Consider the following 40957-nt stretch of genomic DNA (forward strand, 5'->3'; position numbering starts at 1 on the left):
CACCACCCGTGACAGGGGCCGGGTCGAGGTGATGGCCGCACAGATGCTGGTGCAGTTCTCCCGCGATCTGCAATCGGGCGCCACCGAGCCCCGAAAGATCGACAGCGGCATCGTCCGTGACATCCCGCGCCGCGCGCCCAAGGCGCTGCTCACCGCCTTTTCCAAGGCCGACCCGGTGCAGTATTTCCGCACGCTCATGCCGCGCACCCCGGAATACGTGCGCCTCATGCGCGGCAAGCTCCAGCTGGAGCACACCATCGCGCACGGCGGCTGGGGCGCCGAGGTGCAGGCCAAGGCGCTGGAGCCCGGGCAGGAGGGGCCCGCCGTGGTGCAGCTGCGCAACCGGCTGATCGCAATGGGCTACATGACCCGCTCCGCCTCGATGAGCTACGACGACGCCATCACCCGCGCCGTCCAGACCTTCCAGATCGACCATGGGCTCAACCCCGACGGCGTGGCCGGCCCGGGCACGATCTCGGCGCTCAACGTTTCGCCCGTCAAACGCCTTCAATCGGTGATCGTGGCCATGGAGCGCGAGCGCTGGCTCAACCGCCCGCGCGGCGAGCGCCATGTGCTGGTGAACATCCCCGATTTCAAGGCCCGGATCATCGACAACGGCAAGGTCACCTTCGAAACCCGCTCGGTGGTGGGCAAGAACACCGGCGACCGGCGCACCCCCGAGTTCTCCGACACCATGGAGCACATGGTCATCAACCCCACCTGGCATGTGCCGCGCTCGATCACCACCAAGGAGTATCTCCCCCAGCTCCAGCGCAATCCCAACGCTCAAAGCCAGCTCGACATCTACGACCGTCGCGGCCGCAAGGTGCCGCGCGGCGCGATCAACTTCCGCGCCTACAACGCCTCCAACTTTCCCTTCACGATGAAGCAGCCGCCCTCCAACCGCAACGCGCTGGGGCTGGTCAAGTTCATGTTCCCAAACAAGTGGAACATCTACCTGCACGACACGCCCGCCAAGAGCCTGTTCAACCGCGATGTCCGGGACTTCTCGCACGGCTGCATCCGCCTGGCGGACCCGTTCGACTTTGCCTATGCGCTGCTCGCAAAGCAGACCGACGATCCAAAGGGCACGTTCCACTCGCGCCTGCGCACCGGCTCCGAAACGACGGTCAAACTTGAAACCCAGGTGCCCGTGCACCTGATCTACCGCACGGCCTTCACCCAGGCGAAGGGCCAGATGAACTATCGCAACGATATCTATGGCCGCGACGCCCGGATCTGGAACGCGCTCGCCGACATGGGGGTGAAGCTGCGCGGGGTCGAAAGCTGACACCGTGACATCCCTGAAGATAGAAGACATCGCCATCGCCCTCGGAGCCCGCTTCGAGGGCGATGGTGCATTTGAAGTCACCCGTGCCGCAGAACCGGCCCGCGCCGGGGCGGATGCTCTGGCGCTGGCGATGGACCCGAAGTTTGCCTCAGGTCTCTCCGAAGGCGCCGCGAAGGCGGCGATGGTCTGGGAGGGGGCCGACTGGCAGGCGATGAACCTGACCGCGGTCATATTCGCGCCACGCCCGCGTTACGCCATGGCCGGGCTGACCGCCATGCTCGACGCAGGCCCCCGAATTGCCCCGGGCATTCACCCCTCGGCGGTGATCGACGCCACCGCCATCCTCGGCGAAGGCGCGGCCATCGGCCCGCTCGCGGTGATCGGGGCAGGGGCCGTCATCGGCCCGGGCGCCCGCATTGCCGCACATGCCTCCATCGCCGAAGGCGCGCAGATCGGTGCCGATTGCCTGCTGCGCGAGGGCGTGCGCATCGGCCATTCCGTCACCATCGGAGACCGTTTCATCGCCCAGCCCGGCGCTGTGGTTGGCGGTGACGGCTTCTCCTTCGTCACGCCCGAAGCGGGTGCGGTGGAGGCCGTGCGCAGCACGCTGGGGGAGCGTGGCGACGCGCGCCAACAGGCCTATGCCCGCATCCACTCCCTCGGCGGCGTCACCATTGGCGACGACGTGGAACTCGGCGCCAATGCCTGCATCGACCAGGGCACCATCCACCCCACCGAAATCGGCTCCGGCACCAAGATCGACAACCTCGTGCAGGTCGGCCACAACGTCCGCACCGGGCGCGATTGCCTGCTCTGCGGCCAGGTTGGCATCGCCGGCTCCACCCGCCTTGGGGATCGCGTGGTGCTGGGTGGGCAGGCCGGTGTCACCGACCACCTCGACATCGGCGACGATGTGATCGCAGGGGCCGGAACACTGCTGCGCACCAACCAGCCCGCGGGCCGGGTCATGCTGGGCAATCCGGCGATGGAGATGAAAGCCTCTATCGAAGCCTACAAGGGCCTGCGTCGCCTGCCCAAGCTTCATCGAGACGTTACAGAACTGCGAAAGAACCTTTCAAAACCCGGCCCGAAAGACTAAATGGGCAGCGGAGCGTAACAGACAGGTGGGCGGTATGTCGGACGCAGTGAAAGACAAGGTCATCGAGATCATCGCAGAGCAGGCCGTGCTCGAAAAATCCGATGTGAAGATGGACAGCACCCTCGAAAGCCTCGGCATCGACAGCCTCGGGCTGGTCGAAAGCATCTTTGCAATCGAAGAGGCCTTCGACATCCAGGTGCCCTTCAATGCGAACGAGCCCTCCGAAAGCGATTTCGATATCTCCTCGGTCGCCGCCATCGTCGCGGCGGTGCAGGGGCTGGTGAAGGAGCAGGCGGCCTGACCGGGCGCGTCCACGGGCCAGCGGAATGAAGCGCGTCGTCATCACCGGGACGGGCACGATCAACGCCCTGGGCAAAACCGTGCCCGAAACCCTCGCGGCCATGGCCGAGGGCAAGTGCGGAATCGCCCCCATCAACATCCGCGACGTGGAGCGGCTTTCGGTGCAGATCGGCGGGCAGGTGCGCAACTTCGACCCCGAAGCGCACTTCAACCGCCAGCAGATCGCGCTCTATGACCGTTTCACCCAGTTCACCATGCTCGCCGCCAAGGAGGCGATTGGCCAGGCGGGGCTTGAGTTTCACGGGCTCCTGGCCGACGAGGCTGGGGCGATCTTCGGCACCGCCGGCGGCGGGGTGAACACCTGGGACGAGAACTACCGCACCGTCTACGAAGACGGTAAAAACCGCGTGCACCCCTTCGTCGTCCCGAAGCTGATGAACAACGCCGCCGCCTCCCACGTCAGCATGGAATACAACCTCAAGGGCCCGAGCTATTCCGTCTCCACCGCCTGCGCCTCCTCCAACCACGCCATGGGGCAGGCGTTCCACATGGTCCGCTCCGGCGCGTCCCGCGCGATGGTCACCGGCGGGGCCGAAGCGATGCTCTCCTTCGGCGGGGTGAAGGCCTGGGAGGGGCTGCGGGTGATGAGCAAGGACGCCTGTCGCCCGTTCTCGGCCAACCGCAATGGCATGGTGCAGGGCGAGGGTGCAGCCGTCTTCGTGTTCGAGGAGCTGGAACACGCCAAGGCCCGCGGGGCCGACATCATTGCCGAGGTGGTGGGCTTCGCCATGTCCTCTGACGCCGCCGATATCGTCATGCCCTCCAAACAGGGCGCGGCGCGGGCGGTGCGCGGGGCTCTGCGTGACGGGCGGATCAACCCCGAAGAGGTGGGCTATATCAACGCCCATGGCACCGGCACCGCGGCCAATGACAAGACAGAATGCGCTGTGGTGGCCGATGTCTTCGGCTCCCACGCCGACAAGCTGATGATCTCCTCCACCAAGTCGATGCACGGCCACCTGATCGGCGGCACCGGCGCGGTGGAGCTGCTGGCCTGCATCATGGCCCTGCGCGACGGGGTAATCGCCCCCACCATCGGCTATGAAGAGCCCGACCCCGAATGCGCCCTCGACGTGGTGCCCAACGACGCCCGCGACGCCAAGGTCAAGACCGTGCTCTCCAACGCCTTCGCCTTCGGTGGCCTCAACGCTGTGCTCGCCCTGCGCCAGGCTCCCTGAAACGCCCCAGAAGCACTGCAGAACATGGGCCTCCCGCCGAACAGGCAAGCGCCAGCGCCGCCCACTCAGAACAGCTTGATTCAAATGCGCCGCTGTGCATTTTCTTGCCGCAAATATCTCCACGGGGGTGTGGGGGTGTGAAACCCCCACTCCGACCCTTGCAAACCGCGACACGCCCGCCAGACTCGCGCAATGACAGCGCCCATCCCCAAGGCCCTCGCCGCCGTGCTGCGCGGCCCCGCCATCGCGCGTGAGCTGCTGATCTTCCGCCACCCGCTCACCGGCGACCAGCTCCCGAAAGGCACCATCGAGCCCGGAGAAGGCCCGGCCACGGCGGCCATCCGCGAGCTGCAGGAGGAATCCGGCCTCAGCCTTGCCGCCCCCACGGCAATCGGCACATGGCATCGACCCTGGGAAGAGGGCTACACCGCGCCCCAGCTCTGGCACCTCTTCACCTTCGAAGCCCCGCCCGGCCTCCCCGATACCTGGGACCACATGGCCGAAGGCAGCCCCGCCGAGGCCGGCCTCATCTTCTCCTACCGCTGGGCACCGCTGACCCCGGCCCTCGCCGATGCCATGCGCCCGCTCTTCGCGCCCGTCGTCCGCCTGATCCTGCAGGCCGATGCGGGCTGATTGTCCCACGCGGCATTCTGCAGAACCACGCGATAGCCATCCGCGTCCTCGTAGGGGCGGCCTTGCCGGTCCCAGTAGGGGGTGAAGGCCTCCACCGGCGCATGGTCTGCCGCCTCCATCCGCGCGCAACGGCGGCGCCCCGCCTCCCGGTCGGGCAGGTAGAAAACAAGCAGGTTGTCCTGCCCCCGGGGCCCGACCGGCGGAGTGGCCGGCCTTGCGGGTAAACTCCAGATCGTAGGGAAAGCCAGGGTGCCCGAGCATCACCCCGTCAGACCCGTCGTGGTCGGTGAACGCCGTCAGCACCTCAAGCCCCAGCCCGTCGCGCTAGAAGCCCAGCACGGCGGCCATGCCATCTGTCAGGCGCGCAACGCGCAGAATCGGGGAAGGGCGGGTTGTGTTTGTTATCGGCGGGTCTCCGGGAGCGCCTGTTTCTCAAACCCTGCGCCCTTAAGCCCACTTCAGGGCAAGACCTTTTTCATTCCGAAACGCAAAACGCCGCCCCGGAGGGCGGCGCATGCAAGGCCGAATGGCCAGAGGTCAGTTGTTCATCGCGGCCAGCGCGTTGAACCCGGCGGTGAAGCCGTTGAGCGAAACCTTCACCTGCACCTTTTGGTCGGGCGCTCTCGCCGGCACCACAGTCAGCGTGGCCGCGTTCCCGGCCTTGAACGCATTGACATCGGCTTGGCTCATGCCAAAGCGGGCGACGCAACCGATGGCAGCGCAAAAGGTATACGGGTAACGGCGGCCCTGGCTGCCGTCCACCGCGAGAACGACCTGTTCCGTCAGGAGGGTTTCAAGCGGTGTCACCACGCTCACTCCGGCAGCGGCCTGGCCGCCGGAGGGCAATGGAATGACCGTAATCTCGGCAACCGAGTTGCCATTGCCGTCGCCGAGAAGTTGATAGAGCTGACATTGCTCTGGCTGATCTTCCGACAGCTTGGCGCAACGCAACTGCCAATCGCCATGGACCTCTCTGACATTCTCCGAACCCGGCGCATTGCCGGAGGTCTCCTCGCCGACCGGCGTGCCCATGTTCAGATCGGAGCCGGGGGCCGGCGTCTGGGCGGTGCCCTCTTCCCCGGCAGCCTCGGCGGCGGTGTCAGCCGGCGCCTCGGTCGTGGCCTCCTCGGCGGGGGCCTCCTCGGTGGCGGTGTCCTGTGCCCAGAGGGGCGTGGCGGCGATCATCAGCGCCAGGAAACTCGCTTTCGTCAGGTTCTGCATATCCTCAACAACCTTTTTCGGCTTCTCGAATTCGTGGGGCCGTCTAGCACAGGGCGCAGGGGATGTCAGGGAGAAAAGCCGGGGCGCTGACGGGGCTGTGAACGCATCCGCCCCGCGCCGTACTCCCCCGAAATCCGGACCTGAAAAAGGGCCCCGAAAGGCCCTTTTGCGCGGGTCCGATTTTCGGCCCGGGCGGCTGTTGTCAGCCGCTATTTTAGGTTCTCCCTGCCGGACTGGCCGACTTGATGCCCGGACGCTATGGCAACTTGCCGCAGCCGTCAACAGGTAAAAGAACACCCCTCAAGAATTTGAACACGCTAAGAAAAAAGCCGCGTCACCAAGGTGACGCGGCCAGTCTGACAGGGAGGAAGTCAATCCGGGCCAAGAGGACGGAGGCCCGAACAAGATGGAGACTGGCAGATAAAGGTTAATACTTTATGTTGGGTCCGAAACATTGGTGGAGGGCCATATGAGCGGTTCGATTTTCGTAGGCGGCGGCGGCGAGGGATATGGCACGCCGCAGGAGCTCTTGCTGAACTATGCCAACCGCCACGGCCTCATCGCCGGGGCCACCGGCACGGGCAAGACCGTCACCCTCCAGATTCTTGCCGAGAGCTTTTCGGCCAATGGCGTGCCGGTCTTCCTGTCGGATGTGAAGGGCGACCTCTCGGGCCTTGCCAAATCGGGCAGCGCAGAGGCCAAGCTGCATGGCCCCTTCATGGAACGCGCCGCGAAAATCGGCTTCACCGATTATGCCTACTCCGGTTTCCCGGTCACCTTCTGGGACATGTACGGCCAGCAAGGCCACCCCGTGCGCACCACCGTTGCCGAAATGGGGCCGCTCCTGCTCGCCCGCCTGCTTGAACTCTCCGAAGCGCAGGAAGGCATCCTCAACATCGCCTTCCGGGTGGCCGATGAGCAGGGCCTGCCGCTGCTCGACCTGAAAGACCTGCAATCGCTGCTCGTCTGGGTCGGCGAAAACCGCTCCGAGCTGTCCCTGCGCTACGGCAACGTCTCCACGGCCTCCATCGGCGCCATCCAGCGCCGCCTTCTGGTGCTCGAAAATCAGGGCGCCACCCAGTTCTTCGGTGAGCCGGCGCTCTCGCTGGATGATCTCTTCCTGACTGACGCAGAGGGCAGGGGCCGCATCAATATCCTCGCCGCCGACAAGCTGATGGGCGCGCCCCGGCTCTACGCCACCTTCCTGCTCTGGATGCTTTCCGAACTCTTCGAGATGCTCCCCGAGGTCGGAGACCCGGAAAAGCCCAAGCTGGTGTTCTTCTTCGACGAGGCGCACCTGCTGTTCGACGACGCGCCCAAGGCGCTTGTCGACAAGGTCGAGCAGGTCGCGCGGCTGATCCGCTCCAAGGGTGTCGGCGTCTATTTCTGCACCCAGAACCCCGCCGACGTGCCGGAGGATATCCTCGGCCAGCTCGGCAACCGGGTGCAACACGCGCTCCGCGCCTTCACTGCCAAGGACCGGCGCGAGCTGAAACAGGCCGCCGAAACCTACCGCGACAACCCGCGCTTCGAAACCGAAGAGGCGATCCGCGAGGTGGGCACCGGCGAGGCCGTGACCTCCTTCCTCATCCGCAAGGGCGCCCCCGGCGTCGTCGAGCGCACGCTCATCCGCCCGCCCTCATCGCAACTCGGCCCGATCACCGCCGCCGAGCGCGGTGGTGTCATCGGCGCCTCGCCCATCGCCGGCAAGTATGACACCAGACTGGACCGGGAAAGCGCCTACGAGATGCTTGCCAAACGGGCCGAGGCCGCCGCAAGGGAGGCGGAAGAGGCCGAGGCGCAGGAAGAAGAGGCAGAAATGGCCGAACGCGAGTTCAAGGCCGGGCGCCGCTACTCCGGCAGCCGTGTGTCCCGCTCCACGTCAAAGCCAACCCGCGCGCGGTCGTCCCGCTCCGACTCCGTGGGCCAGGCCTTCGCCAAGAGCTTCGCCCGCCAGCTCGGCACCCGCTCCGGCAAGGCGCTGGTGCGCGGCATCTTCGGCACGCTGTTCTCGGGGCGGTAACCCAGCGCGAAGACGCCTCGAAGGGCGGATGAGCGCACACCGGGGCAGCTCATCAAGGCCCTTCGGCCTTTCTTCGCATATGCGATGAGGGCCGAAGGGCCGAAGAGCTGCTTCAGGTCAGATATTTCGTAAACCACTCCACCGTCCGCTCCCAGGCCAGCGTTGCGGCATCCTCGTCATACCGAGGCGTGGTGTCGTTGTGGAACCCGTGGTTCGCACCGGCATAGATATGCCCCTCGTAGGTCTTGCCATGCTCTTTCAGCGCCGCCTCATAGGCTGGCCAACCCGCGTTGATCCGCTCGTCCAGCTCGCCGTAGTGCAGCAGCAGCGGCGCCTCGATCTTCGGCACATCCTCCACCGCCGCCTGACGGCCATAGAAGGGCACGCTCGCGCCCATTTCCGGATAGGCCACAGCCAGCGCGTTGCACACGCCCCCGCCATAGCAGAAGCCCACGGCCCCGACCTTCCCGGTCGAGCCCTCGTGGCCCATCAGGTGCTCGAACCCTGCAAAGAAGTCGTTCATCAGCTTGGCCCCGTCCAGCTCCCGCTGCATCGTGCGCCCGTCGTCGTCATTGCCCGGATAGCCGCCCGCCGGGGTCAGCCCATCGGGGCCGAGCGCGAGGAAGCCGGCTTTGGCGGTGCGCCGCACCACATCCTCGATATAGGGGTTCAGCCCCCGGTTCTCATGGATCACCAGAACCGCAGGCAGCTTGCCCTCCACCCCCGCAGGCTTTGCCATGAGGCCGCGAATGGTCCCATGCCCGTCCGGGCTGTCATACTCCACCCAGTCGGTCTCGATGTCGGGGTCGTCCGGCGCGACCTGCTGCGCCAATGCATAGTTCGGTTGCAGGCTCTCCAGCACCGCGGCGGCGGTTACACCCGCGGCCACGTATTTGCCCGCCCCGGCAAGAAAATCGCGCTTGCTCATCTTGCCGTGCACGTAACCGTCGTACATCTCCAAAAGCCTCGGGTGAAAGTCCTTTGCCGTCATGCTGCGGGTCGGCTTGTTCATCGGTCGTCTCCCTGTTCACGAGTGTGCGCGTCATCCCGCACAAGGGCTACCACGGCTGCGCCGCACCGCCCCCTCACGAACCCGAGAGGCGGAACCCGGGCCATGCACCGCTCGTTGTTCCTTTGAAGGAGGTCCAACCGATGACCGAGATGACCGAAGCAGACTTCTGGCAGATGGAAGAGCACTCCTGGACCGGCGGTGCCGATTATGCGCGCACCGTGACCCGCGACGATGCGGTGTTCGTGTTTCCCTACCCGGTGGGGATTCAGAGTGCCGAGGCCTCGATGAAAGGGCTGGAGGCGGGGGACCGCTGGCGGTCGGTGACCTTCCATGACCGCAGTTTCACCCGGCAGGGTCCAGTCGCCGTTCTCGCCTACAAGGCTGAGGCCGAGCGCGGCACCGAGCCGGGCTACACCGCGCTCTGCGCCTCGACCTATGTCGATGATGGCGAGGGTTGGCGGCTGATCAGCCACCAGCAAACACCCGCCGACGCGGGCGCCGTCGCCTGAGTTAGTCGACCAGCGTCATCAACGGGCGCATCTTGAGCCGGGTCAGCCGGTTGTCCTTGCGCGCGATCACCTCGAAGCGGAACCCGTGGAACGAAAACACCTGCCCAACGGTCGGGATCGCCTGCGCTTCGTGAATCACCAGCCCGGCGACGGTGTTGGCCTCATCGTCGGGCAGGGCCCAGTCGTTCGCCCGGTTCAGGTCGCGGATCGTCATCGCGCCATCCACGATCCAGTCGCCCGCATCCGTCTTGCGCAGCGGATGGTCCTCGTCGATGTCGAACTCGTCGGTGATCTCGCCCACGATCTCCTCGAGGATGTCCTCCAGCGTGATGAGGCCCTGCAATGTGCCGTATTCATCCACCACCAGCGCAAAATGCGTGTTCCGCCGCAGGAACTGGCGCATCTGGTCGTCCAGCGTGGTCGTCTCCGGCACGAAGTAGGGCTCCATCGCCACGTCCATCACGTCCAGCGCGCCCAGCGCCTCCGGGGCGCCGCCCGAGGCAATGGCAGCGCGATGAATGGCGCGCAGCAGATCCTTTGCGTGGATCACGCCGACAATGTTTTCCTTGTCGTCCTTGTAGAGCGGCAGGCGGGTGTGGCGGCTCTCCAGCGCCTGGGCCAAGACCTCGTCGGGCGGCGCATCCACGTCGATCATCTCGATCTGGGAGCGGTGGAGCATGATCTCTTCCACCGTCCGATCGCCCAGGTCGAGCGCCCCCAAAAGCCGGTCCCGGTCTTCCTTGTGCACCACGCCCTCGGAGTGCCCCAGCGCCAACGCGCCGGCGATTTCCTCGTGCACCGAGAACATCTGGCTCTCCGGATCGATCTGCACGCCGAAAAGCCGCAGCAGAAGCCGCACAAGGGCCTGGATCGCCCGCACGAAGGGCGCCAGCAGCGCCACGAGCAGGCTGATCGGCCGGGCCACCCGGCTGGCGGCGGTTTCGGCGTTGGAGATCGCGTAGGTCTTCGGCAGCACCTCGGCGAAGATCAACACCAGCAGCGTCATCACCAGCGTCGCCAGCGCCACGCCCCCATCGCCGAAGAGCCGGGTGAACACCGAGGTCGCCAGCGAGGCCGCGAGGATGTTCACCACATTGTTGCCCAGCAGAACCGCGCCGATCAGGCGCTCGTTGTCTTCGGTCACCTCCAATGCCACCTCGGCGCCACGCTCACCCTTGTCGGCCTTGGCGCGCAGCTTGCCGCGCGAGGCAGCCGTAAGGGCCGTCTCGGAGCCTGAGAAGAAGGCCGAGCAGACGAGAAGCAGCAGGATGGCGCCGGCGGTCAGCCAGAATGCGGTATCAATCACGGAAGGGGGCCGGGTTGCCTCATGGTGGCTCTGTTATGGGGTGCGGGCGCGGCAGGTTCAAGATGGGGCGGCACTTCCCGAAGCGGCCGTGCCGGCATAACGTTTCGCCATGCCCCGCCGCTACGGCTTTCGCGCCGCCTCGCTCGATGATCTGCCCATGCTGCGCCGCTGGCTTGCGGTGCCCGAAGTTGCGCGCTGGTGGGGCGCGGATGACCCCTTCGATGCCGAGGCGCTTGCAGGGACCCGCCACTGGCCCCATATCGTCTCGCTGGACGGCACGCCCTTCGCCTACATTCAGCACTACGATCCCCAGGGCTGGCCCGACCACCCGTTTCGCCATCTGCCGCCCGGATCACGCGGGATCGACCAGTTCATCGGCCTGCCCGACCTTCTGGGGCAGGGGCACGGGCCGGGCTTCATCCGCCAGCACATGGCGACGCTCTACGCCGCCGGGGCCCCCGTCATCTGCACCGATCCGCACCCGGACAACGCCCGTGCCATCGCGGCCTACCGCAAGTGCGGCTTCGAAGTGGTCGGTGCGCCGCGTGACACGCCCTGGGGCCGCATCCTTCCGATGGAAGCGCCCGCGTAGGGTGCGCATTCATGGCGCACCCTACACCCGACCCCCAAAACCCGCGCCGAAACAAAAACGGCGGCCCGAAGGCCGCCGCTCGCATCCAAAGCTGACCGCGGTCAGAACCCGGCCTTGATCTTCTCGAACTCGGCAATCATCTGCTCGCGCAGCGCGTTGTCCATCGGCAGCTGGGCCAGTACCGGCGCGCTCACCTGGCCAAGGCCCACCTCGTCCAGCGTATCCGACGAGATTTTTGCCATCTCCTCGGTGTTGGAGTTGCCGTAGCCCCATTCGTTGACGATGTATTCCACCGAGGAGGGCGAGAGCCAGGCGTTGATGAAGTCATGCGCCTTCTCCTCGCTGCCGGGCCCGTCCACGAGGTTCACGTAGCCGCAGAACCAGACGGAAGAACCTTCTTCGGCCTCGCGCTGAAAGCCGATGTTGTGGCCGTCCCCGTTCATCGAAGCGGGCGTCTCGCTCCAGGCCCAGGAAAACAGCACTTCGCCGGTGCTCATCAGCTGGGCCAGCTCTGCCCCGTCGGCCCAATAGGCGCGCACATTGGGGTGCACCTCGCGCAGCCAGGCGCTGGCGGCCTCGAAATCTTCCTGCGTGGCCTTGGTCCAGTCGCTCACACCTGTGGCCAGATAGGCCAGCGCATAGATGTCATCCACGTTGTCGGGCAGCGAGATCCGGCCCGCGTATTGCGGATCCTTGAACACCTGAAGCGTGGTCAGGTCCTCCGCGCTCATCTCGTCGGCGTTATAGGCAATCGCGGTCGAGCCGTTGTCGGCGGGGATGAAATACACATCCTCACCATCGGTGAAGATCGGATCGGTCTTGTATTGCTGCGCAACCGTCTCGTAGCGCGGGATCTTCGAAATGTCCCAAGGCTCCACCAGCCCGGCCTGCCGCCACTTGTCCACCGACTGCGAGCAGGGGTGGGCGATGTCGGCCTTGAAGCCCGAACGCAGCTTCTGGAAGGCTTCCTCCTCTTCCCCAAAGAAGGTGAAGCTGGGATGGTCCCCGTATTTCTCGATGTATTCCCCGAAGAAGCCGGGGTCTTCGAAGCCCGACCAATCGAAAATCAGCAGCTCCTCGTCAGCCGCATGGGCAGTCAGTGTCGTGGAAAGCAGAAGCGCCGCAGCAGCAGACAGATATCGCGCCATGATGTGGTGGTCCTTTGGTTCGCGTTGGTCTCTCGGGGAGGAACGCTAGCGGTGGACCGCCTTGCCCACAAGGGGAAATCCGTTGCTGTGCAGGGGCGTGAGGCCTGCTGATTGACAGGCAGGCAGGCCCCGGCAAAACTTGCGCAAAATTGCAAAGAGGTTGGCATGATCGGTGTCGAATGGGTCCGCATGATGGCCCGCTACAATGCCTGGCAGAACGAGCAGGTGATGGTCGCGGTGCGCCGCCTGCCGCCCCAGGAGCTGACGCAGGATCGCGGGGCCTTCTTCGGCTCGATCCTCGGCACGCTGAACCACCTCGTCTGGGGTGACATGATGTGGACCAGCCGGTTCGATGGCGGCCCCGAACCGGAGGTTTCGATGAAGGAGGCGCCCGGCTGGTTTCCCACCGCCGGCGCGTGGGAGGCTGCCCGCTTCCAACTCGACGGGCGCATCAAGATCTGGGCCGCGGCGCTGCGTGAGATCGACCTCGTGGGCGACCTCGAATGGTATTCAAAGGCTTATGACGCTACCTACCGCAAGCCGATGGGGGTCTGCGTCATGCAACTCTTCAACCACCAGACCCACCACCGCGGGCAGGTCCACGCCATGCTCACCTCCATCGGTGCCGATCCGGGGGTGACAGACCTGCCGTTCCTGCCCGGCAATTGAATTTGGATGCAGACGCAGGCTGCGCATCGTCTCTCGGCTCCAAGACCCATTGAGCCACGCCCCCCTTCACGCTACATCCCTCCTCACACATGGAGATCCCGCGATGAAAGACGTCGAGCATAACATCCCCGCCCTCGTGACCGAGATGGGCGAGCGCGCCCGCGCCGCCGCGACGGAGCTCGCCTTTTCGCCGCCCGAGGCCCGCAACGCCGCGCTCCGCGCCGCCGGCGAGGCGCTCGTGGCCGCCACGCCCGCGATCCTCGAGGCCAATGCGCGCGACATGGACTATGGCCGCGAGAAGGGCCTGACCCCCGCGATGATGGACCGGCTGATGCTCGACGAGGCCCGCATCAAGGGCATGGTCGACGGGCTCGAGGCCATCGCCGCGCAGCCCGATCCGCTGGGCGAGATCATCGAGGAATGGGATCAGCCCTCCGGCCTGCACATCCGCAAGGTTCGCACGCCCCTCGGCGTGATCGGCGTGATCTACGAAAGCCGCCCCAACGTGACGGCGGATGCCGGTGCGCTCTGCCTGAAGTCCGGCAACGCAGTGATCCTGCGTGGCGGCTCCGAGAGTTTCCACAGCTCCCGCGCCATCCATGCGGCACTCGTCGAGGGCCTGCGCGCGGCTGGCCTGCCCGAAGACGCGATCCAGCTCATGCCCACCCGCGACCGCGAGGCCGTGGCCGAGATGCTGCGCGCCACCGCCCATATCGACGTGATCGTGCCGCGCGGTGGCAAGGGCCTCGTCGGGCTGGTGCAGCGCGAGGCCCGTGTGCCCGTCTTCGCCCATCTCGAAGGCATCTGCCACGTCTATGTCGATGCCGCCGCCGACCCTGAAAAGGCCATGCGCGTGGTGCTCAACGCCAAGACCCGCCGCACCGGCATCTGTGGCTCGGCGGAATGCCTGCTGGTCCACCGCAGTCAAATTGACCTCGGTCAGAATATCGTCGATGCGCTGATGGAGAAGGGTGTCGAGGTCTACGCCGAGGGCCTCACCGGCACCCGCCCCGCCACCGAGGAGGACTTCGGCAAGGAGTTCCTCGACATGAAGATCGCCGCCCGCGTGGTCGATGACGTCGACGCCGCCATCGCCCATATCCGGCAGTATGGCTCGCAGCACACCGAGGCGATCCTCACCGAGGATCAGGCCGCCGCCGACCGCTTCTTCCAGCGGCTCGACAGCGCGATCCTGATGCACAACGCCTCCACCCAGTTCGCCGATGGTGGCGAGTTCGGCATGGGCGCCGAGATCGGCATCGCCACCGGCAAGATGCACGCCCGCGGCCCGGTGGGGGCCAAGCAGCTGACCAGCTTCAAGTATCTGGTAAGCGGCGACGGCACCACGCGCCCCTAGGCCGCGCGCCACGGCATCCCAACGGCACCGGGCGCCCTCACCGGCGTCCGGCCTGCCAGCGCTCAGAACCGCAACGAAATCTCGCCCACTGCGCGCTGCACCTTGACGGAACGTCCAAGCGCCGCCACCGCGCGGGGCAGGAGCGCAAACTGCACCTGCTCCGGCCCAAGCCCGTCGCCGTCACCACGCGCCAGCGCGGCCCAGGCCGCCGCATCGTCGCGCAGCCTCTCGGCCCGCGCCGTCACCTCCCAGCCGGGCCGCACCTCTATGGTGCCGCCAAAGGCCAGCTCGGTCTCAAGGCAGTTGATCGCAAGAAACACCGCACGCAGCTCCGCGCGCGAAACCGTACCGGGCTGCGGCCAGTTCAGCCGCACACGCCCGCCCCCGAGGTACTCCTTCAGCGTAGTCACGATTTCTGCTTCGCCCACGCCCTGTCCATCTTCCGCCCGGCCAAAGGCCACCCGGAAAAACTTGATCCGCCCCTGCGCATCCTTCACGCTTTCATCCACCAGCCCAAGTTCGGGGCTGTTCTGCAACCCGGCCATGCCCAAAAGCTCCACGCCATTGCCGATTGCGCCCACGGGGCTTATCAGATCATGACAGATGCGCGAGGCGATCCGCGTCGCCAGGTCAAATTCCTCATCCATCGCCATCCCTCCGGGAGCCTTTCATGTCCGCCGACCTCAACGCCATCCTCGAGCCCGGAATGCTGGTGCGCCACCCCAGCGAGCCAGATTGGGGGCTGGGGCAGGTGCAATCCAACATCGGCGGGCGCATCACCGTGAACTTCGAAAACGCGGGCAAGGTAACAATTGACGGCAAGCGCATCCTCCTGGAGCTGGTCTTTGAGGCCTGACCTACGTGGCCTGTGGTTAACATGGCATTAATACGACCCCCGGGCCAGCAACACTGCGCCCGGGTTGCGCCGTGGCGGTCCGCTGCCTAAAACCGCCCCGAGGGTGGCAAACGGGAGCCGGAGGGCACGCGGGATGGACGCCGAAGCGCCGAAATTCGAGCTCCGGCTTGCGGAGGGCGAGGCCGATCTGCGGGCGGCCCAGCGGCTGCGCTACGAGGTCTTCGTGGCCGAGTTAGGCGGCGATGGCGATATGGTCGATCATGACGCCCGGCTGGAGGCCGACCGCTTCGATGAACATTGCGATCACCTGCTGCTGATCGACCATGCCGCCAAGGCCGGGTCGGGCGCGGTGGTTGGTGTCTACCGCCTGCTTCCGGGAGAGCGCGCCGCCGCCGCCGGCGGGTTCTACACCGAGGGCGAGTATGATCTGGCCCCGCTCAAATCCTCGGGCCGCCGCCTGCTGGAGCTGGGCCGTTCCTGCCTCGCGCCCGACTATCGCGGCGGCATGGCCATGTTCCACCTCTGGGGCGCCCTTTGGGATTACGTCGAGGAGCGCGGCGTCGATGTGCTCTTCGGCACGGCCTCCTTCCATGGCACCGACCTTGACGCGCTGGCCGCCCCGCTCTCGCTGCTTCATCACGGCCACCTCGCCCCCGAGGCTCTGCGCCCCGCCGTGCTGCCGCCCCATGGCCGCGCGATGGATCTGCTGCCCGAAGCCGAGATCAACCGCCCCGCGGCCATGCGCGCTGTGCCCGCGCTCATCAAGGCCTACCTCCGCCTCGGCGGCTGGGTGGGGCAGGGCGCCTACCTCGATCACGCCTTCAACACCACCGATGTCTGCCTTGTGCTCGATGCGCGCGAAGTCTCGCCACGGCAGGTGGCGATCTACCGCAAGGGCCGCAGCGGGTGACGCGCTTCGCCGGCCGTGATGCCGAAGGCGCGCCAGCGTCCACCGCGCTCTGGCACGGGGCTTCGCCCCTGCCGCCCGCGCGCATCGGCCCGGCGGGCTGGCTGCGGGTTGTCCTGCGCGGCGTCCCGCTCGGCCTCATCACCTTCGGCTGCCTTGCCCTCTTGCTGCTCGTCCGGTTGGTCGAGCGCCCGCTTTGCGGCCACCACCGCCCGGTGACCCCCTTCATCACCCAGTTCGTCTGCAAATCGGCCTTTCTCTGCCTCGGCATGCGGCATCGCAGCTTCGGCACGCCCATGGCCCATCGCGGCGCCATAGTCGCCAATCACGCCAGCTGGCTCGACATCTACGCGCTGAACGCGCCCCAGCGGATATACTATGTCGCCAAGGCCGAGGTGGCGGGCTGGCCCGGCATCGGCTGGCTCGCGCGGGCAACCGGCACCGTCTTCATCCGCCGCGACCGGCGCGAGGCAAAGGCGCAGCAGGAGGTCTTCGAAGAGCGCCTGCGGATGAACCACCGCCTGCTCTTCTTCCCTGAGGGCACCAGCACCGACGGGCTCCGCGTGCTGCCCTTCAAGCCGACGCTCTTCCAGGCCTTCCACGCTCACGACATGCCCGAGATCCTCCACATCCAGCCAGTGACCGTGGCCTACCACGCGCCGCCCGGCGAGGATGCGCGCTTCTACGGCTGGTGGGGCGACATGGATTTCAGCTCTGGCCTCTTGCGGGTGCTCAGCGCGCGGCGGCAGGGCGCGGTGGACATCGTCTTTCACGAGCCGATCCCGGTGGCAGGAGCCGGGGGGCGAAAGGCGCTCGCGGCAGCCTGCGAGGCGGCGGTGCGCGCCGGGCTGGAGGCGCGACTGCGCGCCTAGGCCTGAGCAGGTAGCCGTAACGTCCTGCGCATGCAGCAGCCACCGCCTTCACACGCATGTGAAAGGTCCGCTTTGAGCCCGTTTTGCCGCCTGGACCCGCGCGGAATCAAGGCGAAGCCGCCGCGCAGCGCCGTCCCGCCCCCCGGGGCGGCGCTTGGCTGCCGTTGGCGCTGAGCTCCAAGGGAAGAAGGTGCTTGGCTACCATAAAGCGCGCCGCTCACCAGGTCGGGCGCCACCCCGCGTGACGGCGCTGCACGGCTTGCGGATCAATGTCTGCTTCGTCCCGCAGAGCGGGCGCTCGCGTGCCAAGCAATCTGCCTTCCCGGTGTTCGGGCTGGTGGACCGGGTTGTGCGCCCTGGATCTCTGGCAACCCTTGCCGACCGCCCCGTTAACCCAACCCCGTTGTGCAAAAATCGCGTATGCATGGGATGTGCATAGGATGTGCATCACTTGTGGCTGTGATGTTTTTGCAGTTAACGCAGGTTGTCATTTCTGTTGTGCGTTGCTGCACAGATGTTTCAGGCGCCTGCCATCAAGCTCTTCAGCGCCGCCGCCGCGTCGTCCTCGCCCCAGATTTCCGGCCCGATTCCGAAGAAGTCCGTGACCCCGGCAAGCGCCGTCACGCGGCCTGCGCTGAGCCCGCCCTCGGCCACCACCGGCACCTCGATCATCTCGCTCCACCAGCCAAAGAGCTCGTCCTCCGCCACCGTGCCATCGCCCAGCGAAGTCATTGAAACCGGGCCGAAACTCACGTAATCTGCGCCCGCCTCACCGGCGCTCATCCCCTCGTGGCGCGAGGCCCCGCAGAAGCTGCCGACGATGGCATCTTCGCCCAGCGCCTTGCGGGCATTGCGGACGCTGCGCGCGCCGTCGGTCAGGTGCACCCCGTCCAGCCCCAGCCGCTCCACCATGTTCAGGTGCGCCTCAATCACCAGTGCCACGTCATGGGCATGGGCCACCTCGCGCAGCGCATCGGCGGCGCGGGCAATCTCCTGCTCGTCGCTCGAAGCCAGCGCCAACCGGATACAGGCCACGTCCACGGCCTCCATCACCTCTGACAAGCGCTTGGGAAAGCTCGACAATTCGAGGGTCGGCGGGGTGATGAGGTAGATCTGCGGCGCCTCCGGCGCGCCAGTCTCGTCGGCCATTCTCGGCTCCATCGGCTGGGGTTTCCGGCCCTCTTAGCCGGGTTTTGCGGCCTTGGCTACTTCGGCGGCAACGGCTCCACGAAGCCGAGACAGAGCCGCATCATCGGCGTGAAGATCTCAACTTCCTCAAGGCTGCCGCCATCGAAGTGGATGAACCCGGGTTTCTCCCGGCCCGCCATCACCATCCGCGCCGCGCCGGGCAGGGCGAGCGCTTCCGCCTCCCGGTCCTTGCCCACCCGGAAGAATGCCCCGCCCCGGCCCGAGGCCACGCAGGCCATGTTGCCCCGGACCAGAAAGCACAGGCCCCCGAACATCCGTTTCTCTTCAACGCCTTCCACCGCGAGGAGCCCCTCGCGCAAGCGTTCTGCCACCGTCTCGTCCCAGGCCATCTCTCTGCCCTCCTGCTGCATGGCTTGTGCCAATGCCCGCCCCATCGTATCACCCGCGCCAATCCGCATGGCAACAAAGGTGGTGACAATGGCAGAGCCGGTCTTCGTGCTCGTGCGTCCGCAGATGGGCGAGAACATCGGGGCCGCGGCCCGCGCGATGTGGAATTTCGGGCTCGACCGGATGCGCCTCGTCAGCCCACGCGACGGCTGGCCCAACCCGCGTGCTGCCGCCCTTGCCAGCGGCGCGGGGCGGGTGCTCGACAACGCCCAGCTCTGCGACAGTGTCGCCGAGGCGGTGGCCGATTGCCGCACGGTCTATGCCACCACGGCGCGCGGGCGCGGGCTGACAAAGCCGGTTCTCACCCCCGAGGAAGCGATGATTGACGCCCGCCGCCGCACCGCCGCCGGGCAGAAGGTGGCCGTGCTCTTCGGCCCCGAACGAGCGGGGCTGGAAAACGAGGATGTGGCCCGCGCAAGCGCCATCATCACCGTGCCCGTCAACCCCGAGTTCTTCTCGCTGAACCTTGGCCAGGCCGTGCTTCTTATGGCTTACGAATATGGCCGCCATGCCCTTCCGAGGGGCGAGGAAGCGCCCGCCGAACCGGCCTCGGCGATGGAGCTGGAGAAGTTGGGCGACCACTGGGAAGACCGGCTCGAGGAGGCGGGGTTCTTCTTCCCGCCTGAGAAGGCACCGGGCATGAAACTGGTGCTTCGGAACATGTGGCCACGGCTCATGCTGACGCGCTCCGACGTGCAGATGCTTCACGGCGCGCTGCGCCAGCTCCTGCGCAGAAGCTCGGGCGGCGGCTCTTGAGGCCGCGCGCCGCCCGCGCTACCTGAGAGCGCGAAAGAGCGCCCGAGCACAGGAACGAACATGGCCGGAAAACGCAGTATCTTTGAAGAGGTCGGCGAGGGCGAAAGCCCCCGCGGCGCGCCGCGCGAGACGGGGCTGATCGACAAGGGCAGCCGATCTGGCGCGCGCCTCGCCATTCGCGGCTGGCTGGTGCTGCTCTTTGCCCTCGTGGTGGTGATGATCCTCGTCGGCGGCCTGACCCGGCTCACCGACAGTGGCCTGTCGATCACCGAGTGGAACGTGGTCAAGGGCGCCATCCCGCCGCTGAACGAGGCTGACTGGAACCTCGCCTTCGAGAAGTACAAGACCATCCCCGAGTACGAGTTGCAAAACAAGGGCATGACCCTTGCCGAGTTCAAGACGATCTACTGGTGGGAATGGGGCCATCGCCAGCTCGGCCGCCTGATCGGCCTCGTCTGGGCTGTGGGTTACCTCTATTTCTTCGCGCGTGGCCAGATTCCAACCGGCTGGAAAACCCGCCTGTTGATCCCGGGTGTTCTCGGCGGCCTGCAAGGTGCCATCGGCTGGTGGATGGTCTACTCCGGCCTGTCCGGCGAGATGACCGATGTCGCCTCTTACCGCCTTGCCACCCACCTCGGGCTGGCCTTCGCCATTCTCGGCTTGCTGGCCTGGTATATCCTGCTGCTGTCGCGTCCCGAGCGCGAGATCATGCAGGCCCGGCGGGCGCGGGAGCGCCGTGTCTGGGGGCTCGGCACCGGGCTGATGCACTTTGCCTTCCTGCAAATCCTCATCGGCGCGCTGGTGGCGGGGATCGACGCGGGCCGCAACTACATCGACTGGCCGTTGATGGCCGGCGGGTTCACCCCGCCGGGGATGTGGGAGATCACACCGTGGTGGCGCAACCTCTTCGAGAATGACGGCACCGTGCAGTTCATCCACCGGATGGTCGCCTATGCGCTCTTCGCCTTCGGTATCTTCGCCTGGGTGCGCTCGCGCCGCTCGGCCTATGCGGCCACCCGGCGCGCGTTCGACTGGATGCTGGTGCTGATGTTCGGACAGGTGGTCATGGGCATCGTCACCGTGATGCACTCCGCCCCCTGGCACATCGCGATTACGCACCAGGCCGTGGGCATCGCGCTCTGGGTCGCCATCCTCAGGGCCCGTTTCATGGCGGGCTACCCCAAGGCCGGAACGCTCCGGGAAGGACTTTAAGACATGACTGCTTTCAATGACCTGATGGCCCACAGCCGCGAGACCGAGGCCCTGGGCCAGGTCATGGGCCGCCTTGGCTGGGACCAGGAAACCATGATGCCGCGCGGCTCCGCCGAGCAGCGGGGCGACGAGATGGCCGCGCTCTCCGGCGTGCTCCACGCCCGCCGGGTCGACCCGCGCGTGGGTGATTGGCTGGAGGCGGCAGAGGCCCCTGACGAGGCCGGAAAGGCCGCGCTCCGTCTCATCCGCCGCAGCTTCGAGCGCACCACCAAGGTTCCGGCCAGGCTGGCCGCAGCACTGGCCAAGACGACCTCTATCGCACAGGGCAAATGGGCCGAGGCCCGCAAGGCGCAGGATGTGGCCGCCTTCGTGCCCGTCCTCGACGAGGTGTTGAAGCTCAAGCGCGAGGAGGCCGCCGCGCTGGCCTCGGGCGGCGATCTCTACGACGCGCTGCTCGATGACTATGAGCCCGGCGCCAAGGCCTCCGATCTTGAAGCGATGTTCGGCGCCCTCCGCCCCCGGCTTGTTGCGTTGCGCGAGGCGGTGCTCGGGTCGGAACACCAGCCTGCCGAGCTCACCGGCACTTACACCGAGCAATCCCAGTTGGCGCTGTCAAGGAAGCTGGCAGAGGCCTTCGGCTACGACTTCACCCGGGGCCGGATCGACAAGGCGGTGCACCCCTTCAGCTCGGGCTCGGGCAACGATGTCCGCATCACCACCCGCGTAGCCGAGGACGACCCCTTCAACTGCTTCTACTCCACCATCCACGAGGTCGGCCACGCCTGCTACGAGCAGAACATCTCGCCAGACTACCTGCTGACCCCGATGGGGCAGGGGGTGTCGATGGGGGTGCATGAGAGCCAGAGCCGGATCTACGAGAACCAGATGGGCCGGGGGCGGGCCTTCACCGGATGGCTGCATAGCCGGATGGAAGAGGCCTTCGGCCCGCTTGGGCTCGATGCGGGGGCCTTCTATGCGACCGTGAACAAGGTGAAGCCGGGCTACATCCGGACCGAGGCGGACGAGGTGCAGTATAACCTACATGTGCTGCTGCGCTTTGATATCGAGCGTGATCTGGTGTCAGGCAAGCTGGAGGCGGCAGACCTTGAAGAGGCCTGGAATGCGCGCTTCGAAAAGGATTTCGGATACCCGGTCGACAAACCCTCCAACGGCTGCCTGCAGGATGTGCACTGGTCCGTCGGCCTCTTCGGCTACTTCCCGACCTACTCGCTCGGCAACGTCTACGCGGGCTGCCTGATGAAGGCGCTGCGGGAGGCCGTGCCGGGCATTGATGCGGCTCTGGCCGCTGGCGATGCCACCCCCGCCACCGCTTGGCTGAAGCAGAACCTCCAGCAGCATGGCGGGTTGCGCACACCGCGCGAGACGATCTCCAACGCCTGCGGTTTCGAGCCGTCGGAAGCGCCGTTGCTTGACTATCTGGAAGAGAAGTTCGGGGCGATCTACAAGCTCTGACGGTAGCGGTGCGCCATGAATGCGCACCCTACGGTCGGCCCGCAGGTGTTGGCTGCGCATTCATGGCGCACCATCCGCCCGACCGCTTAAACCATTTGTAAATCTTCTGCGGCATCATCCGATCAAGCAAAGGGGCAGGGCCGCTAGCCGGCCCCGCCACCAAGATCTGAAAATCAGGCCACGTTAGAAGAACGGATTGTAGTTGAACATCCGGTCGCCGGTTTCGGCTCCACCAAAGCGCCAGGTCGCGCCAATGGCGATCTGCCGCCCATCGTAGCGATCAATCGGCGTGCCGAAATCATTCATGGTCTTGCCGTAGTTGGCATAGATGTCGAGGTCCGGCGCCACCTCGTAGCTGGCACCGATCGAGGTGTATTCAAAGTAGCCGAAGCCTCCTTCGTAGCTCACCTTCTGATATCCGGCCCGCAGGTTCAGCGCATCGGTTGCATCATAGCGCCCGAAGATCTCGAACAGGCGTGCTGGCTCGATCTCGGAGTCATAGCGCGCAATACGCGCCTCCACCTCGGCCCGCCCGAAGCTGTGCAGAACTTCGAGGCCGTAAGTAAAGTCATCGTCTTCATAGGTGTCGTCGCCCAGCATCAGGCCAATCCGGGTCTGCTCGCTGAGGTCATGGTAGATGTGGAACATGAAGGAGTTGACCGAGTCGGTTGCCAGCCAATCCTGCGAGTAATCGGTGTTTACCGAGCGGCCGATGCCGAACTGAACGCCCACCGTCCCGAAGCTGTAAGCCACATCGGCCAAACCGGTGACAAAAGTCAGGTCGATCCCGTCGCCCTCGTCGTACTTGTAGGTTTCGAGCGTCAGCCGCGCTCCTTCAAATCCGTCGGCTGCCACCGCGCTGCCGGCACACAACAGGACCACGCATGTCGAAATCTTCCCGATCATCGGCCTGTTTCCTTCCCTTGGGTCATGAAAGGTGGACCCTAGAAAACTGAGCAGGGATAACAATGCGCTCCGGCCAAGAGGTCAGAAGTGTTGCCCTATTGCCAATCCGGCGGGCGCTTTTCGATGAAGGCGCGGATCCCCTCGTCGGTGTCGCGCCAGAGCATGTTCTCGACCATCACCTCCGCCGCATGGGCATAGGCCTCGGCTGTTGTCAGAGGAAGCTGATCATAAAACGCCCGCTTGCCGATCTTCACCGCCGCGCCGAGCTTGCTGGCCACCACATCGGCCAGCGCGCGGGTCTCGGCCTCCAGCGCCGCCTCCGGCACGACCCGGTTTACCAGCCCCACCTCGCGGGCGCGCGACGCCTCGATGAACTCACCCGTGGTCAGCATCTCGAAGGCCACCTTGGGTGCCACGTTGCGGGTGAGCGCCACCATTGGCGTGGAGCAGAAAAGGCCGATGTTGACCCCGTTGACCCCAAAGCGCGTGCCCTCCGCCGCCACAGCCATGTCGCAACTCGCCACCAGCTGGCACCCGGCGGCGGTGGCGATGCCGTGGACCTGGGCAATCACCGGCTGGGGCAGGCGTTGCAGGCCCATCATGACCGCCGAGCAGCGCGCGAAGAGATCTTCGAAATACGCGCGGCCCCGGTCCTCGGCCTGTCGCCCGGCCTGCATCTCCTTCAGATCGTGCCCGGCGCAGAACACCTTGCCCGCACCGCGCAGAATCACCGCGCGGATCTGCCCGTCGCCCTCCAGCGCGGCAATCTCGCGCGACAGCGCCGCCAGCAGCTCATCTGACAGTGCGTTCAGCGCTGCCGGGCGGTTCAGTGTCAGTTCCGCAACGTTCTCCCGGTCCACCCGGGTCAACACAGGCTCGGTCATCTTGCCATTCCTCCCATTGGCGGAAACTCTGGGCCGCAGCCCGGCAATGCGCAAGGGGAGGGGGCATGTTTGAAGAGACGGTGATGGACAAGGCCGCGCTGGAGCGCTTTGTCGAAACGGAGTTTCCGCAGGTCAGCGGCGAGTTCGCAGTGGATGAGATCACGCCCGAGGGCGTGGTGATGCGGCTGATCACGACGGAGCGGCACCTGCGGCCCGGCGGCACAATCTCCGGCCCCTCCATGTTCGGGCTTGTCGACGTGGGCATGTATTTCGCCGTCCTGTCCCGCATTGGCCCGGTGGCGCTCGCCGTCACCACCAACTGCTCGATCGACTTCATGCGCAAACCTGAAGCCGGGCGCGATCTGATCTGCGAGGCCCGGCTGCTGAAACTCGGTCGAACGCTGGCCGTGGGGGAGTGCCACCTGCGCTCCGAGGGACGGCCCGAGGTCGTGGCGCGGGCCAGCCTGACCTACGCGATCCCGCCCAAACGGCCCGAAGACGTGGGGTAAAATAATACCGTATTTTTAACCTTTTGATTTTGCGTAATTAATACCGTGTAACGCCCCTTGACCTGACGCGCCGAATGCTTAGAACGGCGCAATCGAATGTCAGCGGCTCCCCGTGGAGCCTGCCAAGAGGACCGACACATGAAAACCTTTACTGCCACCCCGGCAGACATCGACAAGAAGTGGATCCTGATCGACGCCGAAGGCGTGGTTCTCGGCCGCCTCGCCTCGATCGTCGCCAACCGCCTTCGCGGCAAGCACAAGGCCACTTTCACCCCGTCGCAGGACATGGGTGACAATGTAATCATCATCAACGCTGACAAGGTGCAGCTCACCGGCGCCAAGCGTGACAAGCCGAACTACTGGCACACTGGCTACCCGGGCGGCATCAAGTCCCGCACCACCGGCCAGATCCTCGAGGGTGCCCACCCCGAGCGCGTGGTGATGCAGGCCGTCAAGCGCATGCTCCCCGGCAACAAACTGAGCCGTCAGCAGATGACCAACCTGCGCGTCTACGCAGGCGCTGAGCACCCTCACGAGGCCCAGAGCCCCGAGGTGCTGGACGTCAAATCCATGAACAAAAAGAACACGAGGGTCTAACCGATGGCCGACCAAGTGAATTCGCTCGAAGAGCTGGGCACCGTCGCCGAAGGCGCCGCCCCCGTGACCGAAGAGGTCATCAACCGTGAGCCCCAGCGCGACGAGCTGGGCCGTGCCTATGCCACCGGCAAGCGGAAGGACGCGGTTGCCCGTGTCTGGATCAAGCCGGGCTCCGGCAAGGTGGTGGTGAACGGCAAGGACCAGGACGTGTACTTTGCCCGCCCCGTGCTGCAACTCATCCTGCGCCAGCCCTTCCAGGTCGCCGGCGTTGAAGGCGAGTTCGACGTGCACGCCACCGTCAAGGGCGGCGGTCTGACCGGTCAGGCCGGCGCGGTGAAGCACGGCATCTCCAAGGCCCTGCAGCTCTACGAACCCTCGCTCCGTGGCGCCCTCAAGGCCGCCGGCTTCCTCACCCGCGACAGCCGCGTGGTCGAGCGGAAGAAGTACGGTAAGCCGAAGGCCCGCAAGAGCTTCCAGTTCTCCAAGCGCTGATCGCAGCTATTACAGACATGGAAAGGGCCGCCGTTTGGGCGGCCCTTTTCCTTTTGCTAGACCGGGATTGGGCGGAACTCGAAGGCCAGGGCAAGCAGCAAAATCGCAGCGCACCAGGAGGCGACGGTGCGCCAGGTGATCGAGAGCCATTTGGCCTCGCCCCAACGGTCAAAGCTCATCATGGCCAGCGCCGTCGTGGCCACTGCGAGCACGCCGGCGCCGAAACAGATACCGACATAGACAGATAGCGGAATGGCCCCAAGCGGGTGCCCGTCCAGCGTGCCGGCGATGGCAGCGGCTCCCGTCAGAAACCCTGCGGCGGCGTCCAGCGGTTTGGAAGGGGAAAGCCCCGACGCGGCAAGGGCGGCAACGCACAGACCAACCACATGGGGCGCCAGCGCCGATGCCGGCAGTTGAAGCCCAGAGAGCCCTATGCCGCAGGCGCCGCCCAGCACGAGGGCCGCTAATGGCCTGCCCGGACCGACATTGCGCCACAGGCCCGCAAGGATGCCGAAGGCGATGAGGCAGACAAGGGCAGGGGGCCACGAAAGCGGAACCGCTACGCCCTCGACGAAGCCGGCATAAACATCAGCACCTGCCGTGAACTCGTGACCCGCCGCAGGTGCCGCCGCAAGAATGAGGAGGCCCGCGGCTGGCCCTTTCAGGCGCATCGCGCTCAGGCCAACCCAGCCAGGAAGAGCCCGCCGACGGCGGCAATTACCACGCCGGCGACCCGCACGGCGGCGCGGCCTGCGGCATGGCCGGTGAAGAGACCGAGCCCGATGCCAATCGCATGGAGCAGCCCGGTGCCCACCACGAAGCCGACACCATAGGCCAGCGGGTTCGCGGCCTCCGGCAGTTCGGTGCCGTGGGCATGGCCGTGGAAGATGGCAAAGGCCCCCACGATCACCGCCGCCACCGACAGCGGCGCCTTCACGAAGAAGGCCACGAGCAGGCCAAGCACTACGCCAGACAGGGCTATGCCGGTTTCAATGGCGGGCACGGGCACGCCCATGACACCCAGCGCACCACCGAAGGCCATGACGAGTGGAAAGACCACCGGCAGAAGCCACATTGCAGGCGCGCCGAGAACTGCGCCCCACAGGCCAACCGCAACCATGGCGACGACGTGATCCCAGCCGAGGATAGGGTGGAGGAAGCCCGACATCAGGCCGCCTGCAAGCCCTTCGCCGGTGTGTGCAAAGGCAGGGCCCGCCATGAAGGCCGCCGCCGCGGTGAGACACAAGTAAAGAATGGCATGACGCTGCATGAGAACCCCCAATATGAACTTTCTCCGCATTGGTATATGACTTTGCTTGGTTCACAAGCTCTTCTCTCGCGCTTCGCCCCTGAATGTGGGTTGGCAGTAAGGCGCCTTTGGCTCTGTCTGACGCTGCGTCACGTGACGATCCCTTGACAGGACTGGACTGCTGACCTATATCTCAAAATGATCTCCTGGGGCGTGTTTCATTGGAAGCACGCCCCATTTGAATCTCCCCCCAAGCTTCTGCCGCAGTGCCGCAAATCTCCCCTTGAGCGTGCCGGTGTTTCGCATAACCTCGGGCGAACGACGGAGCATGTCTCGGGGGACGTAGGATTGAGCGCAGGCCATGGTCTGAGCGACGCGAAGAAGGGGCTGCTGCTGGCCGCCCCGCCCGGACTTTATGCCGTGCTGCTCCTGGCCGTCCCACTTGGCGCCGTCTTGCTCCTATCGTTCTGGTCTCAGGATTTTCTGACGCTCGATCGCACCTTCACCCTCAAGAACTATCGCGAGGCCTTCACCGAGCCGCTCTACATGCTGCTCCTGGGCCGCTCGTTGCTGATCGCGGGCGCCGTGACCATCGCAACCGTGGTCTTGGCCTTCCCGATTGCCTATTTCGTTTCGTTCTACGTTCGGCCCGAACGAAAGTCACTCTGGATCTTCCTCATCACCATACCCTTCTGGACCAGCTACCTGATCCGGGTGTTTCTCTGGAAGGTCATCCTCGGCTATAACGGTGTGCTCAACTCTTCGTTGCAAGGCCTTGGGATCATTGAGGAACCGCTGACCTTCATCCTTTACAACGCCAATGCGGTGGTGATTACCCTGGCCCATGCCTTCGCGCCCTTCGCGATCCTCCCGATCTTCGTGGCGCTGGAGAAGATCGACCGTTCGTTGCTGGAGGCCTCGCGCGACCTTGGCGAAGGCAAATTTCGCACCTTTACCCGTGTCACCCTGCCGCTGGCGATGCCCGGCGTGGTTGCGGCGATCCTCATCGTCTTCATCCCCACCATCGGCGATTACGTCACGCCCCGGCTGGTCGGCGGGCCGGACGGGCTGATGATCGCCAACATGATCCAGACCCAGTTCCTCAAGCTCAATAACGCGCCGTTGGGGGCCGCGCTGGCCGTCATCGCCATGCTCTCTGTCTCGTTGATCTCGCTCGGTATCGTGCTCGCCACGATGCGCTGGATGAAGGGGGGCAAATGAGCGCCTGGCTGGCCAAACGGGGCGGCTGGCTCTGGGCCTATGCGGTGGCTTACCTGGTGTTTCTCTACGCGCCGATCTTTCTGCTGCCGCTTTTTGCTTTCAATGACAGCACGGTGATTGCCTTTCCGCTCCAGGGATTCACCACCGAATGGTTCAAGGGGCTCACCGGCGTTCCGGCCCTGACAGGCTCGGTGAAGACGTCTCTGATCATCGCCGTCACCTCTTCGGTTCTGGCCACGCTGCTTGGCCTCTGCGCGGCGCGGGCCGGCGTGCGCTATCGCTTCCCGGGCAAGGGGCCGATCCTTGGCCTCATCATGGTGCCACTGGTGCTGCCCGAGATAATCGTCGGCGTGTCGCTGCTGGTGGTGATCGTCTCGATCCTCGGCGCGCCGCTCTCCAGCTGGACGGTGATCCTGGGCCACACGCTCATCTGCACGCCTTTCGCCGTGGCGATCCTCAACGCCTCCTACCAGTCGCTCGACACCTCGCTGGAAGAGGCCGCCATCGACCTTGGCGAAACACCGGCCAGCACCTTCCGGCTGGTCACGCTGCCGCTGATCATGCCCGGCATCGTCGCCTCGCTGCTGATTTCCTTCACCATCTCGCTCGACGAGTTCATCATCGCCTTCTTCCTCACCGGCGCCGAGCCAACGCTGCCGGTTTATATCTGGTCGCAACTCCGCTTTCCGCAAAAGCTCCCCATCATCATGGCCCTCGGCACCATCCTGGTGGCGGCCTCGGTGGTGCTGCTGACGCTGGCCGAAATCATGCGGCGGCGCGGATTGAGGCGGGCAGGAGCCAAGGACACCGGGGGATTCCTCTGACATGAAACCACTCATCAGCCTGTCGGGCCTCACCAAGAGCTTCGGTGACGTCGAGGTGCTCAAGGGCATCGAGGCCGAAATCGGGGAGGGTGAGTTCTTCTCGCTTTTGGGGCCGTCGGGCTGTGGCAAGACCACACTGCTGCGAATCATCGCGGGCTTCGAGACCCCAACCTCGGGCGCGTTACTTTTGGGCGGGCAGAACATGGCGGGGGTTCCGGCCAACAAGCGGCCCACCAATATGGTGTTCCAGTCTTACGCCGTCTTCCCGCATCTCTCGGTGGCCCAGAACGTTGGCTTTGGCCTCCGACGGTCAGGGCTTTCGCAAACGGAGAAGGGCAAGAAGATCGAAGAGGCGCTCGGCATGGTGGGCCTTGCGGGCTACGGCGGACGGGCGGCGCATGCACTCTCAGGCGGTCAGCGTCAGCGGGTGGCGCTGGCGCGCGCGCTCATTCTGGAGCCCAAGGTGCTGCTGCTCGACGAGCCGCTCTCGGCACTCGACAAAAAGCTGCGGGAGCAGATGCAGAGCGAGTTGCGCCGCCTTCAGCGGCAGGTGGGCATCACCTTCATCCTTGTCACCCACGACCAGGAAGAAGCTCTCATCATGTCTGACAGGATCGCGGTGATGTTTGACGGGCAGATCGCACAACTGGCCGCGCCGCAAGAGCTCTATCGTCGCCCGGTCAGCCGCCGGGTGGGTGACTTCATCGGGGTGATGAATTTCCTCCCAGCCGATGGCAGGCTGGAAGAGGGCCGCGATATCGTGCTCGACATCGCTGGCCTCGGGCGCACTGTGGTGGAGCAGGATCAGTGCCCGGCAGGCTTCGTCAACGGCTCCGGCGCGGTCGGCGTACGCCCCGAGAGCCTTCAGATCCTGTTCGAAGGAGAGCAGGCGCGGGGTGAGGTCGCCAAGGGTGAGGTGGCCGAGGTGATCTATTACGGCGACATGACCTACTACGAAATCGCCCTTCCCGGCGCGCCCGAGCGCCTCACGGTTTCAATGAAGAACCGCGCCGGGCGGCCCGTGCTGGAGCGCGGGGTGGCGGCCCGGCTGGAGTGGGATGCCTCGTCCCTGATCTACTTTCCGGCGTGATGGCATAAGGGGACGGCCCCTGCGGCAATGGGAGCGGCGCCGCCTTAGTCTTTTGCCAGCGGATGATGCTCCAACACGAGCGCCTTGAGCCGTTCTTCCAGCACATGCGTGTAAATCTCCGTTGTCGAGATATCGGCGTGCCCAAGCAGCACCTGGATCGACCGAAGGTCCGCGCCGCCCGCGAGGAGGTGGGTGGCAAAGGCATGGCGCAGCCTGTGGGGCGTGACGCGCGAGGGCATGACACCGGCGGCGACCGCGATCTCCTTTATCAGCGCGTAGAAGCGGTGGCGCGTCAGGTGCCCCTCTTTGGAGGAAGAGGGAAAGAGGAACTTCGACGGGGGCAGGCCCCTTTCGGTCTTCGCCTTGTCCTGCGCTGCATCGAGGGCTGACAGCCAGTCCGACAGTGCAGCGCGGGCCGGGGGAGAGAGCGGTACCATGCGTTCCTTGTTGCCCTTGCCGGTGACGAGCAGCATCCGCGGATCCCCGCGCGCCGCTTGCACCGGCAGCGAGACCAGCTCGGAGACTCGCATGCCAGTGGCGTAAAGCAGTTGCATCAGGCAGGCATTGCGCAGCCGGTCGTTGCCGCGGCCCGTCTGCGGTGCGGTGGCGAGCAGGCGCTCCACCTCTTCGGGCGACAGGGTCTTGGGCAGGGCCTTGGACCGGCCCGGCCCCTTGATCTGGATGGCCGGGTTGTCGGCCCGGTAGCCCTCTTCAAAGGCGAAACGATAAAGCTGCTTGATCGCCGAGAGCCGGCGGGCCCGTGTGGATTTGGCGAGGCCCTGCGCCTCGCAATCGACAAGATAGGCCTCGACCACGGCCCGATCTGCCGCGGCAATATCGGTGCCCTTGCGGGCAAGAAAATCTGCAAAATCAGTCAGATCCCGGCCATAGGCAAGCTGGGTGTTCCGGGCGGCATCCAGTTCGGCGGCCTGCGCGGCGATGAAGGCGCTGATCCAGCGGTGTGCCGTGGCCTCCAACGCGCCTCAACCCCGACCGTCGAGCAGCATGAGTTGCAGCGCATAGCGGCGGGCGACGTCTTCGAGGTTCAGGCGGCGGAGGAAGGCCACCGCCGTTGTCACGTCGTCCAGGTCTCCTTCCGCGCCGCTCTCGAGGGCTTCCATCGCCAGAAGGATCGCCTCGCCGATCCGGCCATCTGCAACCGGGCTGGCCAGGTTGCGCGGCAGGGCGGGCGATGCGAAGCCTTCGGCAATCGCTTCGGCCAGTGCATTCGGAGCGGGGGCGTCTTCGGGCAGGCCGCGGGCGAGGGCTGTCAGGAAGGCATTCATATCGTCCGTGGGCGCCTCTCGCGCCAGCGCCAGAGCTTCGTAGCCCTCCGTCAGCAGGCCGATGCGATAGGCGAGGTCTGCAGCCCCACCGCTCAGGTCTTGCGTTTGAAGGCGTTGGCCGAAGAGAGCCGCAAAGGGCACCTCCAGGTGGGTGCTCTGCGCCTGTGCCCATGCGTCTGGCAACAGGCGGGCGACGGCCGCGGCATTGGCCTGTTCCAGAGCGGCGTTCAGGCCCTGCATCAGCGCGACCCTGTCCCAGACACCGCCCGAGGCCGCGGGTTGGCGCTCTGACCAGATTTCGAGCAATTGCTCGGGCGGGAGGCTGCCCACCCGCGCCAACCGCTCGGCGGCCCCGATCCGGGCGCGCCAGCCGGCGGTGTTGCGCAGGTCGGCGTGGGCGAAGGCGAGCGGCAGCTGTGCGGTTGGCACCGGCTCCCCGATGGCCTCCAGCATCCTGTAAACCAGTGGTGATGGGCGTTTGAACGCGGGCAAGGGGGCCGCGCCATCGGCCAGTTCCGGATCAAGAAAGCGGGCCAGCAGAGCATCTTCCTCGGCATCGAGGTGGCCAAGCGCCTTGGCTGTATCAAGCGTCAGCGCCGCCGTTTGCCATTCGCCGGTGCGGGCAAGGCAAAAGATGCGGGTTGCATAGCTGGGCGAAATGCCCGGCGTTGCGCGCAATTGCCGACAGCCTGCATCCTCGTGCCCCTGCAGCAGCGCCACATCAAAGCTGCGCTGGAAGATCGCGGGGGCCTTGGAGCCGGTGCGCCCCAGCATCTCGGCGGCTTCATCCACCGCGCCGCGTGCCAGAAGCGCATCGATCCGTGCCTGAAACAGCAGGCCCTCTGGCCCGGCACCGATGGGCGGATCAAGCTCGGTCAGCAGGAGAAGGCGGATCAGATCCTGCTGTGCCGGAATCGGCTCTACGGGGAGATCTGCAATCAGCCGGCGCAAGCGGTCCAGCTCTGAGCTGCCCCAGAGGTTACCCGGAAAGCCAGCCTCGCGCCGCCCGATGAGCCCGATGCCATCGGGCGAGGGTGCGCCAAGGGGGGTGACGGTGACGGTCTCGATGCTGGCGGAATTGGCCACCGGCGGCTCATCCCGGGGCGCAACGGCCACAACGGGTGTGGCGAGGCTGTCAGAGAGCCAGTCGATCGACGAAATCGGCGCCTCCTGGGCAAGCAGAACCGTGCCGGAGCTCATCGCCCCAACTGCCCCAATTCCCAAAGCCCGCGCCAGTTTCCCCGCCAGTTTCATTGTCAATTCACGTCGAGCTCCACGGGCTCGCGCACCTCTTCCATTTCGGGGCTCAGATCGCCCAGGTAGGCAAACCCTACCAGCCCGATGAAGGCGAGCACCAGTAACACCACGATGAGTTTGAGAATTCGGACCATATGCCCCGTTGTCCTGCCCTTGTTATTTTGTCTCATCCCCCGATGCGCACGATTATATATGGCAATCTGCCCAAGTTCACGCCATTGAGGGCGACAAATTTTTTTGACCGGCAGGAAGGTGCCAAGAGTTTGGCGGAACGGCTGAAAAAGACGGTGGCGCTCGTGGGCATGATGGGCTCGGGCAAGACGGCGGTCGGCACGGCTCTGGCCAAACGGCTGGGCGTGCCGTTTCTCGATAGCGACGCGGCGATCGTGGAAGCCGCCAACATGAGCATTGCCGAGATCTTCGAGCGCGACGGAGAGGCCTTTTTCCGGGCGCGGGAGGCGGAGGTGCTTTCCCGGCTGCTGGAGGGGCAGGTGGGCATCCTTTCGACCGGTGGCGGGGCCTATCTTTCGGCCGCGAACCGTGAGGTAATTCACCAGAAGGGCGTGGCGCTCTGGCTGAAGGCGGATACCGACCTTCTGTGGAACCGGGTGAAGCACAAGACCACCCGCCCGCTGCTGCGCACCGCCAATCCCCGCGCCACGCTGGAAGAGCTGGTGGCCAACCGTGAGCCCTCTTATGCGCTGGCGGAGTTGACCGCACAGGCGCGGCCTGACTACTCCATCGACGAGATGGTCGAGGAGGTGGTGCGGGTTCTGAAAACACGTGAGGATGTTCTTGCATCTGTCTGAACTGATGAGGAAAAGCCGATGACCCAGACCGTGCCTGTCGCCCTCCCGGGCCGCGCGTATGACGTGCGCATCGGGGAGGGGCTGATTGCCGGCGCGGGGGCCGAGATTGCCCCTCTGCTCGCGCGCCAGCGCGTCGCGGTCGTGACCGATGCTCACGTGGCTGACGCTCACCTCGCGGCCTTCGAGGCGGGCCTTCGGGCGGAGGGCATCGAGCCGGTTGCGCTGGTTCTTCCCGCCGGGGAGGCGACCAAGAGCTGGGAGAAGTTCGGGCAAACCGTCGAGTGGCTCATTGCCCAGAAGGTCGAGCGGCGTGACGTGGTGGTGGCCCTCGGTGGCGGCGTGATCGGTGATCTGGTGGGTTTTGCCGCTGCGGTGCTGAGGCGGGGAGTGCGGTTTGTGCAGGTGCCAACCTCTCTGCTGGCCCAGGTCGACAGTTCGGTGGGCGGCAAGACGGGCATCAACTCGCCCCTCGGCAAGAACCTGATCGGGGCCTTCCATCAGCCGTCTTTGGTGCTGGCGGACATTCTCGCGCTGGAAAGCCTGACCGAAAGGGACTTTCTGGCGGGCTACGGCGAAGTGCAGAAGTACGGGCTGCTCGGTGATGCGCAATTCTTTGATTGGCTTGAGAAAAACGGTCCCGCCCTCGCCGCCGGTGACCGCGGAGCGCGGGCCTATGCGGTGCGTCGTTCGGTGGAGATGAAGGCCGAGATCGTACTGCGGGACGAGACCGAGCAGGGCGACCGGGCGCTGCTGAACCTCGGCCACACCTTCTGCCACGCGCTCGAAGCGGCGACCGGCTACAGCGACCGGCTGCTGCATGGCGAGGGCGTGGCGATCGGCTGTGCCTTGGCCTTCGAGCTTTCGGCCCGCATGGGGCTGTGTGCACAGGAAGCCCCGAGCCGGGTCCGGGCACATCTGGCGGCGATGGGTATGAAGAATGATCTGGCCGACATTCCCGGCGATCTGCCTTCCGCCGAGGCGTTGTTGGAACTGATGGGGCAAGACAAGAAGGTGGTGGACGGAAAGCTGCGGTTCATCCTGGCGCGCGGGATCGGGGAGGCCTTCGTTACATCCGATGTGCCACATGAGGCCGTGCTTGGAGTGCTGCAAGACGCGCTGGCGGGCCAGAAAGCGGGTTGACCGCAGGTCATCACACCTGCAGGTTGAACTGACTGTGAGTCAGGAAGCGCGCGCCGCATTTCGGTGCAGGGTAACCTGAGCCCGGCATTGCGTGCCGGGTGCCGACGTACAGTCGGGCGCAAGCGTGGGGCCTGCAATTACGTGGCCGGCGCAACATTCCCCCAAAGCGGCGACCATGCCGCCCACCCCTTTTATTGAGGAGTATCAATGCCTTTCCCCTATGAATTCGTCGGACGTTATACGTCCGGCCATGACCTGCTTGTGCCGCGGCGCGACGGAGCTGCTGTTGGCGTCAGCGAGAACGCCTTTGACGATATCACGGTGGCCATACAGCCGACGCCGGGGGCCCCGGCCATGGCGACCCGGCAGTTCCGCCTGTTGGGCTATTGGACCCGACGCGTGACGATTGCGCCCTTGGTCAACCGTATCATCACCGGGCCGATGTCGGGCTGTTACATAATGGCGTTCGATCGGGGCGGCGTGACCCACGTGGCACATGTCGGCACGACGACAATCCCGGGGGACAGCCTTGCCGTGAAGAACGAGTGGCGCAATTTCATCGCCCAGCCGGGCATCACGAACGTGCGGGGCTACAAGCCGACGACGACTCTTGCACCTGCGGATGTGGTGGTGCCCCCGGAGCGGCAGGGATGGAACACCTTTGCCCGGGTCTATACGGTGATCGAACCGACCGGGGCGATCTGGTGCATCGGCTTCGTTAACCAGCCCGACGAGATGACGGGCGGGAATGGTCAGGCGTTTTATTGTGCCGAGGTCGCGCCCGTGCCGGGATGGCGCCCTTGGGCCGCCATCGAGCTGGATGCGCAATGGCAGTAAGCGCGCGAGTCTGCCGAGGCTGAAGGTGTTGGGCGCGAAAGAAGGTTTCTTCGCGCCCAAGGCTTTGAATCAGAACGGGATCTCGTCGTCGATGTCGCCGCCAGCCGGGGCATTGCCGCCGCCGTAGCCGCCGGAGCTGCCGCCCCGGTCGTCATAGCCGCCGCGGTCATCGTAACCGCCACCCGAGGACGAGCCGCCGCCGTAGCTGCCGCCGCCACCTCCGCCGCCGCCTTCGCGGCTGTCGAGGAAGGTCAGCTCGCCGGCATAGGGGCGCAGCACGACCTCGGTCGAATACCGGTCCTGGCCGTTCTGGTCCTGCCATTTGCGGGTTTCCAGCTTGCCCTCGATATAGACCTTGGAGCCCTTGCGCAGATATTGCTCGGCCAGGCGCGCGAGGTTTTCGTTGAAGATCGCGACCGAGTGCCACTCGGTCCGCTCGCGGCGTTCGCCTGTGTTACGGTCTTTCCAGTTTTCGGAGGTGGCGATGCGCAGGTTGCACACCTTGCCGCCGTTCTGGAACGTGCGTGTCTCGGGATCACGGCCCAGATTGCCGATCAGGATCACCTTGTTGACGGAACCGGCCATGCTGCCGCCCTCCCCATATCTTGTGGTTCGAATCTTTTGCCGACGCTACACCACCAGATCATGGTTAAAAACCGATTTACGGCCCTGACGCGGTTGTGCGGAATTGCGGGGTGGCAGCGGGAGGCATTTTTTGATTAGAGTGCGGGCAGCAAGGGGGCCGGAGGGCCTGCAAGAGACGGGGCCGAGGGGCATGAAGCGAGCGGTAGCGGCGGTGGTCTGCCTGTGCATGGCAACGCCAGTGATGGGAGACAGCGCGTCTTCGAAATCACGCAAGAAGCTTTTCCTGAACCAGACCAAGTTGCTCGACAGCCGGGCGGCGAGCCAGTACGCGGCCTCGGTGCGGCTGCAACCGCCCACGGTGAACACCCCCTCGAAATACGACAGCCCGCGTTATTCCGGCTCCTACCGGGGCGTTTACCTGCCGATGGCCAAGGCCGCCGCGGCAAAGCATGGGGTGCCGGAAGACCTTTTCCTGCGGCTCATCCAGCAGGAAAGCGGGTGGAAGCCCAAGGCCAAGAGCCACAAGGGTGCGATCGGGCTGGCGCAGCTGATGCCGTTCACCGCGCGCAAGATGGGCGTGGACCCGCATGACCCCAAGCAGAACCTCGATGGCGGCGCCAAGTACCTGCGGCTCATGTACAACCGCTACAAGAGCTGGCGGCTCGCACTGGCGGCCTATAACGCGGGCCCCGGCGCGGTGGACAAGTATGGCGGCGTGCCGCCCTACAAGGAAACCAAGAATTACGTGAAGGTCATCTGGGGCTCCTGAGCCGACCGTCATGCGCAAGTGGTTCATCATCATCGTCGTGGCTGTGATCCTTGTCGGGATCGGCAGTCTTGCATGGCTGGGTTATCGCGGCGTTACCGGCCTGGTCGGGATTTTCACCGAGGTGGACGACCCGGTGATCGCGATGCACGTCGCGATGGGCGAAAACCGGGACGAGGCGGCTTACGGCTACCTCGCGCAGGATCTGCAAGAGACGGTCTCGCAGCAGGAGTTCGAGCGCGAATTCCGGGCCCAGAGGATCTGGGGTGACGATGGCAAATTCAACTTCACCAGTCGGAACATCGCGGGCAACGTGGCGCGCATCAAGGGCAGCTACACCCGCGAGGACGGATCGGTGCTGCCGGTCTTCGTGCAACTGGTGAAGGAACGCGAGGCGTGGAAGATCTCGCGCTTCCACTTCGGCGCGCCGCCGCCGGGGCAGGAAGAGTGGGAAATCTGAGGCCGGACGACGTAGCCCGGCCTCTGGGTTTTTCTGCGTCCTAACAGTGACTTGCGCTCAGACGTGCTGGCCTGACACGTAGTAGTACTCGATCGTGGCTGTCGAGTGTTGGGCCTGGATCAGGAAGGCTTCCATTTTGTCTCCACGGTCAAACGCCTGCTGCGCGTCAGGCACCAGCTGCTTGAGGCCGACCGGCGGGCGCACCAGCCGGTCTGTCACGGTGTCGATGACCATACGGGCCTTGCCGCAGGCATCGTCAGGCGGGTTCTTGATGTGGATATAGGCGTGCGAGGGCATCTTCTCGCGGGTGATGCCGGTGTCGCCGGACATCGCCTTTTGCAGCTCTGACTGGGTCTCGGTATTCCAGACGTGCGGATCGGCGTTGACGAAGCCTTGTTGCATCGCGGCGCCGAAGATGGTCTGCAAGGAAACCTGATCCTGAACCTTCAGATCCCAAACGACAAAATGGCCTGACATGGTGATACTCCCGTGGTGTGAATAACTTGGTGCTGGGAAATGTAATTGCTTCCCGGCACAGAGATAGGCACCCAAGTGCCGCAACGTAAGGTTGAGCGAAAAATTTTTTCAGATTGGGACGTTTGGGGGCGTGTGGTCGCGCAGGGAACACTTTTTCGCGTGCCGCGCCGGGCGGCGTTAAGTGGTTTTCAGTTCACAGGCACAAGTGATGCAGAATCCATGCACTGGGGATGCACATGTCGGATGACATAGGCTGAAGCCCTTAACCCAACGCGCGCCGGGGGTTGACCGGCTCAGCCGCCGTTGTCGCCGATCTGTCCCTCCGTGGGTTGCCCGGTCTCCGGCTCGATCCACCACTTGTAATGGTGCATCTCAAGCGTCGGGTGCACCTCGGCGCCATGGACGGCTGGCTTGTAGTGGCGGAAGAGCGAACGCCAGTAGGGCTGAATGACGACGCCCTCATCGACCATGATCTTCTCGATCTGCGCCATGACCTTCGAGCGCGCCTTGGCGTCGCCGATGGACATGGCCTCGGCGAGCAGGCTGTCGAAGGCCTCGTTGGAAAAGGCGGTTTCGTTCCATGCGGCGCCGGACCTGTAGGCCAGAGAAAGCACCTGCACGCCGAGGGGGCGCATGTTCCACTCAGTCGCGGACCAGGGATAGCTGCGCCAGTTGGGCCGGAACTCAGCGCCTGGAAGGACCGTGCGTTTGACCTTGATGCCCGCGTCGATGCACTGCACCGCCACGGCTTCGCAGGTCAGGGCTTGCCAGGCGTCGTCGAGGGAGATGAGCTCGAACTCGGTCTCCGCGTGGCCGGCGGCCTCCAGTAGGGCGCGTGCCTCGGAAGCGTTGGGCGCCGGGGTGCTGATTTTGGCGTACTCGGGGTGCAGGGGGCTGACGTGAAAGTTTTCGGCCACGGTGCCGAGGCCGGCATAGCCCAGCTCCAGCACGATGGCGTTGTCGGTGGCGCGTTGCAGGGCGAGGCGGACATCGCGGTTGTCATAGGGAGGTTTGGACTGGTTGAACCGCACGCAGACGGTGGCGGCGGTGAAGGACTCGGACTTGGTGTAGTCGAGATCGTCCAGCAGGGTGATGAAGTCGCCGGTGGATTGGTCGATCAGGTCAACCTCGTCCGCGACGAGCGCATCGACCCATGAGGCCATGTCGGTGCCGAAATCGAGAAACTCGATGCGGTCGAGGTAGGGCGCACCGCCCCACCATTCATGCGCGGTATTGCGCACCAGCACCTGCCGCGTGCCGGGCTCGTTGACTTCGGGGAGGTAGGGGCCGGTGCCGATGGGGCGCTCTGCCGGATCGCCGCCGTCGTAGCTGGGGTGGAGGATGGCGGAGGGGTAGTCGGCCATGCCGGGGATCAGGGTGATGTCAGGCGTGGCGCAGATGAGGCGCAGGTTGTGCTCGCCCGTCACCGTGATTGCACCGTCCCGGGCCTTTCCCGTGTCGGGGTCGATCAGGGCAGACATGCGGGTGGCCATGGAGTTGCCGGGCTCGGAGGTGTCGCACCAGCGGGCGAGGTTGAAAGCCACGTCTTCGGCGGTGAAGGGATCGCCGTTGTTCCAGGTTACCCCGGTGCGGAGGCTGAGGGTGTATTCGGTGGCGTCCTCGTTGGCCTCCCAGCTCTCCAACAGGCGGCCCTCGAAGGTGCCGTCGCGGTTGTACTGGACGAGATACTCCAGCCAGCCGCGGGAGAAGTTGGCCATCTGGGGCCAGTCGTAGTTGCGCGGGTCTTTCAGGGCCTTGGTTTCGAGCTGGACGCGGAGGGTGCCGCCCATCTGCGGCGTCTTGCCGTGGCTTTCCGCCTGCGCCGGGGCGGTGCCGATGAGGCCGTAGGCTGTGGCCGTGCTGACGCCGAGGGCCGTGGCGCGTGTGAGAAACTCGCGGCGGCCCATCTGGCCTGCGAGGTGCTCGCGGGCATACATCCGCGCCGCCTTGTGCAGGGGCTGTGCGGTGCGGGCGGCGTGCGTCATATTGGTCTCCCTGTCGTGCGGATCGGTGCCATTGGGCCCGCTGGGAGCCTCGTGGTCAACGCCGGGCCGGGGGCTCGGCGGTCACCTTTGCGGGATAGCATGGGCCCGCCCTGCGCGGACACCTCAAAAGGCGATCATGCGCGGCGGCTGGTGCGGAACTCGGTCGGCGTTTGGCCGGTGCGCTCGTGGAAGACCCTGGAGAAGTAGGCCGAAGAGCGATAGCCCAGCATTTCGGCCACCCGGCGCACGGGCATCTCGGTTTCCACCAGAAGGCGCCGGGCCTCGTAGCCCAGCCGGTCAGCGAGGATGGAAGAGGCGGGGCGGCCGCAGCTTTCCCGGCACGCGCGGGAAAGATGGGTGGAGGTCACGCCAAGAGTTTCGGCGTAATCAGAGACCGACTGGCCTGTGTAGAGACCGCGCTCCACCGCATCGGTGTAACGTCGGGCCAGACGCCGCGCGGCGGTGTCGGCGGCACTGTCACGCGCCTCGGCATGCTGACGCTCGATCCAGACCGAGAGCAGGCCGCCGTGGTGGGTGAGGGCCTTGTCACGGGCCGCGCGATCGCCATCAATCTCGCGCTGCATGTTTTCGAGGATCGTGGTGACCTCACCCTGCGAGAGCGCATCCCGCACCCGCAGGTGGCAGGGGCCTTCGGGCAGGGAGATTTCAGCGTTTTCGTGAAAGAAGACGGCGGTGCCGTAGGCCTGGGCGGTGACCTCGAAGCCGAACATGGTGCGTGCGGGAATGAAGATGGCGTTATGCGATCCGTAACCGCGTGTCAGCCCGGCCACGGTGATGCGGCCCTGACCCCGGGTGAACCAGAGCATGAGCGGTGTGCGGTAGCTGCGCATCGCCTCGGTGCGCCACTTGCCGCCCGAGGCCAACCGCGCGAGCGGCATCAGTTCGATCGGCGCCTTGGGCATGGCGGGCGTGAGGGGCCCGGCTACGGGGCGTGGCGTGGTACGTGGCAGCATGGCAGCAGCATCTGTTGGGGCGAGAGCAAACGAGACTGTGGCACGAGTATGGCGAGCAGAGGGCAGACAGGTGGCGCGATGATTGCAGGGGCTTTTGCCTGCGATCAAGGGGGGATGTCGAATTAGTGCAAATCCGCCCAGTTGCGCAGGATTGTTCAGAATCGGGGCAACAACCTTGGGTTCGCCGCGACATCTGGCGGGACGGTGCTGGCGCCCCACAGGATGCAGCGGTCAGAGGGTGGCGGCAGGAATGACCGGCCAGTCCTTCATGCGGGCGCGAAACCAGCTGCGTTGCCGTTTTGCGTAGCGACGTGTTGAAATTTTGGCACGTTCTGCCGCCTCGGCCAGCGAGATATCGCCCTTGAGATGGGCGATCAGCTCGGGCGCGCCGATGGCCTTTGCGGAGGGCAGGGCGGGAGCCCAGCCGGGGAGATTCGCTTCTGCTTCCTCCAGCGCGCCGCGCTCCAGCATCAGGGAAAAGCGGCGCTCGATGCGGGGGGTGAGCCAGTCTTTCGGGGCGTCGACGAGGAGGGGTTGGG

General features: G+C 65.5%; 46 protein-coding genes and 1 pseudogene (1 of these 47 only partly in view). 27 read left to right on the top strand and 20 right to left on the bottom strand.

The genetic code is table 11. The features are described 5' to 3' along the window. The 5 genes from DYI42_RS04775 to DYI42_RS04795 form a co-directional block, all read left to right on the top strand. Nucleotides 1-1291, top strand: partial view of a L,D-transpeptidase family protein gene (locus DYI42_RS04775; protein ID WP_213544778.1) — the 3' portion only. The gene continues 341 nt to the left of window position 1, outside the view; 1291 of the gene's 1632 nt are visible here — the last part of the coding sequence; its start codon lies off the left edge, out of view; its stop codon occupies nucleotides 1289-1291. A gap of 4 nt (nucleotides 1292-1295) precedes the next feature. Then, on the top strand, nucleotides 1296-2390 hold the full coding sequence (lpxD, locus tag DYI42_RS04780) for a UDP-3-O-(3-hydroxymyristoyl)glucosamine N-acyltransferase (protein WP_440870622.1): 1095 nt from the start codon (nucleotides 1296-1298) through the stop codon (nucleotides 2388-2390). Between the two features lie 34 nt (nucleotides 2391-2424). Beyond that, complete coding sequence (locus tag DYI42_RS04785) at nucleotides 2425-2691, top strand: acyl carrier protein (RefSeq protein WP_213544779.1); 267 nt, start codon at nucleotides 2425-2427, stop codon at nucleotides 2689-2691. Between the two features lie 25 nt (nucleotides 2692-2716). Continuing rightward, complete coding sequence (locus DYI42_RS04790; RefSeq protein WP_213544780.1) at nucleotides 2717-3928, top strand: beta-ketoacyl-[acyl-carrier-protein] synthase family protein; 1212 nt, start codon at nucleotides 2717-2719, stop codon at nucleotides 3926-3928. A 192-nt stretch (nucleotides 3929-4120) separates the two neighbouring features. Then, nucleotides 4121-4561: an NUDIX domain-containing protein gene (locus tag DYI42_RS04795; protein WP_213544781.1), complete on the top strand. Its 441-nt coding sequence runs from the start codon at nucleotides 4121-4123 to the stop codon at nucleotides 4559-4561. Here the strand turns inward: DYI42_RS04795 and DYI42_RS24725 are convergent. Both DYI42_RS24725 and DYI42_RS04800 read right to left on the bottom strand, forming a co-directional pair. Continuing rightward, nucleotides 4465-4680, bottom strand: a complete 216-nt coding sequence (locus DYI42_RS24725; RefSeq protein WP_440870623.1) for a hypothetical protein — start codon at nucleotides 4678-4680, stop codon at nucleotides 4465-4467. The two genes, DYI42_RS04795 and DYI42_RS24725, sit on opposite strands and share 97 nt — an antisense overlap. A 418-nt stretch (nucleotides 4681-5098) precedes the next feature. Then, nucleotides 5099-5782 (bottom strand): invasion associated locus B family protein, encoded by a 684-nt coding sequence (locus DYI42_RS04800; RefSeq protein ID WP_213544782.1) that lies wholly within the window; start codon nucleotides 5780-5782, stop codon nucleotides 5099-5101. 469 nt (nucleotides 5783-6251) lie between these two features. Between DYI42_RS04800 and DYI42_RS04805 the strand changes: the two genes are divergently transcribed. Next, nucleotides 6252-7805, top strand: a complete 1554-nt coding sequence (locus tag DYI42_RS04805) for a helicase HerA-like domain-containing protein (RefSeq protein WP_213544783.1) — start codon at nucleotides 6252-6254, stop codon at nucleotides 7803-7805. Nucleotides 7806-7917: 112 nt separating this feature from the next. Here the strand turns inward: DYI42_RS04805 and yghX are convergent, their stop codons facing one another. Then, a complete protein-coding gene (gene yghX, locus DYI42_RS04810) occupies nucleotides 7918-8817 on the bottom strand; it encodes a YghX family hydrolase (protein WP_213544784.1) in 900 nt (299 codons plus the stop codon). A 140-nt stretch (nucleotides 8818-8957) separates the two neighbouring features. Between yghX and DYI42_RS04815 the strand changes: the two genes are divergently transcribed. Continuing rightward, nucleotides 8958-9326 carry a DUF4440 domain-containing protein gene (locus DYI42_RS04815; RefSeq protein ID WP_213544785.1) on the top strand — a complete coding sequence of 123 codons (369 nt, stop codon included), beginning with the start codon at nucleotides 8958-8960 and terminating at the stop codon, nucleotides 9324-9326. 1 nt (nucleotide 9327) lies between these two features. On the opposite strand, the gene DYI42_RS04820 is transcribed toward DYI42_RS04815, so the two are convergent. After that, entirely contained in the window at nucleotides 9328-10632 is a 1305-nt protein-coding gene (locus tag DYI42_RS04820) for an HlyC/CorC family transporter (RefSeq protein WP_213544786.1), read from the bottom strand. A gap of 109 nt (nucleotides 10633-10741) precedes the next feature. Here DYI42_RS04820 and DYI42_RS04825 point away from each other — a divergent pair, with 109 nt between their 5' ends. After that, on the top strand, nucleotides 10742-11224 hold the full coding sequence (locus DYI42_RS04825; protein ID WP_213544787.1) for a GNAT family N-acetyltransferase: 483 nt from the start codon (nucleotides 10742-10744) through the stop codon (nucleotides 11222-11224). A gap of 101 nt (nucleotides 11225-11325) precedes the next feature. Here DYI42_RS04825 and DYI42_RS04830 read toward each other — a convergent pair whose 3' ends face one another. Continuing rightward, the gene (locus DYI42_RS04830) at nucleotides 11326-12372 is read right to left on the bottom strand and encodes an extracellular solute-binding protein (RefSeq protein WP_213544788.1); all 1047 of its coding nucleotides are present in this window, start codon (nucleotides 12370-12372) and stop codon (nucleotides 11326-11328) included. A gap of 165 nt (nucleotides 12373-12537) precedes the next feature. Between DYI42_RS04830 and DYI42_RS04835 the strand changes: the two genes are divergently transcribed. Both DYI42_RS04835 and DYI42_RS04840 read left to right on the top strand, forming a co-directional pair. Then, the gene (locus DYI42_RS04835) at nucleotides 12538-13041 is read left to right on the top strand and encodes a DinB family protein (RefSeq protein ID WP_213544789.1); all 504 of its coding nucleotides are present in this window, start codon (nucleotides 12538-12540) and stop codon (nucleotides 13039-13041) included. A gap of 103 nt (nucleotides 13042-13144) precedes the next feature. Further along, nucleotides 13145-14398 (top strand): glutamate-5-semialdehyde dehydrogenase, encoded by a 1254-nt coding sequence (locus DYI42_RS04840; RefSeq protein WP_213544790.1) that lies wholly within the window; start codon nucleotides 13145-13147, stop codon nucleotides 14396-14398. 62 nt (nucleotides 14399-14460) lie between these two features. Here the strand turns inward: DYI42_RS04840 and DYI42_RS04845 are convergent, their stop codons facing one another. Next, nucleotides 14461-15045 (bottom strand): histidine phosphotransferase family protein, encoded by a 585-nt coding sequence (locus DYI42_RS04845; RefSeq protein ID WP_213544791.1) that lies wholly within the window; start codon nucleotides 15043-15045, stop codon nucleotides 14461-14463. A 23-nt stretch (nucleotides 15046-15068) separates the two neighbouring features. Here DYI42_RS04845 and DYI42_RS04850 point away from each other — a divergent pair, with 23 nt between their 5' ends. The 3 genes from DYI42_RS04850 (at nucleotide 15069) to DYI42_RS04860 (ending at nucleotide 17033) form a co-directional block, all read left to right on the top strand. Continuing rightward, nucleotides 15069-15254 (top strand): DUF3553 domain-containing protein, encoded by a 186-nt coding sequence (locus DYI42_RS04850; protein ID WP_213544792.1) that lies wholly within the window; start codon nucleotides 15069-15071, stop codon nucleotides 15252-15254. Nucleotides 15255-15387: 133 nt separating this feature from the next. After that, nucleotides 15388-16164 carry a GNAT family N-acetyltransferase gene (locus tag DYI42_RS04855; RefSeq protein WP_213544793.1) on the top strand — a complete coding sequence of 259 codons (777 nt, stop codon included), beginning with the start codon at nucleotides 15388-15390 and terminating at the stop codon, nucleotides 16162-16164. Continuing rightward, nucleotides 16161-17033 (top strand): lysophospholipid acyltransferase family protein, encoded by an 873-nt coding sequence (locus tag DYI42_RS04860; RefSeq protein ID WP_440870624.1) that lies wholly within the window; start codon nucleotides 16161-16163, stop codon nucleotides 17031-17033. The genes DYI42_RS04855 and DYI42_RS04860 overlap by 4 nt, the downstream gene beginning before the upstream one ends. A 519-nt stretch (nucleotides 17034-17552) precedes the next feature. On the opposite strand, the gene DYI42_RS04865 is transcribed toward DYI42_RS04860, so the two are convergent. Together DYI42_RS04865 and DYI42_RS04870 are read right to left on the bottom strand one after the other, a co-directional pair. Further along, nucleotides 17553-18182, bottom strand: a complete 630-nt coding sequence (locus tag DYI42_RS04865; RefSeq protein ID WP_213544794.1) for a thiamine phosphate synthase — start codon at nucleotides 18180-18182, stop codon at nucleotides 17553-17555. A gap of 56 nt (nucleotides 18183-18238) precedes the next feature. Next, the gene (locus DYI42_RS04870; RefSeq protein ID WP_213544795.1) at nucleotides 18239-18640 is read right to left on the bottom strand and encodes a TfoX/Sxy family protein; all 402 of its coding nucleotides are present in this window, start codon (nucleotides 18638-18640) and stop codon (nucleotides 18239-18241) included. Here DYI42_RS04870 and DYI42_RS04875 point away from each other — a divergent pair. From DYI42_RS04875 to DYI42_RS04885, 3 genes are read left to right on the top strand one after another with little or no spacing between them, the layout of a single operon-like run. Continuing rightward, nucleotides 18639-19385: an RNA methyltransferase gene (locus DYI42_RS04875; RefSeq protein WP_244867556.1), complete on the top strand. Its 747-nt coding sequence runs from the start codon at nucleotides 18639-18641 to the stop codon at nucleotides 19383-19385. The genes DYI42_RS04870 and DYI42_RS04875 overlap by 2 nt on opposite strands. A gap of 60 nt (nucleotides 19386-19445) precedes the next feature. Next, a complete protein-coding gene (gene ctaA, locus DYI42_RS04880; RefSeq protein WP_213544796.1) occupies nucleotides 19446-20597 on the top strand; it encodes a heme A synthase in 1152 nt (383 codons plus the stop codon). A 3-nt stretch (nucleotides 20598-20600) separates the two neighbouring features. After that, a complete protein-coding gene (locus DYI42_RS04885; protein WP_213544797.1) occupies nucleotides 20601-22070 on the top strand; it encodes a carboxypeptidase M32 in 1470 nt (489 codons plus the stop codon). A gap of 183 nt (nucleotides 22071-22253) precedes the next feature. Here DYI42_RS04885 and DYI42_RS04890 read toward each other — a convergent pair whose 3' ends face one another. Together DYI42_RS04890 and DYI42_RS04895 are read right to left on the bottom strand one after the other, a co-directional pair. Further along, entirely contained in the window at nucleotides 22254-22976 is a 723-nt protein-coding gene (locus DYI42_RS04890) for a porin (RefSeq protein WP_213544798.1), read from the bottom strand. A 95-nt stretch (nucleotides 22977-23071) separates the two neighbouring features. Beyond that, nucleotides 23072-23860 carry an enoyl-CoA hydratase gene (locus tag DYI42_RS04895; RefSeq protein ID WP_213544799.1) on the bottom strand — a complete coding sequence of 263 codons (789 nt, stop codon included), beginning with the start codon at nucleotides 23858-23860 and terminating at the stop codon, nucleotides 23072-23074. 65 nt (nucleotides 23861-23925) lie between these two features. On the opposite strand from DYI42_RS04895, the gene DYI42_RS04900 reads away from it, so the two are divergent. The 3 genes from DYI42_RS04900 to rpsI all read left to right on the top strand — a co-directional run bounded on the left by DYI42_RS04900 (nucleotide 23926) and on the right by rpsI (nucleotide 25458). Then, a complete protein-coding gene (locus DYI42_RS04900) occupies nucleotides 23926-24369 on the top strand; it encodes a PaaI family thioesterase (RefSeq protein ID WP_244867558.1) in 444 nt (147 codons plus the stop codon). A 138-nt stretch (nucleotides 24370-24507) separates the two neighbouring features. Next, complete coding sequence (rplM, locus tag DYI42_RS04905) at nucleotides 24508-24966, top strand: 50S ribosomal protein L13 (protein ID WP_213544800.1); 459 nt, start codon at nucleotides 24508-24510, stop codon at nucleotides 24964-24966. A gap of 3 nt (nucleotides 24967-24969) precedes the next feature. Further along, on the top strand, nucleotides 24970-25458 hold the full coding sequence (rpsI, locus tag DYI42_RS04910; protein ID WP_213544801.1) for a 30S ribosomal protein S9: 489 nt from the start codon (nucleotides 24970-24972) through the stop codon (nucleotides 25456-25458). Between the two features lie 56 nt (nucleotides 25459-25514). Here rpsI and DYI42_RS04915 read toward each other — a convergent pair whose 3' ends face one another. Further along, nucleotides 25515-26129 carry a hypothetical protein gene (locus DYI42_RS04915; RefSeq protein WP_213544802.1) on the bottom strand — a complete coding sequence of 205 codons (615 nt, stop codon included), beginning with the start codon at nucleotides 26127-26129 and terminating at the stop codon, nucleotides 25515-25517. A gap of 5 nt (nucleotides 26130-26134) precedes the next feature. Then, nucleotides 26135-26758, bottom strand: a complete 624-nt coding sequence (locus DYI42_RS04920; protein ID WP_440870625.1) for a HupE/UreJ family protein — start codon at nucleotides 26756-26758, stop codon at nucleotides 26135-26137. Between the two features lie 297 nt (nucleotides 26759-27055). On the opposite strand from DYI42_RS04920, the gene DYI42_RS04925 reads away from it, so the two are divergent. The 3 genes from DYI42_RS04925 to DYI42_RS04935 are packed head-to-tail and all read left to right on the top strand — an operon-like array spanning nucleotide 27056 to nucleotide 29842. Next, a complete protein-coding gene (locus DYI42_RS04925) occupies nucleotides 27056-27928 on the top strand; it encodes an ABC transporter permease (RefSeq protein WP_244867562.1) in 873 nt (290 codons plus the stop codon). Beyond that, a complete protein-coding gene (locus DYI42_RS04930) occupies nucleotides 27925-28752 on the top strand; it encodes an ABC transporter permease (RefSeq protein ID WP_213544805.1) in 828 nt (275 codons plus the stop codon). The genes DYI42_RS04925 and DYI42_RS04930 overlap by 4 nt, the downstream gene beginning before the upstream one ends. Before the next feature lies 1 nt (nucleotide 28753). Further along, entirely contained in the window at nucleotides 28754-29842 is a 1089-nt protein-coding gene (locus DYI42_RS04935; protein WP_213544806.1) for an ABC transporter ATP-binding protein, read from the top strand. A 44-nt stretch (nucleotides 29843-29886) separates the two neighbouring features. Here DYI42_RS04935 and DYI42_RS04940 read toward each other — a convergent pair whose 3' ends face one another. The 3 genes from DYI42_RS04940 to DYI42_RS24440 are packed head-to-tail and all read right to left on the bottom strand — an operon-like array spanning nucleotide 29887 to nucleotide 32519. Then, nucleotides 29887-30819, bottom strand: coding sequence for a tyrosine recombinase (locus DYI42_RS04940; protein WP_213544807.1), 933 nt, complete (start codon nucleotides 30817-30819; stop codon nucleotides 29887-29889). A gap of 6 nt (nucleotides 30820-30825) precedes the next feature. Next, on the bottom strand, nucleotides 30826-32328 hold the full coding sequence (locus DYI42_RS04945) for a hypothetical protein (protein WP_213544808.1): 1503 nt from the start codon (nucleotides 32326-32328) through the stop codon (nucleotides 30826-30828). Nucleotides 32329-32384: 56 nt separating this feature from the next. Further along, on the bottom strand, nucleotides 32385-32519 hold the full coding sequence (locus DYI42_RS24440; RefSeq protein ID WP_274608789.1) for a hypothetical protein: 135 nt from the start codon (nucleotides 32517-32519) through the stop codon (nucleotides 32385-32387). A gap of 84 nt (nucleotides 32520-32603) precedes the next feature. Here DYI42_RS24440 and DYI42_RS04950 point away from each other — a divergent pair, with 84 nt between their 5' ends. The 3 genes from DYI42_RS04950 to DYI42_RS04960 all read left to right on the top strand — a co-directional run bounded on the left by DYI42_RS04950 (nucleotide 32604) and on the right by DYI42_RS04960 (nucleotide 35171). Continuing rightward, nucleotides 32604-33194 carry a shikimate kinase gene (locus tag DYI42_RS04950; RefSeq protein WP_274608791.1) on the top strand — a complete coding sequence of 197 codons (591 nt, stop codon included), beginning with the start codon at nucleotides 32604-32606 and terminating at the stop codon, nucleotides 33192-33194. 18 nt (nucleotides 33195-33212) lie between these two features. Beyond that, the gene (gene aroB, locus DYI42_RS04955) at nucleotides 33213-34334 is read left to right on the top strand and encodes a 3-dehydroquinate synthase (RefSeq protein ID WP_213544810.1); all 1122 of its coding nucleotides are present in this window, start codon (nucleotides 33213-33215) and stop codon (nucleotides 34332-34334) included. A gap of 207 nt (nucleotides 34335-34541) precedes the next feature. Next, on the top strand, nucleotides 34542-35171 hold the full coding sequence (locus DYI42_RS04960; RefSeq protein ID WP_213544811.1) for a hypothetical protein: 630 nt from the start codon (nucleotides 34542-34544) through the stop codon (nucleotides 35169-35171). Between the two features lie 69 nt (nucleotides 35172-35240). On the opposite strand, the gene ssb is transcribed toward DYI42_RS04960, so the two are convergent. Next, nucleotides 35241-35756: a single-stranded DNA-binding protein gene (gene ssb / locus DYI42_RS04965; protein WP_213544812.1), complete on the bottom strand. Its 516-nt coding sequence runs from the start codon at nucleotides 35754-35756 to the stop codon at nucleotides 35241-35243. A 190-nt stretch (nucleotides 35757-35946) separates the two neighbouring features. On the opposite strand from ssb, the gene DYI42_RS04970 reads away from it, so the two are divergent. After that, the gene (locus DYI42_RS04970) at nucleotides 35947-36525 is read left to right on the top strand and encodes a lytic transglycosylase domain-containing protein (RefSeq protein ID WP_213544813.1); all 579 of its coding nucleotides are present in this window, start codon (nucleotides 35947-35949) and stop codon (nucleotides 36523-36525) included. A gap of 10 nt (nucleotides 36526-36535) precedes the next feature. Beyond that, nucleotides 36536-36982 carry a hypothetical protein gene (locus DYI42_RS04975; RefSeq protein ID WP_213544814.1) on the top strand — a complete coding sequence of 149 codons (447 nt, stop codon included), beginning with the start codon at nucleotides 36536-36538 and terminating at the stop codon, nucleotides 36980-36982. A 57-nt stretch (nucleotides 36983-37039) separates the two neighbouring features. Here the strand turns inward: DYI42_RS04975 and DYI42_RS04980 are convergent, their stop codons facing one another. The 4 genes and pseudogenes from DYI42_RS04980 to DYI42_RS04995 all read right to left on the bottom strand — a co-directional run. Next, nucleotides 37040-37459: a hypothetical protein gene (locus DYI42_RS04980; protein WP_213544815.1), complete on the bottom strand. Its 420-nt coding sequence runs from the start codon at nucleotides 37457-37459 to the stop codon at nucleotides 37040-37042. Between the two features lie 293 nt (nucleotides 37460-37752). Continuing rightward, entirely contained in the window at nucleotides 37753-39444 is a 1692-nt protein-coding gene (locus DYI42_RS04985) for an ABC transporter substrate-binding protein (protein WP_244867564.1), read from the bottom strand. A gap of 134 nt (nucleotides 39445-39578) precedes the next feature. Next, on the bottom strand, nucleotides 39579-40418 hold the full coding sequence (locus DYI42_RS04990) for a helix-turn-helix domain-containing protein (RefSeq protein ID WP_244867565.1): 840 nt from the start codon (nucleotides 40416-40418) through the stop codon (nucleotides 39579-39581). A 231-nt stretch (nucleotides 40419-40649) separates the two neighbouring features. Next, nucleotides 40650-40957, bottom strand: a pseudogene (locus DYI42_RS04995) (tRNA (adenosine(37)-N6)-dimethylallyltransferase MiaA); the annotation flags it as partial.

It is taken from the genome of Vannielia litorea (assembly GCF_018424695.1).
Lineage (GTDB): Bacteria > Pseudomonadota > Alphaproteobacteria > Rhodobacterales > Rhodobacteraceae > Vannielia > Vannielia litorea_A.

Excerpts from the sequence above, each read along its gene's own strand:
- DYI42_RS04785 (WP_213544779.1), top strand. The coding sequence starts at position 2,425 with ATGTCGGACGCAGTGAAAGACAAGGTCATCGAGATCATCGCAGAGCAG.
- DYI42_RS04790 (WP_213544780.1), top strand. The coding sequence starts at position 2,717 with ATGAAGCGCGTCGTCATCACCGGGACGGGCACGATCAACGCCCTGGGC.
- DYI42_RS04795 (WP_213544781.1), top strand. The coding sequence starts at position 4,121 with ATGACAGCGCCCATCCCCAAGGCCCTCGCCGCCGTGCTGCGCGGCCCC.
- DYI42_RS24725 (WP_440870623.1), bottom strand. The coding sequence starts at position 4,680 with ATGGAGGCGGCAGACCATGCGCCGGTGGAGGCCTTCACCCCCTACTGG.
- DYI42_RS04800 (WP_213544782.1), bottom strand. The coding sequence starts at position 5,782 with ATGCAGAACCTGACGAAAGCGAGTTTCCTGGCGCTGATGATCGCCGCC.
- DYI42_RS04805 (WP_213544783.1), top strand. The coding sequence starts at position 6,252 with ATGAGCGGTTCGATTTTCGTAGGCGGCGGCGGCGAGGGATATGGCACG.
- yghX (WP_213544784.1), bottom strand. The coding sequence starts at position 8,817 with ATGAACAAGCCGACCCGCAGCATGACGGCAAAGGACTTTCACCCGAGG.
- DYI42_RS04815 (WP_213544785.1), top strand. The coding sequence starts at position 8,958 with ATGACCGAGATGACCGAAGCAGACTTCTGGCAGATGGAAGAGCACTCC.
- DYI42_RS04825 (WP_213544787.1), top strand. The coding sequence starts at position 10,742 with ATGCCCCGCCGCTACGGCTTTCGCGCCGCCTCGCTCGATGATCTGCCC.
- DYI42_RS04830 (WP_213544788.1), bottom strand. The coding sequence starts at position 12,372 with ATGGCGCGATATCTGTCTGCTGCTGCGGCGCTTCTGCTTTCCACGACA.
- DYI42_RS04835 (WP_213544789.1), top strand. The coding sequence starts at position 12,538 with ATGATCGGTGTCGAATGGGTCCGCATGATGGCCCGCTACAATGCCTGG.
- DYI42_RS04840 (WP_213544790.1), top strand. The coding sequence starts at position 13,145 with ATGAAAGACGTCGAGCATAACATCCCCGCCCTCGTGACCGAGATGGGC.
- DYI42_RS04845 (WP_213544791.1), bottom strand. The coding sequence starts at position 15,045 with ATGGATGAGGAATTTGACCTGGCGACGCGGATCGCCTCGCGCATCTGT.
- DYI42_RS04850 (WP_213544792.1), top strand. The coding sequence starts at position 15,069 with ATGTCCGCCGACCTCAACGCCATCCTCGAGCCCGGAATGCTGGTGCGC.
- DYI42_RS04855 (WP_213544793.1), top strand. The coding sequence starts at position 15,388 with ATGGACGCCGAAGCGCCGAAATTCGAGCTCCGGCTTGCGGAGGGCGAG.
- DYI42_RS04865 (WP_213544794.1), bottom strand. The coding sequence starts at position 18,182 with ATGGCCGACGAGACTGGCGCGCCGGAGGCGCCGCAGATCTACCTCATC.
- DYI42_RS04875 (WP_244867556.1), top strand. The coding sequence starts at position 18,639 with ATGGCAACAAAGGTGGTGACAATGGCAGAGCCGGTCTTCGTGCTCGTG.
- DYI42_RS04870 (WP_213544795.1), bottom strand. The coding sequence starts at position 18,640 with ATGCGGATTGGCGCGGGTGATACGATGGGGCGGGCATTGGCACAAGCC.
- ctaA (WP_213544796.1), top strand. The coding sequence starts at position 19,446 with ATGGCCGGAAAACGCAGTATCTTTGAAGAGGTCGGCGAGGGCGAAAGC.
- DYI42_RS04885 (WP_213544797.1), top strand. The coding sequence starts at position 20,601 with ATGACTGCTTTCAATGACCTGATGGCCCACAGCCGCGAGACCGAGGCC.
- DYI42_RS04890 (WP_213544798.1), bottom strand. The coding sequence starts at position 22,976 with ATGATCGGGAAGATTTCGACATGCGTGGTCCTGTTGTGTGCCGGCAGC.
- DYI42_RS04895 (WP_213544799.1), bottom strand. The coding sequence starts at position 23,860 with ATGACCGAGCCTGTGTTGACCCGGGTGGACCGGGAGAACGTTGCGGAA.
- DYI42_RS04900 (WP_244867558.1), top strand. The coding sequence starts at position 23,926 with ATGTTTGAAGAGACGGTGATGGACAAGGCCGCGCTGGAGCGCTTTGTC.
- rplM (WP_213544800.1), top strand. The coding sequence starts at position 24,508 with ATGAAAACCTTTACTGCCACCCCGGCAGACATCGACAAGAAGTGGATC.
- rpsI (WP_213544801.1), top strand. The coding sequence starts at position 24,970 with ATGGCCGACCAAGTGAATTCGCTCGAAGAGCTGGGCACCGTCGCCGAA.
- DYI42_RS04915 (WP_213544802.1), bottom strand. The coding sequence starts at position 26,129 with ATGCGCCTGAAAGGGCCAGCCGCGGGCCTCCTCATTCTTGCGGCGGCA.
- DYI42_RS04920 (WP_440870625.1), bottom strand. The coding sequence starts at position 26,758 with ATGCGGAGAAAGTTCATATTGGGGGTTCTCATGCAGCGTCATGCCATT.
- DYI42_RS04930 (WP_213544805.1), top strand. The coding sequence starts at position 27,925 with ATGAGCGCCTGGCTGGCCAAACGGGGCGGCTGGCTCTGGGCCTATGCG.
- DYI42_RS04935 (WP_213544806.1), top strand. The coding sequence starts at position 28,754 with ATGAAACCACTCATCAGCCTGTCGGGCCTCACCAAGAGCTTCGGTGAC.
- DYI42_RS04945 (WP_213544808.1), bottom strand. The coding sequence starts at position 32,328 with ATGAGCTCCGGCACGGTTCTGCTTGCCCAGGAGGCGCCGATTTCGTCG.
- DYI42_RS24440 (WP_274608789.1), bottom strand. The coding sequence starts at position 32,519 with ATGGTCCGAATTCTCAAACTCATCGTGGTGTTACTGGTGCTCGCCTTC.
- aroB (WP_213544810.1), top strand. The coding sequence starts at position 33,213 with ATGACCCAGACCGTGCCTGTCGCCCTCCCGGGCCGCGCGTATGACGTG.
- DYI42_RS04960 (WP_213544811.1), top strand. The coding sequence starts at position 34,542 with ATGCCTTTCCCCTATGAATTCGTCGGACGTTATACGTCCGGCCATGAC.
- ssb (WP_213544812.1), bottom strand. The coding sequence starts at position 35,756 with ATGGCCGGTTCCGTCAACAAGGTGATCCTGATCGGCAATCTGGGCCGT.
- DYI42_RS04970 (WP_213544813.1), top strand. The coding sequence starts at position 35,947 with ATGAAGCGAGCGGTAGCGGCGGTGGTCTGCCTGTGCATGGCAACGCCA.
- DYI42_RS04975 (WP_213544814.1), top strand. The coding sequence starts at position 36,536 with ATGCGCAAGTGGTTCATCATCATCGTCGTGGCTGTGATCCTTGTCGGG.
- DYI42_RS04980 (WP_213544815.1), bottom strand. The coding sequence starts at position 37,459 with ATGTCAGGCCATTTTGTCGTTTGGGATCTGAAGGTTCAGGATCAGGTT.
- DYI42_RS04985 (WP_244867564.1), bottom strand. The coding sequence starts at position 39,444 with ATGACGCACGCCGCCCGCACCGCACAGCCCCTGCACAAGGCGGCGCGG.
- DYI42_RS04990 (WP_244867565.1), bottom strand. The coding sequence starts at position 40,418 with ATGCTGCCACGTACCACGCCACGCCCCGTAGCCGGGCCCCTCACGCCC.